Here is a 55,404-nt window from a genome sequence, read left to right on the forward strand (position 1 = left end):
CTGCTGCAGATCACCGCCCCGGCCGACTCCACCGTCGAGCACTGCGCCGACGCCCACGGCCCGGTCCACCGCGCCGGACCGCACGAGCACTGACAACACCCGTCCGTCACCGCGGTGCGGCATGATGCTGAGTCGTGACCGCACCGCGACTGATGCTGCTCGACTCCGCCAGCCTGTACTTCCGGGCCTACTTCGGCGTACCGGACACCCTGCGCTCGCCGCAGGGTGAGCCGGTCAACGCCGTCCGTGGGCTGCTGGACTTCATCACCAGACTGGTCCACGACCACCGGCCCGAGCAGTTGGTGGCCTGCATGGACGCCGACTGGCGCCCCCAGTGGCGGGTGGACCTCATCCCCTCCTACAAGACCCACCGGGTCGCCGAGGCGGCCGAGGACGGCGAGGAGGAGGTGCCCGACACGCTGGCCCCGCAGGTCCCGGTGATCGAGCAGGTGCTGGACGCGCTCGGCATCGCCCGGGTCGGCTCCCCCGACTACGAGGCGGACGACGTGATCGGTACGCTCACCGCCCGCGCCACCGGGCCGGTGCAGATCGTCACCGGCGACCGCGACCTCTTCCAGCTGGTGGACGACGCCCGCGGGATCACGGTGCTCTACCCGGTCAAGGGCATGGGCAACCTCCAGGTCACCGACGACGCGCTGCTGCTGGAGAAGTACGGCGTGCGCGGCGCCCAGTACGCCGACATGGCCGCCCTGCGCGGCGACCCGTCGGACGGCCTGCCCGGCGTCAAGGGCATCGGCGAGAAGACCGCCGCCCAGCTGATCAACGAGTACGGCGACCTCGCGGCCATCCGCACCGCCGCCCTCGACCTCGGCTCCAGGCTCACCCCGGCCCGCCGCCGCAACATCGTCGAGGGCGCCGGCTACCTGGACGTCGCCCCCAAGGTCGTCCGCGTCGCCGACGACGCCCCGCTGCCGGACTTCGACCCGGCCCTCCCCCGCGAGCCGCTCTATCCGATGACCCTGGAGGAGCTCTCCGCCCGCTGGGGCCTCGGCACCTCCCTGGACCGCCTGCTGGAGGCCCTCGCCACCCGCTGAGCCCGAATCCTCCCAGGGGCCCGCACGTTCGACGCGAACGTGCGGGCCCTCGGCGTTCCCGGGGCCTGCCGTCCCCAAGTGCCCTTGACCGCAGCACACTTTGCGATGAAAAGTTCATGGCACAGCAAAGCAATCGTGCGCGACAAGGGGTGGATCATGACGACAGAGCACCGGGCCGGCCCGGCCGGACTCCTCGCCGAGACGGAAGGGCTCCGGGTCCGGGCCCGGACCCGGCTGCGCGGCTCGGGGGTGCCGCTGCTCGGGTTCGGCCTGCTGGCCCTGGCCGCCGTGCCGATCTCCGGCCAGGCCTACAACTTCGGCGCCAACGGGCGGTCCGTCACGTCCTATCCGCTCTTCGCGTACTCCGAGCTCATCGGCCTCTGCGTCCCGCACGCACCGGACGCCCCGTGCCTCGCCGGCGAGTTCGACGGAGCCGTCCTCCGCTTCCTGGCCTGGGGCGTCTGGTACGCGCTGCCCCCGCTCGCCTGGCTGGTGCTGTCCCGCTGGTACCGGCGGCGCGGCGAGGCCCGCGGGATCGTCCCGCGCCGCGTCGGCTGGCTCGCCACCACGGTCGGCGCCGGCGTCCTGGTCGCCGCCGTGCTGGTCGCCCTGCTGTCCGTCCGCCGGGTGCCGTTCGTGCTCGACATGCTCGCGAACACCTACGCCTCACCCTGGTACGCGGTCGGAGCCGGCCTGATCGTCCTCGGGCTGACCGAGCGCAGTCCCCTGGTGGCCTCCGCCGGACTCGTCCACACGGCGCTGCTCACCGCCTACCTCGCGGCCCCCTGGGAGAGCGGCTGGCTGCCGTGGCTCGACCGGGGCGACGGCGGCTGGGCCGACGGCCCGCAGCCGAAGGCCCTGCTGCTGGCGGCGGTCCTGCTGGCCGCCGGGCTGGCGCAGTGGACGGCGGCCCGCCGCGCACCGGGAGCATCCCGTACGGTCACCTCTTGACTTCCTCCCCCTAAAGGAGGGGCTTCCCCTCAGCCTCGCGGCTGAGCCGCTGCGCGTGAGCGCGGCGGTGGGACGACTTCCTGCTTCACCGACGACCGCCCGCCCGGAGTGCTCCGTTGAGGTCTTACACCGTCTCCACAGGCTGCTGCCGCCAGCCCGGCGGCCAGGATGTTCTCAGCTGCGTTCACGTCCCGGTCGTGGGTCGTCCCGCAGCCGCACGTCCACTCGCGGACGTTCAGCGGCATCCTGCCCTGCAGGGTGCCGCAGGCCGAGCACAGCCTGGAGCTGGGGAACCACCGGTCGACGGCGATCAGCTCGCGGCCGTACCACTGGGCCTTGTACTCCAGCATGGACCGCAGCTCGGTCCACGAAGCGTCGCTTATGGAGCGGGCGAGCTTGCGGTTCTTGAGCATGTTGCGGACCGTCAGGTCCTCGATCACGACCGTTTGGTTCTCACGGACGAGTCGGGTGGTGAGCTTGTGCAGGAAATCGCGGCGCCGGTCGGCGATCCGCGCGTGGACACGCGCGACCTTCTTGCGGGCCTTCTCGCGGTTGGCCGAGCCCTTGGCCTTGCGGGACAGTTCCCGTTGAGCCTTGGCCAGGCGCCGGCCGTCACGGCGTTCGTGTTTCGGGTTGGTGATCTTCTCCCCCGTGGAGAGCGTCACGAGGCTGGTGATCCCGGCGTCGATCCCGACCGCGGCATTCACCGGGGCCGGCATCGTCGGCCGGTCGTCGCACAGCATCGAGACGAACCAGCGTCCCGCGCTGTCCTGCGACACGGTCACCGTGGACGGGAGCGCACCCTCCGGGAGCGGCCTCGACCACACGATGTCCAGCGGCTCGGCCATCTTCGCCAAGGTCAGCACGCCGTCTCGGTAGCGGAACGCGGAGCTGGTGTACTCGGCAGACCTGCGGGACTTCTTCCGGGACTTGAACGTCGGGTACTTCGCCCGCTTGAGCCAGAAGTTGGCGAACGCCCCTTGCAGGTGCCGCAGAGCCTGCTGCAACGGAACGGACGAAACCTCGGACAGATAGGACAGTTCCTCGGTCTTCTTCCACGCCGTCAGCATCGCGGAGGTGGCGTTGTAGTTGATCCGCTCCTGGCGCAGCGTCCACGCCTCGGTCCGGGCCTGCAACGCCATGTTGTAGACCTTGCGCACGCATCCGAACGTACGCGACAGCTCGGCCGCCTGCGCACCGGTCGGGTAGAAGCGGTACTTGAACGCCCGCTTCACATGGTTCGCGGTCACACTCACAACCTAGCGCGATCACTTGTAACGATCGAATCTCCCGGTCAGAGCGCTACGGTCCGCCCAACGGCGAAACGCGGCCCGTTGCCCTGCTCCGCAGGAGATCCATTTCCTCCCCCGGCTGAAGCCGGGGGTATCCATGGAGGTCTCCGATGAGCGTTGCGGACGAAGCCGAGGAGCAGCACCCGACCCTGGCCCTGGACGACACCGTCCACCAGCGGGTCCGGCTGGGCATCCTGACCATCGCCCGCGAGGCCGACCGGGTCGAGTTCGGCTTCCTCAAGGAGCAGTTGGGCGCCACCGACGGCAACCTGTCCCGCCACCTCAAGGTCCTGGAGGAGTCCGGCCTCGTCGCCGTCGCCAAGGGCTACGTCGGCCGCCGCCCCCGCACCTGGGTCTCCCTCACCCCCCACGGCGCCGAAGCCCTGGACCGCGAACTGCGCGCCCTGCGCGAACTCGTCCGCCGCCTCGACGCCGCCGGGCCCCGACACCCCCGGACGTAGGAAGGCCGCCGGGCCGACCTCCCACGGGCCGTCCCTCCATCGGACGCCGCACCGAACCTTCCCGCCGCGGCAGCAGGGCGCTAGGCTGCGGCCTTCCGAGCCGGCACCCGACGAGCCGTGCCCGGTCGGTGCTTCGGGCCGCCCCTCACCCGGATCCCGCCGACCGCGGTGTGCCCCGTCCTCCTGTGTGCCGGGGAACTCTGAAAGGGATCTGATGGAGGGGCGAATGGAGTCGCATCTCGCACGCGCCGTGCGGACGGGCAGACGCCGGGCCGAGGACTTCTCCCACGGCTACCGGCGGGTGGCCCCCGGAGTCCTGCGGGTCAGCGTCGGGGCGGTGTACCTCTGGTTCGGGGTGCTCAAGTTCATCCCCGGGGCCAGCCCCGCCGAGGACCTCGCCACCCGCTGCATGAGCCTGCTGACCTTCGACCTGGTGCCGCCCGGCGTCTCCCGGCCGCTGCTGGCCCTCATGGAGGTCGCCATCGGGGCCGGACTGGTCACCGGGCTGCTGCTCCCCGTCGCCCTGGCGGTGTTCTTCGTGCACATGGCCGGGGTGTTCGCGACGCTCGTCCTGCTGCCGGACGACGTGTGGGTGCACGGCGTCCCGCCCGTCCCGACGCTGGAGGGGCAGTACATCCTCAAGAACATCGTGCTGATCGCGGCCTGCCTGACCGTCGCCACCCGACGGGAGGACCGGCCCGACCCGGCCCCGCGCGACGGCCACCTCACCGGCACCGGCCCCCGGGCCGAACACCGGACGATGACGGGCTGACCGCGCCACCGGGCCGCGGCCTCGCCCGGATCGAGCGGGGCCGCGAAGGCCCCGACGCCAGAGCCCGCCGCCCGGGCGGCGGCTCCGCGCCTTCTGTTGCGCAGGAAGTCGGCCGGGCCGACTTCCTGCGCAACGCCGTGGAAGCCCCGGCGGCGAGGCGAAGCCGCATGGGGTGGGAGCGGGAAAGCGAAGGGGCCCGCGCGCTCGGGTGAGCGGGCGGGCCCCTTCGGGTGTCCGGCTAGCCCACGGAGGAGTAGGCGATGATGCCGCGGCGGAGGCCGTCGACGGCCTTGCGGGCGGTCCGGCGGAGTTCGACGTCCTCGCCGGCGGCGTCCTGGATCTGGCCGAGGACGTCGATCAGCTGCTTGGTCCAGCGGACGAAGTCGCCGGCCGGCATGTCGGCGTCGCGCAGGACCTGGTCGAGGTTGTGGCCGAGCGCCCAGCGGTAGGCGACCCAGGCGAAGCCGAGGTCGGGCTCGCGCTGGCCGACGCCCTCCGCGGTGTTGATCCGGTGCTGCTCCTCCAGGGCGTCCAGGTGGCCCCAGATCCGGACCATCTTGCCGAGCGCCTCCTTGGCCGCGCCCTCCGGCACCCGGGGGGCGCCGGCGTCGTCGGACTGGCGGGCCTCGTACACCAGCGCCGAGGCGCAGGCGGCGAGTTCGGCGGCGGCCAGGCCGCTCCAGACGCCCTCGCGGATGCATTCGGAGGCGAGCAGGTCGAGCTCGCCGTACAGCCGGCCGAGCCGCTTGCCGTCGTCGGTGACGGTGTCGCCGCTGAGGTAGCCGAGGTCGGTGAGCAGTCCGCAGACCCGGTCGAAGGTGCGGGCGATGGTGTGGGTGCGCGAGCGCATCCGGCGTTCCAGCAGCTCGGTGTCGCGGTGCAGCCGGTGGTAGCGCTCGGCCCAGCGGGCGTGGTCCTCGCGGTCGGAGCAGCCGTGGCAGGGGTGCTGGCGCAGTTCGGTGCGCAGCCGGGTGATCTCCGGGTCGTCGGCGGCGGCCGCGCGGCCGCGCCGGAACCGCTCGGGCTCCAGGTGACCGGCCTTGGTGCGCAGGGCCGAGGCGAGGTCGCGCCGGGACTGCGGGCTGCGCGGGTTGAAGGACTTGGGGATGCGCAGCCGCTCGACCGCGACGACCGGGTGCGGGAAGTCGATCATGGCGAGCCGCTTGACCTGCCGCTCGGCGGTGAGCACCACCGGGCGGGGGCCGTCCTGGTAGTCGGGGTGGCGCGGGCCTCCCCGGCCGGAGCGGTTGACCGGCGGCAGGCCCGGGTCGAGGACCAGGGCGAGGCCGGCGAACTTGCCGGTGGGCACGTGGATGACGTCGCCCGGCTTGAGCTGCTCGATGGACTCGACGGCGGCCGCGCGGCGCTGGCTGCTGCCCTCGCGGGCCATCTCGTTCTCGCGGTCCTTGAGCTTGCGGCGCAGCTCCATGTACGCGTCGAAGTCGCCGAGGTGGCAGGTCATCGACTCGCGGTAGCCCTCCAGCCCCTCCTCGTTGCGCTGCACCTGACGGGCGATGCCGACCACCGAGCGGTCCGCCTGGAACTGGGCGAAGGAGGTTTCCAGCAGCTCGCGCGAGCGGTGCCGGCCGAACTGGGAGACCAGGTTGACGGCCATGTTGTAGGAGGGCCGGAACGAGGACTTCAGCGGGTAGGTGCGGGTGCCGGCCAGGCCGGCCAGCGCCTCGGGGTCGAGGCCGCGCTGCCAGAGGACCACGGCGTGGCCCTCGATGTCGATGCCGCGCCGCCCGGCCCGGCCGGTGAGCTGGGTGTACTCGCCGGGGGTGATGTCGGCGTGGGTCTCGCCGTTCCACTTGACGAGCTTCTCCATGACCACCGAGCGGGCGGGCATGTTGATGCCGAGCGCCAGGGTCTCGGTCGCGAAGACGGCCTTGACCAGGCCCTTCACGAAGAGCTCCTCGACGACCTCCTTGAACCGGGGCAGCATCCCGGCGTGGTGGGCGGCGATGCCGCGCTCCAGCCCGTCCAGCCACTCGAAGTAGCCGAGGACGTGCAGGTCCTCGTCGGGGATGTCGGCGCAGCGCTCCTCGACGATCGCCCGGACCCGGGCGCGGTCCGCGTCCTTGTTGAGCCGCAGGCCGGAGCTGAGGCACTGCTGGACGGCGGCCTCGCAGCCGGCCCGGCTGAAGATGAAGGTGATCGCGGGCAGCAGGCCCTCGGCGTCGAGCCGGTCGATGACGTCCACGCGGCTCGGCGTCCAGACCCGGCCGGGCCGGCCGTTGGGCATCGAGCGGCCCCGGCCGCGGCCGAAGCGGTCGCGCGGGTTGCGGTCGAGCTCGGAGCGGGCGAGCCGGACCAGCTCGGGGTTGACGGCCTTGCCGGGGTTCTTCAGGTTGTGCTTGGGGCGGCCGTCGCGGTCGGGGTCGGCGAACAGGTCGTACATCCGGTTGCCGGCCATCACGTGCTGCCACAGCGGCACGGGGCGGGTCTCGGAGACGATCACCTTGGTACCGCCGCGCACGGTGTCCAGCCAGTCGCCGAACTCCTCGGCGTTGGAGACGGTCGCGGAGAGCGAGACGAGGGTGACCGACTCGGGGAGGTGGATGATGACCTCCTCCCAGACGGCGCCGCGGAGGCGGTCGGCGAGGTAGTGCACCTCGTCCATCACGACGTAGCCGAGGCCGTCGAGGGTGCTGGAGCCCGCGTAGAGCATGTTGCGCAGCACCTCGGTGGTCATCACCACCACGGGTGCGTCGCCGTTGACGGTGTTGTCGCCGGTGAGCAGGCCGACCTTGGCGGCGCCGTAGCGCTTGACCAGGTCCCCGTACTTCTGGTTGGAGAGCGCCTTGATCGGCGTGGTGTAGAAGCACTTGCGGCCCGCGGCCAGGGCCAGGTGCACGGCGAACTCGCCGACGATGGTCTTCCCGGAGCCGGTGGGGGCGGCGACCAGGACGCCGGATCCGGCCTCCAGCGTCTCGCAGGCCTCCAGCTGGAAGTCGTCCAGCGGGAAGTCGTACAGCTGCTGGAAGCCGTACAGGGCGGTGGCCTGCTCCTTCGCCCGGCGACGGCTGGCCGCGTACGCCTCGGCGGGGCTGAGCTCCTGGTCGTCCTGGGGCTCTGGATCGGGGGTGTTCATCGCCGTCCGGGTGTGGTTGGTGTGATCTCGCATCTCAGCGAGAGGTTACCCGGGAGGAGGGACATCGATAGCACCGTTTTTCCGTGACCTGGACGACCGGGACCACCGGGGCCACCGGCGCCGGCCGACGGCCCGGCCCCGGCCCCGGGGCTCAGCCCTTCAGCAGTTCCACCAGCCCGTCCGCCAGCCGCTCGTACTCCTCCGGCCGGTTGTACAGCTGCGCGCTGACCCGCAGCACCCCGCCGCCGGCCCACGGGCGGACGGCGATCCGGGTGCCGAGCCGGTGCCACACCTCGGCCATCAGCGCCTTCACCTGCGGCTCGGTCTCGCCGAACCCGTCCGGCAGCCGGACGGTGCTCATCCAGACCCCGGGGGTCGCGGGCAGCGGCGCCAGGCCGGCCCGCTCGGCCAGCACCCGGCGGCCGTACGCGGCGAGGGCGGTGTTGTGGGCGGCCACCTCCGCGTGGCCGAGGTCGCGCAGCAGCTCGAAGCCTGCCGGGGCGGCCAGCCAGGGGGTGTAGTCGCAGGTGCCGCGCCACTCCACGTTGCCCGGGAAGCCCTTGTCGTGTTCCCAGGACAGTGCCAGCGGGCGCACCCGGGCGGTCCACTCGGGGCGGACGGCGAGCACGCCGGTGGCGCGCGGGGCGAAGGCCCACTTGTGCAGGTTGCCGAACCAGAAGTCGGCGTTCGGATCGATCGGGGCGGGCAGCATGCCGGGGGCGTGGGCGCCGTCCACCACGGTGGTCACGCCGCGGGCGCGCAGGTCGGCGAGCAGGGCCGGGCCGGCCACCAGGCGGGCGGTGGGCGAGGTCAGCTGGTCCAGGATCGCGACGGTGGTGCGTCCGTCCACGGCGGCGAGCACCGCCTCCCGGACGGCCTGCTCGTCCGGGGCGTCCAGCGGCACCTCGACGACCACCACGTCGGCGCCGGTCTCGGCGGCCCTGCGGACCGCGGCCCGGGTCACCGCGCCGTAGCCGTGGTCGGTGACCAGGATCCGGTCGCCGGGGGCGAACGGGATGCTGTCCAGGGCGATCGCGACGGCCTCGGTGACGTTGGCGACCAGCGCGAGCCGGTCCGGGTCGGTGTCCAGCTCGGCGGCGAGAAGGGCGCGGGCGGCGGCGATCCGGGCGGGGAGGTCGGCGAAGAAGCCGTCCGGGTCCCGCTCGTGCTCGGTGCGCAGCCGCTCCTGCGCCCGCTGCACCGGGACGGGCACGGCGCCGAACGAGCCGTGGTTCAGGTGCGCGGTCTGCGGGGACACGCTGAACAGCCGGTCGGCGGCGGGCAGGGGGGCCGGGGGTTCGGCGGTCCGCAGGTCCTCGGTCACGGTTTCCTCCGCTGGCCGGCGCACCGGTGGGCGGCGCGCCGGTGGCTCGACGTCTCGGCGGGCCGGTCGACACCGGCACGCACTGATGTGTGACATTTCACATGACAGACTACTGGTCGGGGCCCACACCTCGCGACCACCATCGGGCCGTGACCAACACCGACGCCTTCCTTGCCCTCAGCGCCCGTACCGGCCGGTTCGCCTTCGGCGCGCCGCGTGCGTACACCCTCGCCGAGGACGGTACCCGGCTGCTGCTGCTCCGCTCCACCGGTCCGGAGGATCCGGTGGACCGCCTCCACCTGCTCGACACCGCGACCGGCGAGGAGCGCCTGGTCGCCGACCCGGCCGCGCTGCTGCCCGGCCGCACCGGCCGCCGCGACGACCTGCCCGTCGTCGAGCGCCGGCTGCGCGAGCGCACCCGGCTGGTCGCCGCCGGCATCGGCACGTACGCCGCCACCGCCGACCTCGCCACCGCCGTCTTCACCCTGGACGGCCGACTGTTCCGCACCGACACCACCGCCGGCACCAGCGACGAACTCCCCGTCGCCGGGCCCGCGTTCGACCCCCGGCCGGACGCCACCGGGCAGCGCGTCGCCTACGTCGCCGAGGACGCCCTGTACGTCACCCCGGCCCTCGAACCGTTCTCCCCCGTCGACGGCGCCCGCTGGGGCGTCGCCGAATTCGCCGCCGCCGAGGAGCTCGGCCGCTCCCGCGGCCACTGGTGGCGCCCGGACGGCGGCGCGCTGCTGGCCGCCCGGGTGGACGAATCCGCCGTCCCCCGGCGCTACTTCGCCGACCCGGCGCACCCCGGCGAGGCCCCCGAGGACTTCGCCTACCCGCAGGCCGGCGGCCCCAACGCGGACGTCCAGCTCTGGGTGCTCGGCCTCGACGGCACCCGGGTCCGACTGCGCTGGGACGCCGAGGAGTTCCCGTACGTCTGCGCCGCCTCCTGGGCCTCCGCCGAGGAGGTGCTGCTCACCGTCGCCGACCGCCTGCAGCAGAACGTGCTGCTGCTGAGCGTCGACCCGGCCACCGGCACGAGCACCGAACTCTCCCGCACCACCGACGAGTTCTGGGTGGACGACCTGCCCGGCACCCCGGCCCGGCTGGCCGACGGCCGGCTGCTCACCGTCCACGACACCCCGCAGGCCCGCGGCCTCGCGCTGGACGGCAAGCCGCTGGACACCGCCGGCCTGCAGATCCGCCGGGTCGTCGGCCGGCTGAACGGCCGGCTGCTCTGCGAGACCGGCGAGGGCGACCCCTTCGACCAGTACGTCCACCTGGTCGACCCGGACGGCGGCGCCCCCGAACCGCTCGCCTCCGGCCCCGGCACCCACACGGCCCTCGCCGCCGCCGACACCCTGCTGCTCACCTCGGCCGGCCCGGAGGGCGTGCGGCGCGTCGTCAGCCGCGACGGCCGCGAGCTGCCGCTCACCGACCACAGCGCCGCGCTGCCCCACCGGGTGGAACCGCGACTCGCCCGGGTCACCGGGCGCGCCCTGCCCAGCGCCGTGGTCTACCCGCGCGACCACGTCCCGGGCCGGCGGCTGCCCGTCCTGCTGGACGTCTACGGCGGGCCCGGCTACCAGGCGGTGGCCAACGAGCCGCGCCGCTGGCAGCTCAAGCAGTGGTGGGCCGACCAGGGCTTCGCGGTCGTCACCGTCGACAACGGCGGCACCCCGTTCGTCTCCCCCGAGTTCACCCGCACCATCTTCCGCCGCTTCTCCCAGGTGGCGCTGGACGACCAGGTCGACGCCCTGCACGCGCTCGCCGAGCGGCACCCGGACCTCGACCTCGGCCGGGTGGGCGTGCGCGGCTGGTCCTACGGCGGCTACTTCGCGGCGCTCGCCGTCCTGCGCCGCCCGGACGTCTTCCACGCCGCCTGCGCGGGCGCCCCGCCCACCGACTTCCGGCTCTACGACACCGCGTACACCGAGCGCTACCTCGGCCTGCCGCAGGACAACCCCGAGGGCTACGCCGACGACTGCCTGATCACCGACGCGCCCGGCCTGGCCAGGCCGCTGCTGCTGATCCACGGGCTGGCCGACGACAACGTCCACCCCTCGCACACCCTGCTGCTCTCCCAGGCGCTCACCAGGGCCGGCCGGCCGCACAGCGTGCTGCCGCTGCCCGGGGCCACCCACATGACTCCGGGCGGCCTGATGGAGCAGCTCGCCGAGGCCGAACTCGCCTTCCTGCGGGCGTCCCTGGGGTAGTCCGTTGCACCGCCCGGGCCGGACTGCGACACTCCGCACGATCGCCGCCCGGTCCGGGCGGGCCAGGACGACGGGGAGAACGCGGATGAGGATCGACCGACCCGGCCCGGTCGGGCGGCGGCAGTGGACGCCACTGACCGCGGGCAACGCCGGACTCGCCTTCGGGCTGGAGCTCGCCCTGCTGGCGTCGCTCTGCTACTGGGGCTTCCAGGCCGGCCCGAATACCGGCCTGCGGCTGCTGTTCGGGCTCGGCGCTCCGGCCCTGGCAGCCGGCGTCTGGGCGCTGTTCCTGGCCGCGGGCGGGCCCGCCGTCCGGCTGCCGGTCGGTGCGGAGATCGTGGTCAAGCTGCTGGTCCTCGGCACCGGCGCGCTCGCCCTGCACGCCACCGGGCGGAGCACCCTCGCGCTGGTGTACGGCGCGCTGGTGGTGGTCAGCGTGGCCCTGGAGTACACCACCGGCTGACGGTCCGGCAGGCCAAGGGCGTCGTACCTCCTGGTGCGGCGCCCTTCCGCTTGCTCCACACCTCTTCCACGTGACCCGTCACATGTGAAATATTACCTGCGCTTCACCGACTGATGACCTGAAGGACCCCCATCCCCCCGAAAGGACCGGTCAGTTGCGCAGACTGTCCGCCGCCCTCGCCGCCGCGCTCACCACCGGCGCGATAGCGGCCACCCTGCTGGGCACCCCCGCCCAGGCCGCACCCCCGACCCCCGCCGCCCTCGCCGCGGCCCAGGCCGACGCCGAACAGGGCGCCGAGGCCCCGCCCGCCCCGCTGGCCCCCCAGGAGCGCGAGCGCCAGGCGCTGCGCGGCAAGGCCCTGGAGCAGCTCAACAAGGGCTCCGTCGCCAAGAGCGCCGGCAAGCGGGCCCCGGCGAAGGTGAAGATCGGCAACGACTACGTCCAGCTCGCGCACCAGCGCACGGACAAGGTCTTCGTGATCCTCGCCCAGTTCGGCGACGAGGTGGACAACACCACCCAGTGGAACGGCCAGCCCCGCTACGGCGGCACCCCCGGCCCGGCCCACAACCTGATCCCCAAGCCGGGCAAGGACGACAACCACACCCTGTGGTCGCAGGACTTCAACCGCGACTACTACCAGAAGCTGTTCTTCGACGACTCGCCCGGCGCCGTGTCGATGCGCAACTACTACCGCACCCAGTCCTCCGGCCGGTACGACGTCGAGGGCACCGTCAGCGACTGGGTCACCCTCCCGTACAACGAGGCCCGCTACGGCAGCAACAAGGGCCCGCAGGGCTCCGGCGCCTGGACCCAGGGGCAGGAGTTCGTCCGGGACGCCGTCAAGGCCTGGTACGACGGCGAGATCGCCAAGGGCCGCTCCGCCGCCGACATCAAGGCGCAGCTCGCCCAGTACGACGTCTACGACCGCTACGACCACGACAAGGACGGCGAGTTCGCCCAGCCGGACGGCTACCTGGACAACGTCGTCGTGGTGCACGCGGGCGTGGACGAGACCTGGGGCGGCGGCGCCCAGGGCGCCGACGCGCTGTGGGCGCACCGCAGTTGGACCTTCCCGGACGCGACCGGGCAGACCGGCCCGGAGGGCAACAAGATCGGCGGCGCCCCCGTCGGCGACACCGGCCTGTACGTCTACGACTACGTCCAGGGGGGCGAGAACAGCGGCGTCGGCCTGTTCGCCCACGAGTACGGCCACAACCTCGGCCTGCCCGACCTCTACCCCACCAACGGCGGTGACAACAGCGTCAACTTCTGGTCGCTGATGTCCTCCGGCTCGTACCTGGGCAAGGGCCCGAACACCACCGGCGGCTACCCCGGCGACCTCGACGCCTGGAGCAAGCTGCAGTTCGGCTGGCTCGACTACGACGAGGCGCAGGCCGCCACCCGCTCCACCCACGCCCTCGGCGTGAGCAGCTACAACACCGACCAGGCCCAGGCCGTCCTGGTCCACCTGCCGGACGGCACCACCCGCACCGACCTCGCCGACCCGTACGAGGGCGCCAGGCAGTGGTGGAGCGACACCGGCGACAACCAGGACAACTCCCTGACCCGGGACGTCGACCTGCGCACCGCCGCCGGTCCGGCCGCCCTGGACGCGGCGGTCTGGTACGACACCGAGCAGGACTACGACTTCCTGACCGTCGAGGCCTCCACCGACGAGGGCAAGCACTGGACCGCCCTCGGCGGCACCGTGGACGGCGCCCCGATCGGCAACACCAGCGCCAACACCCCCGGGCTGAGCGGCGCGTCCGGCGCCTACAAGCAGCTGCACATCCCGCTGGACGGCTACCTCGGCCAGCAGGTCCGGCTGCGCTTCCACGTCACCTCGGACAGCAACACCCACGGCCGGGGCGTGCTGGTGGACGCTGTCAAGGCCACCGCCGGCGGCGCCGAGCTGTTCACCGACGGCGCCGAGAACGGCGCGAACGGCTGGACCGCCAACGGCTTCACCGCCATCGACGGCCGCACCGCCGTCAAGCAGCACCCGCGCGCGTACCTCGCCGAGAACCGCCGCTACACCGGCTACGGGGCGTTCCTGAAGACCGGCCCGTACAACTTCGGCTACAGCGGCGTCGCGGGCAAGGCCAACGTGGTGGACAACTACCCGTACCAGGAGGGCGTCCTGATCTGGCTGTGGGACACCTCGTACGGTGACAACAACACCAAGGACCACCCCGGCGGCGGGCTGATCCTGCCGATCGACGCCCGCCCGGCGCCGATCCGCTTCGCCGACGGGACGCTGGTCAACGGGCGGGCGCAGACCTACGACGCGACCTTCTCGCTCAAGCCGACCACGCCGTTCACCCTGCACAAGGGCGGCGTCGCGGTGCGCATCCCGTCGAAGCCGGCCGTCCCGGTCTTCAACGACCGCACCGGGGTCTACGGCGACCCGGCCACGCCGCAGCTGACGGTGAAGGTGCCGGACACCAACACGAAGATCGAGGTCGTCCGGGAGTCCCAGGGCGGGAAGATCACCACCGTCCGGGTGGGCCCGGCCTCCTGAGCCGGGAAGCCCCGCGGAAGAGGCCCCGGATCCCCCCGACGACAAGGGATCCGGGGCCTGCTCGTGCCCGCCCCGTCGGGGCCCGCTCTTACCCCGCTCGTGCCCGCCACGGGGCCCGCCCGTGCCCGCCCCGGCTCAGCGCCCGAGGCTGCGGGCGGTGCGCGCGGCCGTGGCCACCCCGAGGGCGGTGATCGCGGCGATCCCCAGGGTCATGTACCGGGCCGAGTCGACCGGGGTGTCCCCGCCCAGGTTGACCAGGGTGCCGGCCAGCGCCGAGGTCACCGAGAAGGCGATCAGCTGGGTGGTGTTGATCGCCGCGGCCGCCTTGCCGCCCTCCGCCGGGTCGCCGCTGCTGCGCATCGCGGCCACGCTGAGGTGCGGGAAGGCCAGGCCTATCCCGGTGCCGGCGCCGAAGAGCGCCACCGCCCACAGCACCACCCGCGGCCCGGAGGCGTGCCCGGTCTGCGTCAGCCCGTAGACCAGCAGCCCGCCGACCAGCACCAGCGGTGCGACGCGGATCGCCAGGGCCCGGCCGCGGGCCGTCCCGATCCCGACGCTGAACAGCTGGGCGGTGGTCCAGCCGGCCGAGGTCGTGGCCCCGAGGAACCCGGCCACCAGCGGGGAGAGGCCGCCCAGCTGCTGGCCGAACAGCGGGATGAAGTTCTCCGTCACCACGCCCGCGCAGAGCACCGCGACGGTCAGGTAGAGCCACTTCAGCGGGTTGCCGGCCCGGTAGGTCTGCTGCGGCAGCACCGTGGCCGCCCCGCGCCGCTCGGCCGCCACGAAGCCCACCAGCAGCGCCAGTCCGGCGAGCAGGCACAGGGCCGTCGGCCAGCCGCTGGGCACCGTCGAGCTGACGCTGAAGGCGGCGGCCGCCAGGGTGAGCAGCAGCAGCGAGGGCAGCGGCACCGGGCCGCTGCCGTGCCCCGCGCCGGGGCGCCCGGGCAGCACCCGGCGGGCCAGGACCGCCAGCACCAGCGCGGCGACCAGCAGCAGGACGTACGCCCCGCGCCAGGCGCCGAGCTGGGCGAAGAGCCCGCCCAGCGACGGTCCGACCAGGGTTCCGACGCCCCACATCGCGGAGACCAGTCCGGCCGCGCGGGTCCACAGCCGCTCCGGCAGGGCGCTGCGGATCACGGCGTAGCCGAGCCCGGCCACCAGCCCGCCGCCGAGGCCCTGCACCACCCGGCCGAGGATCAGCGCCGCCATCGACGGGCTGAGCGCGTTGACCACCGCGCCGGCGCCGAAGACCAGGAAGCCCAGCACGTAGGCCCGGGCGGCGCCGAGGCGGTCCAGCAGCCGGCTGACCAGCATCGAGGCGATGACGGCGGCCATCAGGAAGCCGGTGGCCACCCACGCGTAGTACCGCTCGCCGCCGATGTCGGCGACGATCGAGGGCATCAGGGCGGCGGTGAAGTAGAGGTTCATCGCGTACAGCGCGACGCCGCCGGCCAGGATCGAGGCGGAGGCGGCGTAGCGGCGGGAGAAGAGTTCGCGCCACCCGCCGGGGGCTCCCGCGGACGGCGACTCCGACGGGTAACTGTCCAGCTCGGCGGTGGTGGTGTCGTTGTCGACGGCAGCTGATTCGGTCACGTCCGGTACGCTAGGACTTCAAGAGAACTTGAAGTCAAGGAGCCGCCATGACCACCGCGCCGGTCGATCTGCTGAGCGTCGGCGAGGTGGCCCGGCGGGCCGGGATCGCCACCTCGGCGGTGCGCTTCTACGAGGACCAGGGGCTGATCTCCTCCGAGCGCACGACGGGCAACCAGCGGCGCTACCGGCGGCACGTGCTGCGCCGGATCTCGCTCATCCTGGTCGCCAAGCGGCTCGGCATCCCGCTCTCCGAGGTCGCCGAGGTGTTCACCGGCCTGCCCGAGGACCGGATGCCCGGCAAGCACGACTGGGAGCGGATCTCCCTGCGCTGGGCCGAGCAGCTGCGCGCCCGCCGGGCCGAACTGGAGCGGCTGGAGGACGAACTGACCGGCTGCATCGGCTGCGGCTGCGTGTCGCTGCGCCGCTGCCGGGTGCTCAACCCGGGGGACGAGCTGGCCGCCGAGGGGCCCGGCCCTCGCCGGCTGCTGCCGGAGGAGGGCCTGCTGCCCGCCGAGGAGTGAGCGGGCAGCAGGGCCGAGCGCGGAGAGTGGGCGGGGAAAGGGTGGAACCCGGCCGGACGCGGCCCTCGCAGGGTTCCCCGCCGCGTCCGACCGGGGGCTTGTGCGGCCTCAGGCCTCCGGGAAGTGGCAGGCGGCCTGCCGCTCGCCGGGCCCGGCGATCCTCAGCAGCGGCCGCTCGGTCCGGCAGATGTCCTGGGCCTTGGGGCAGCGCGGGTGGAAGGTGCAGCCGGGCGGCGGGTCGGCCGGGCTCGGCGGGTCGCCGAGCAGCACGATCCGCTCCCGGTTGCGCTCCGCCTCCGGGTCGGGCAGCGGGACGGCGGACAGCAGCGCCCTGGTGTACGGGTGCGCGGGAGCGCCGTACACCTCGGCCTTGTCGCCGATCTCCACGATCCGGCCCAGGTACATCACCGCGACCCGGTCGCAGACCCGCTTGACCACCGAGAGGTCGTGCGCGATGAACACGTACGCCAGCCCCAGCTCCTTCTGGAGCCGCTCCATCAGATTGACCACCTGGGCCTGGATGGAGACGTCCAGCGCGGAGACCGGCTCGTCGGCGATCACCAGCCGCGGCGAGGTGGCCAGCGAGCGGGCGATGCCGATGCGCTGGGCCTGGCCGCCGGAGAACTCGTGCGGGTAGCGGTCCAGGTGCTCGGGGATCAGCCCGACCAGCTCCATCAGCTCGCCGGCCCGCTTGCGCGCGTCCGCCGCGCTCCCGCCCTGGACCAGCAGCGGCTCGGAGATGATCCGGGCCACCGTCTGGCGGGGGTTGAGCGAGGAGTACGGGTCCTGGAAGACCATCTGGAGGTCGCGCCGGTGCGGGCGCAGCCGGGCCTGGGAGAGCCCGCCGATCTCGGTGCCGTCGAAGGTGACGGTGCCCGAGGTCGGGTCGAGCAGCCGGACGATCATCCGCCCGGTGGTGGACTTGCCGCAGCCGGACTCGCCGACCAGGCCGAGCGTCTCGCCCGCGCCGACGTCGAAGCTCACCCCGTCCACCGCCCGGATCGGCGCCCCGGGCCGGCCGGTGCGGCCGCGCCGGCCGGGGAAGGTCTTCACCAGGTCCCGGACGGACAGCAGCGGCGCGGTCGCGCCCTTCGTCGACGGTGTGGTCATCACAGCACCCCTTCCGGCACCAGCGGCAGGTGGCAGGCGGCCTGGTGGCCGGGGGCGAGCCGGTCGAGCACGGGGCGCTCGGCCAGGCAGCGGGTGTGCTCCTCGGCGGACGCCGCGGTGGTGCGGGCGCAGCGCGGGGCGAAGGAGCAGCCGGGGGCGGGGGCGATCAGCGACGGCGGGCTGCCGGGGATGGCCCGCAGCGGGGCGTCGTCGGCGTCGTCCAGGCGCGGCAGCGAGTCCAGCAGGCCGCGCGTGTACGGGTGCGCGGGCTGCGCGAACAGCCGGTCCACCGGGGCCTGTTCGGCGGCCCGGCCGCCGTACATGACCAGCACCTCGTGGGCGACCCGGGCGACCACGCCGAGGTCGTGGGTGATCATCACGACGCCGAGGCCGCGCTCCTGCTGGATCCGGGCGATCAGGTCGAGGATCTGCGCCTGGACGGTGACGTCGAGGGCCGTGGTGGGCTCGTCGGCGATCAGCAGCTCGGGCTCGCAGGCGAGCGCCATGGCGATCATGACGCGCTGGCGCATGCCGCCGGAGAACTGGTGCGGGTACTCGTCGACCCGGCGGGCCGGCTCCGGGATGCCGACCTCGGCCAGCATCTCCACCGCCTTGGCCCGCCCGGCCTTGCGGTTGGCCTTGAAGTGCACCCGGTAGTGCTCGGCGATCTGCTCCCCGACGGTGTAGAAGGGGTGCAGGCTGGACAGCGGGTCCTGGAAGATCATCGCGATCCGGCGGCCCCGGACGGTGCCCAGTTCCCGCTCCCCGAGCCCGTTCAGCTCCTGCCCGTTCAGCCGGATCGAGCCGGTGACGGCGGCGCCGCGGTGCAGGCCCATGACGGCGAGCGAGGTGACGGACTTTCCGCTGCCCGACTCGCCGACCAGCCCGAGGGTGCGCCCGGCCTCGACGACGAAGGAGATCCCGTCCACCGCGCGGACGGTGCCGCGCGGGGTGTCGAAGGCGACCTTGAGGTCCTCGACCTCCAACAGCCTGGTCATCAGTACCTCACTCTCGGGTCGACGAACGCGTAGAGCAGGTCGACCAGCAGGTTCGCCGCGACGATGAAGAAGGCCGCGAGCAGGGTGACCCCGAGGATGACGGGCTGGTCGGAGCGGGCCAGGCCGTCGTAGAACAGCCGGCCGACGCCCGGCAGGCCGAAGATCGACTCGGTGATGACCGCGCCGGCCAGCAGGCCGCCGAGGTCCATGCCGAAGATGGTCAGGATCGGCGTCATCCCGGCGCGCAGCCCGTGCTTGACGGTGACCGTCCGCGGCGGCAGGCCCTTGGCCCGGGCGGTGCGGATGTACGGCTCGGCCATCGCCTCGATCATCGAGTTGCGGCTCTGCCGGGCGTACATGGCCGCGTACAGCAGGGCCAGCGCGATCCACGGCAGCAGCAGGTTGGAGCCCCACTCGAAGGGGTTCTCGGTGAACTTGTGGTACGAGGGGTAGGGCAGCAGCCCGGCCGTCCTGACGACGCCCCAGATCAGCATGATCGAGGTGAAGTAGACCGGCAGCGAGGCGGCGCCGACGGACAGCACCATCAGCGTCTTGTCGACCGGTCGGCCCTTGCGCAGCGCCGAGGTGACGCCCGCGCCGAGGCCGAGGACCAGCCAGAGCACGGCCGCGCCGAGGGCCAGCGAGACGGAGACCGGCAGCCGGTCGGTGAGCAGGTCCCAGACCGGCAGCCCGTACTCGTAGGAGTAGCCGAGGCAGGGGAAGCCGCAGTGCACCGCGCTGGGGCCGGAGCCGTAGTCGCGGCCGGCGAAGATGCCGCCGAGGTAGGCCAGGAACTGGTCCCAGACCGGCTTGTCCAGGCCCATCGCCGCCTTGACGTCGGCGAGCCGCTCGGGGCTGCAGGTCTTGCCGCAGGCGGCCGCGGCCGGGTCGTTGGGCAGCAGGTAGAAGATGGTGAAGGTGATGGCGCAGATGGCGAGCAGGATGCCCGCCACACCGAGCAGGCGGCGGCCGAGGTAGAGGATCACGACCGGCCTCCCCGGGGGTCGAGGATGTCGCGCAGCGCGTCCCCGAGCAGGGTGAAGGCGAGCACGGCGACGAACAGGAAGGCGGTCGGGATCAGGAAGTAGGTCGGGTCGGTCTCGTAGTGCACGATGCTCTCGGCGATCATCTGGCCCCAGGACGCGGTCGGCGGGCGGACGCCCACGCCGAGGTAGCTGAGCGCGGCCTCGGTGGCGATCATGCCGGGGATGAGCAGGGTGGTGTAGGCGATGATCGGGCCGGAGACGTTCGGCAGGATCTCGCGGGTGAGGATCCGCCAGGAGCGCGCCCCGCCGACCTTGGCGGCCTCGACGTACTCGCGGTGCTTGAGCGAGAGGGTCTGGCCGCGCACCACCCGGGCGATGCCGGGCCAGGTGAACAGCCCGATCACCAGGGTGATCAGCAGGATCCGGTTGACGTCCTTGGCCACCGACATCATCGCGATCATGAAGATCAGCGAGGGGAAGGACATCGTGAGGTCCATCAGCCGGGACAGCAGCGTGTCGACGCGGCCGCCGAAGTAGCCCGCCGCGATGCCGGCCAGGGTGCCGGCGATCACGACCACCGCGGTCGCGGTGAACGCGATCAGCAGGGACACCTGACCGCCGTGCAGCACCCGGGCGAACAGGTCGCGGCCGCTGCCCGGCTCGACGCCCAGCCAGTGCCGGGCGCTGATGCCGCCGAAGTCGCCCCTGGGCACGCCGCCCAGGTACGGGTCGACGGCGCGCTTGTCGAACTCCTCGGGGGTCCAGCCGCCGAGCGCGCTGAGCGGTCCGGCCAGCGCCGTGATCAGGATCAGCACGCCGACGGTGATCAGCCCGAACCGGGCCGAGCCCTTGGCCCACAGCTGGTCCCAGACCAGCCGCCAGGGCCCGCGCCCGGCACTCTTCTTGGCGCCCCCCGCCGTGGCGTCGGCCACGGCGGCGGGCTCAGTGGTGGTACTCATCGCTGCCGGCCCCTCACTTGCCCTTGGCGGGGTCCTTGAGGCCGATGGCACCCAGGTCGAGCATCCCGGCGAAGCCCGAGTTGCCGAAGGCGCCGGCCACGTTGGTGCCGACCAGCAGGGGGCGGCGCTGCCAGATCAGCGGGACGGCCGGGGCCTTCTTCGCCAGGTCCTGGTCCAGCTGCTGCCAGGCCTTGTTGGCCTCGCTGACGTCCGTCATGGCCGCGATCTGGTCCATCCGGTCCATCGTGGCCTGGTCCTTGAACTGGCTCAGGTTGCCCTGGTTGCCCTTCTCCTTGATGGTGCGGCCGTCGAACTGGAACGGCAGGAAGGTCGCACCGGAGGGGTAGTCGGGACACCAGCCGCTGATGGTCAGGTCGGGGGCGTTCTTGATGTCGCCGACGGTGTCCTGGAAGGCGGACGGGTCGGTGGTGTTGATGGTGACCTGGACGCCGGCCTTGGACAGCGACTGCTGGATCGCCTCGGCACGGCTCTTGTCGCCGAGCGAGACGGTGAGCGAGACCTTGAGGTCGCTCTTGCCCGCCTCCTGGAGCAGCTTCTTGGCCTTCTCCGGGTCGCCGGCCGCCGGGACCTTCAGCGGGTCGGACTTGACGCCGCCGGTCAGCGAGGGCGGCAGGTAGGAGGTCGCCACGTCGGCCATCGCCGGGCCGCCGAAGGCCGTCACCTGCCCCTCGCGGTCGACCGCCCACATCATCGCCTCGCGCACCTTCGGGTCGTCGAAGGGGGCCTTGGCGGTGTTCATGTACAGCATGTCGGTGCAGCCGGTGACCTCGGCGGCCATCCGGGCCTTGACGTCCGGCTTGGGCAGCACCTTGGCGACGGTCTCGTGCGCCATCCACGGCATGTTGATCGCGTTGGCGTCGGCGCCGTCGCTGGCGATGATCCGGTCGTCGGCCTGGCCGCCCTTGATGCCCTGGGTGACCACGACCTTGTCCGGGTAGGCCTTGCGGACGGTGTCGGTGGCCGGGTCCCAGTTGGTGTTGCGGACCAGCACCAGCTGCTTGCCGCGGTCGTAGGTCTCGATCTTGTACGGACCGGAGGAGAACGGCCGGGCGTCGTACTGGGTGCCCTTCTCCTGGGACTGCGGCACCGGGGAGAAGGTCGGCAGCGAGACGGTGGAGGAGAACTCGGCGACCGGGCGCTTCAGGTGGAAGACGATCGTCCTGTCGTCCGGGGTCTCGATGCTCGCCAGGTGCTCGCCGTTCAGCGGGCCCTTGTAGTTCTCGCCGCCGGCCAGGTACTGGATCGCGTAGTCGGGGCCGCCGGTGAGGTCCGGGGAGTAGGACCGCTCGACGTTGTACTTGATGTCGGCGGACTTGATCGGCGTGCCGTCCTCGTACTTGAGGCCGTCCTTGAGGGTGAAGGTCCACACCTTGCCGCCCTCGGAGGACTTGCCGAGGTCGGTGGCGAGGTCCGGGACGATCTCGCTGCCCGCCGCGCCCGGCTCGGCCTTGAAGGTGGTCAGGGTGCGGTAGAGCAGCCGGGTGCCGAAGTCCATGTGCGGCACCACCCAGCTGCGGGCCGGGTCGAGGTGGGCGAAGTCCTGGTTGGTCAGGACGGTGAGGGTGCCGCCCTTGACGGGGGTGCCGCCGATGACCGAGCCGGACGCGGCGCCCGGGCCCTTGCCGTCGGAGGGGGCGGCGTCGCTGCCGCTGTCACTCTTGTCGTTGGAGCAGGCCCCGAGGCCGAGGGTGAGGGTCGCCGCGAGGGCCGCCGCGAGGGCGGCGTGGGTGCGCCTGGTCATGTGCAACTCCGCTGTGGGGGGCCCGATCCGCCGGATCTGGCCGCTGCGCTGTGTGACCCGTAACATAGTAATGTGAAATTGCACTGCACAAGAGGTGACGGCTCCCGTTACCGAGCTGTGTCCGTGCCAGGCATCTCCCCAGCCCCACCAAGGAGTTCACCGGTGACCCTTCCCCCGACCGGCCTCAACACCGGGAGCCACGACCTCCCGGTCTCCCCCGCCCTCGCCTCGTTCATGGGCACCCGGTGGGCCGCCACCCCCATTCCCACCGACCTGCGCGTCCCCGGCCACGACCGCTTCCCCGGCCGCCGCGCCCGGCTCTCCGCCGCCTTCCCCGGCGAGCGGCTGATCGTCCCGGCCGGCCGGCTCAAGGTCCGCTGCAACGACCTCGACTACCGCTTCCGCCCGCACAGCGCGTACGTCTGGCTCACCGGCCTCACCGGCGAGGACCAGGCCGACCACGTCCTCGTCCTCGAACCGGCCGGCCCCGAGGGCCACGAGCCGGTGCTCTACCTGCGCCCCCGCTCCCCCCGCGACGGCGGCGAGTTCTACCGCGACCGCCGCTACGGCGAGTTCTGGGTCGGCGCCCGGCCCGACCTCGCCGAGGCGGCACAGCTCACCGGGGTGCGCACCGAACACCTCGACGACCTCGGCAAACTGCTCACCGGCCCCCAGCCGCCCACCCGGGTGCTGGCCGGCACCGACCCGCTGGTCGACGAGGCCACCGGGCGCCCGAACGGCGACCACCGGGACAGCGAACTGGCCGCCGTCCTCTCCGAGTTGCGCCTGGTCAAGGACGAATGGGAGATCGGACAGCTGCAACTGGCCGTCGACCACACCACCACCGGCTTCGAGGACGTCGTCCGCGCCCTGCCCACCGCACTGCGCCACCACCGCGGCGAGCGCTGGATCGAGGGCGTCTTCGACCTGCGCGCCCGCGCCGAGGGCAACGGCACCTCCTACACCACCATCGCCGCCTCCGGCGCCCACGCCTGCGTGCTGCACTGGATCCGCAACGACGGCGCCCTCGACCCGAACTCCCTGCTCCTCCTGGACGCCGGCGTCGAGACCGACACCCTCTACGCCGCCGACATCACCCGCACCCTCCCGCTCAGCGGCACCTTCACCCCGGTCCAGCGCCAGGCCTACGACCTCGTCCTCGCCGCCCAGAGCGCCGGCATCGCCACACTGCGCCCGGGGGCCCGGTTCCGCGACTTCCACCGCGCCGCCATGCGGGTCATCGCCGAAGGCCTCGCCGACTGGGGCGTCCTGCCCGTCTCCGCCGAGGAGGCCCTCGCCGAGGACAACGGCCTCTACCGCCGCTACACCCTCTGCGGCAGCGGCCACATGCTCGGCCTCGACTACCACGACTGCGCCAAGTCCCGCGCCGACCGCTACCTCGACGGCACCCTGGAGGAGGGCATGGTCCTCACCGTCGAGCCCGGCCTCTACCTCCAGCCCGACGACGAGACCCTCCCCGCCGAACTCCGCGGCCTCGGCATCCGCATCGAGGACGACCTGGTCATCACCGCCGACGGCGCCCACCTGATGTCCGGCGCCCTCCCCCGCACCGCCACCGACGTCGAATCCTGGATGGCGGACCTGCTGTCCTGAGGAGGCAGCGGACGATCAAGCCACCTTGATCGTCCGCTCCCCTCGCCGAATCGTCACCTCGACCTCGCCGCCGATCGCCGCCGAATACGCCCGCAGGTTGTCCAGGCTGTCCACCTGCCCGTGCTCGATCTGCGACACCCGCGCCTGACTCACGCCCATCAGCGCCGCCACCTCCTTCTGGGTGAGGTTGGCCGACTTCCGCATCTCGGCCAGCTCATGCCCCCGAATCTGAGCAAGCATCTCCTGGCGGACCTGCGCCCGCCTCGTCTCCGCCTCCGGCGTCACCAGCTCGGGAAACCGCTTCACGACCTCGGCTCGCACCTCGGTCCAACTACGCCCCGCGAATTCCCGCTCAATCCACCCCTGCGAGGGACAACACGCCGAGTCCTGCGCGCCCCCGACGCCCTACCCCCGCGCCGCCTGCCACAGCTCCGCGACGATCTGCTCCGCAGGCCCCGTGCGGGCCAGGTGGTGGGCGGTGCCGGCCCAGAGGTGCATGGCGGCCGTGTCGCCGCGGCGGGCGGCGGCGGCGCGCAGGGGGGTGGTGAGGCGGTTGACCTCGGGGTAGGCGGGCGGGGCGTACGAGCCGTGGCGGTCGATGAAGGCGTTGCGCAGGCCGCGGGCCGGGCGGCCGGTGAAGGCACGGGTGACGACCGTCTCCGGCAGCTCGACGAGCGCGGCCCGGTGGGCGGCCGCGGCACCGGACTCGTCCGACCGCAGCAGGGCCGTGCCCAGCTGCACCGCCACCGCTCCCGCCCGCAGGGCCGCCGCGACGGCCGGGCCGTCGCCGAGCCCGCCCGCGGCGATCAGCGGCAGCGCCGTCACCTCCCGCACGGCGGCCAGCAGGTCGAGAAGCGGCAGCTCCCCCGGCTCGTCCGTCACCCGGTGGGTGCCGCGGTGGCCGCCCGCCTCCGGGCCCTGCACGCACAGCGCGTCCATCCCGACCGCCTGCGCCGCCCGCGCCTCCTCCGGCGTGGTGACGGTGCCGATCTGGGTCGTCCCGGCCGCCCGCAGCGCCGCCGCCTCCTCGGCCGTCGGCAGCCCGAAGGTGTACGAGACCACCGGCACCGGGTCCGCGAGCAGCGCGGCCAGCTTGGCCTCCCAGTCGTCCCGGTCCGGCCCGTCCTCCTCCGGCAGCGTCACGCCCCACCGCTCGGCCTCGGGCCGCAGCCGCTCCCGGTAGGCGGCGACGGCCGCCCGGTCCCCGGGCGTGCCCGGCACGAAGAGGTTCACCCCGTACGGCCGGTCGGTCGACGCCCGCACCGCGGCGATCTGCTCGGACATCCCGGCGGCGGTCCTCATCCCGGCGGCCAGGAAGCCCAGCCCACCGGCCCGGTTCACCGCCGCGACCAGTGCGGGCGTCGAGGGGCCGCCCGCCATCGGGGCGGCGATCACGGGGACGGCGAGCTCGTCGAGCCGGACGGTCATCGGGCGCTCCTCACACTGCTGCGGGTACGGAACACCCCCACCCTACGCTCGGCGGATCAGCCCCCGCCGCCGTGCCTCGCGCACCGCCGCCGTGCGCGAGTCCACGCCCAACTTGGTGTAGATGTGCACCAGATGGGACTTCACCGTGGCCTGGCTCAGGTGCAGCCGCTGGCTCACCTGCTGGTTGGTCAGCCCGTCCGCGACCAGCCCCAGCACCTCGGTCTCCCGGGCGCTGAGCGCCGCCGCCGGCGTCCGCATCCGCTCCAGCAGCCGGTCCGCGACGCTGGGCGCCAGCGCGCTGCGCCCGGCCGCGGCGGCCCGTACCGCCTGGGCGAGCTCCTCCGGCGGGGCGTCCTTCAGCAGGTAGCCGGTGGCGCCCGCCTCCAGGGCCGGCAGGGTGTCCGCGTCGGTGTCGTACGTGGTGACCACCAGGACCCGCGGCGCGCCCGCCCGGGCGGTGATCGCCGCGGTGGCCTGCGCCCCGTTCATCGCCGAGCCCGGCCCGAACTGGAGGTCCATCAGCACCACGTCCACGCCCGGTTCCGCCGCCAGTTCGACGGCCCGCTCGGCGGTGGCCGCCTCCGCCACGATGGCGAAGTCCGGCTCGCACTCCAGCACCGCCCGCAGCCCGGCCCGCACCACCGGGTGGTCGTCCGCGATGAGCAGCCTGATCACGGGCCGGCCTCCGGGGTGACGGGCAGCTGCACCGCCACCGTGGTGCCCTGCCCGGGCGCCGACTCCACCGTGAAGCGGCCGCCGAGCGCCCGCGCCCGGGCCCGCATCGAGGGCAGCCCGAACCCGCCGTCCCCGTCGGGGCGGCCGGCCGCCACCACCGCCGGGTCGAACCCGGCGCCGTCGTCGTACACGTCCAGTGCCACTTCGCCCTCCATGTAGCTGAGCGTCACGTCGGCCCGCGAGGCGCCCGCGTGCCGGACGGTGTTGCCGAGCGCCGACTGCGCGATCCGCAGCAGCGCGACCTCCTGCGCGGCCGGCAGCCGGACCGGGTCGCCGAAGACGTGCAGGTGGACGGGCAGCGTGCCGTGCGCCGTCGTCGTCGCGCACAGCCGCTCCAGCGCGACCGGCAGCGGGTCGCCGTCCAGCGCGGGCGGGGTGAGCGCCCGGACGAACCTGCGGGCCTCGTCCAGGTTGTCCTGGGCGGCCTGCCGCGCCTGCTCGACGTACCCGGCGGCGGCCTCGGTGCGCTCCGGCAGGGCCCGCTGGGCCGCCCGCAGCAGCAGCTGGATGGAGCTGAGGCTCTGCGCGAGGGTGTCGTGGATCTCCCGGGCGAGCCGCTCCCGCTCGGCCAGCACCCCGGCCGCGTGGTGCGCGGCGGCGAGGTCGGCCCGGGCGGCGGTCAGTTCGTCGATCAGCCGGCGGCGCTCCTCGCTCTCCCGGTACAGCGCCTGGTAGCCGAGCACGGTGGCGGTGGCGACGGCCGCGCCGAGCGCGGGCCCGATCGAGGCGGCGAAGCTGAAGCTGTGCTGGTGCCAGGACCAGGCGGCGATCGACGCGGCGGCGGTCAGTCCGACGGCGACGAGCCCACCGCGCCGCCCCAGCAGGTGCAGTTCCAGGAAGTACAGCGGGAACGCCAGCCAGACCCCGTCCTGGGTGGCGATCAGCACGCCCGCCCAGGTGGCGCCGAGCAGCACCAGCCAGAGCGCGGCCGCCCGGCGCGAGCGGCGCACGGCGGCCAGCTGCGGCCCGACGGTGTAGACGGCGGCCATCGCGGTGGCCGCGGCGGCGACGGCGGCGGGATCGCCGCCCCGGTCGACGAAGACGGCCCGGGCGACGGCGAGCGCGAGCAGGCCCGCAACGAGCAGGTGCAGGCAGACCTGGAGGACGCGGGCGACGGGGGTGGTTCTGGATCGTTCGGTCGCCATCCGTCCAGCCTAAGTTCCGCGCCGGCGTCCGGCATCAATCAAAAGGTTGAACTCGGCCTCTTCCCTTTGATGCCCAGGATGCAATCCCCGGCGCGATGCCCCGGGGCCCCTCCGTCCGGGACGGTGGAAGAGTCGAAAACACCTGTGCAGAGGAAGGTTCACCGTGTTCGTCGCCTGGAGGGACCTGAGGTTCGCCAAGGGGCGGTTCGCCTTGATGGGGACCGTCATCGTGCTGATCACCGTACTGGTCGGCCTGCTGTCCGGGCTGACCGCCGGGCTCGGCCGGCAGAACATCTCCGCGATCACCGGCCTGCCCGCCGACCACCTGGTCTTCGGCAAGCCGGCCGACGGGCAGAAGCTCTCCTTCACCGATTCCCAGGTCACCCCCGACCAGTGGCAGGGCTGGGCCCGCGAGCCCGGCGTCACCTCCGCCCAGCCGCTCGGCATCACCACCACCAAGGCCGCCGCCGGGCAGCGCACCGCCGCGCTCTCCGCCTTCGGCGTCCCGGAGGACTCGGGGCTCGCCCCGCAGGGCACCCGGATCGCCCCCGGCCAGGCCGTGCTGTCCAGGACCGCCGCCGAGAACCTGGGCGGCCTCGCCCCCGGCGCCGAGTTCACCCTCGGCGGCCACCCGCTGCGGGTCGCCGCCGTCCAGGGCGACGCCGCGTACAGCCACACCCCGGTGATCTGGACCTCCCTCGGCGACTGGCAGCAGGCCGCCCCCGGCGGCACCGGCCACGCCACCGTCATCGCCCTCACCACGGCGAAGGGCGCCGACCTGGCCGCCGCCGACGCCCGCCACGGCACCGAGACCCGCACCCGCGACGACGCCCTCACCGCGATCGGCTCCTACACCTCGGAGAACGGCTCCCTCCAGCTGATGCGCGGCTTCCTGTTCGCCATCTCCGCCCTGGTGATCGGCGCGTTCTTCACGGTCTGGACGATCCAGCGCAGCGGCGACATCGCCGTCCTCAAGGCCCTCGGCGCCTCCACCCGCTACCTGCTGCGCGACGCCCTCGGCCAGGCCGTCCTGCTGCTGGTGCTCGGCACCCTGCTGGGCACCGCGGTCGCGGCCGGCTTCGGCGCGCTGATCGGCTCCGCCGTCCCCTTCGTCCTGGACGCCCCGACCGTCCTGCTGCCCGCCGCCGTCATGATCGCCCTCGGCGCGATCGGCGCGGCCCTGTCCATCCGCCGGATCACCTCCGTCGACCCGCTGACCGCCCTGGGGAGCGCCCGATGAGCCTGACCCTCGACCGCATCACCCTGACCTACCCGGACGGCGACGGCCGGCTCACGGCCCTGGACGAGGTCTCGCTGACCGTCCCCAAGGGCTCGCTCACCGCCGTCGTCGGCCCCTCCGGCTCCGGCAAGTCCAGCCTGCTGGCGGTCGCCGCCACCCTGATCACCCCGGACTCCGGGCAGGTCGTCATCGACGGCACCGACACCGCGGGCCTCGACCGGGCGGAACTCACCGCGCTGCGCCGCACCAGGATCGGGATCGTCTTCCAGCAGCCCAATCTGCTGCCCTCGCTCACCGCGGTGGAGCAGCTGCAGGTGATGGCCCACCTGGACGGCCGCGCCCCGCGCACCGCCCTGCCCCGGGCCCTGGAACTCCTGGACGCCGTCGGCCTGCGCGACCAGGCCGCCCGCCGCCCGCACCAGCTGTCCGGCGGCCAGCGCCAGCGGGTCAACATCGCCCGCGCGCTGATGAACGACCCCACCGTCCTACTGGTGGACGAACCGACCAGCGCCCTCGACCACGAGCGCGGCGCCGCCGTCCTGGACCTGATCACCGACCTCACCCACCGCCGGGCCACCGCGACCGTCCTGGTCACCCACGACCGCACCCACCTGACGGCCGTCGACCAGGTCGCCGAGGTCCACGACGGCCGGCTGACCCTGCCCGCGGCGGCGCTCTGACCTACTTCTTGGCCGTCAGCACGTCGTCCACCGAGAGCGTCACCGACGCTCCGATCGACTCCGGCAGGGTGAAGGACTGCCCGGGGTGGTGGACGGCGTGCACCCGGTACTCGCCGTCGTCGGGTTCGGTCAGCACCATCACGCGCTGGTTCATCCGGTCCACGATCACGTAGACCGGCACCCCCGCCGACGCATAGACAAAGGGCTTCTTCTTCAAGTCATCGCTGTAGTTGGACGAAGTGACTTCCAGAACGAGCCGGAAGACCGCCGGGTCGTAGCAGTTGTACTCGATCAGGTGATCGTCGATGTCGGCATCGACAACAGCCAGGTCGGGAACCGCATAGTCGGATGGCCCGTCCGGCAGCCAGATTCCAACGCCCTGAAGGACATCGGTCCCGCCTCCGTCGAGGCCGGCCTCGAACAGGACACGCATCAGGCGGCTCAGCGACTTGCTGTGCGAAGCATTCGGCGGCGGCGTCACGGCGATCTGGCTCCCGACGATCTCGACCCGGTAGCCGGGGAACTGTTCGGAGATCAGCTCAGCGGCTTCGAGCAGCGTCGGCTGCTCCATGGGCTCTTCCACTGCTGCGGCGGACATGGAATTCCTCCTGGCTGCCGATGTCGAGAGCATCATCGTAGAACTCGGACGCCTCCCGGCGCCCGATCCTCAGTCCTCACCCGAACGAGCGGTTCAGCTCCGGCGGGCCCCGAGTCGCAGGGCCGAGGCCTCCGGCTCGGCGGGCTTCTCGCCGCCGGCCCACAGCGAGCGGACGTGGCTGAGGTGGCGGGTCATGCAGGCCTCGGCGCCGGCCGAGTCCCCGGCGAGCATCAGGTCCAGCAGCTCCAGGTGCTCCTCGGCCGAGGAGACCAGCTCGCCGCGCTCGTCGAGCCGGTTGAGGCCGTAGAGCCGCGAGCGCTTGCGCAGGTCGCCGACGACCTCGACCAGGCGGGAGTTGCCGGCCAGCCCCAGCACGTCCAGGTGGAACTGGCGGTCGGCCTCCAGGTAGCCGATCAGGTCGTGCTTGCGGGCCGCCGCGACGATCGCCTCGGCCTGCGGGCGCAGCCGTTCCAGCTGATCCTTGGTGGCGGTGCGCGCCACCCGGCCGACGGTCGGGACCTCGATCAGGGCGCGGATCTCGGTGAAGTCGTCGAGGTCGCGGTCGGTCAGCTCGGTGACGCGGAAGCCCTTGTTGCGGACGGCCTCGACGAGGCCCTCGCGGGCGAGGTCGAGCATGGCCTCGCGGACCGGGGTCGCGGAGACCCCGAAGTCGGCGGCGAGCGCGGGTGCGGAGTAGACCACGCCGGGGCGCAGTTCGCCGGAGATCAGGGCCGCCCGGAGTGCGTGGGCGACCTGGTCGCGAAGCCGCTCCTGTACGGAGATCAGGGTGCGGGATTTGAGGTCGGCCATGGTGTTCCTCCGGGTGGGTGCAGAACACCAGCGTACAATGTCACGTTACGTTGCGTACGCGACAGCTGGTGATTCGAACACCCGTCACCGGCCCGCCGGGCCGGCCCTCCGTGACGCCGAATGCCATGGTGGCAGCGGCCGTCGGCCGTGACAACGGCCGACGGCACACGATCTTCGGGTCCGCACGGAGGGCTACGCCCGACGGAACCGGCCCACCAGGCTGCTCAGACTGGCCGCACCCTCGCCGGCCGCCACGCCCCGCCGGACCGCCTCCGCGAGGACGGCCGGCAGGGCGCCGTCCACCCCGGAGGCCTCCGCGGTGTCCCGGACGTGCTCGATGCTCGCGAGCGCCATCGCCAGCCGGTCGACGTCCCCGCGGTGGTCCCCGGCGGTGATCCGCGGCGCGTAGAACTCGATCATCCGCGGCACCAGCGAGGCGGTGGGCAGGGCGTACGGCCGGAACTCCTCGGCCGAGATGCCGTTGGCCTCGGCGATCGCCGTGGCGTGCAGGTAGCCGACCATCGAGGACCAGAACAGGTCCATCTGGATCTGGTAGTACAGCTGCGCCAGCCCGGGGTCGTCGCCCCGGTAGTCGGCCCCGGTGAGCACCTCCAGGGCGGCCCGGTGCCGCCGGAACAGCTCGACCGGGCCGCTGTAGAAGGTGGACGACTCGGGGCTGCCGATGCCCGACGGCGGCACCTGCACCCCGCCGGTCAGGTGGCCGGCGCCGCGTTCGGCCAGCCAGCGGGCGGCCTCGCGGGCCCGCCCGGGAGTGTCCGAGCCGAGGTTCACGATCGTCCTCCCCCGCAGCGCCGGCTCGACCGACTGCAGCACCTCGAACACCGCGTCGTAGTCGGTGAGGCTGAGCACCACCAGGTCGTTCGCCGCCACCGCCGCCTCGGCGTCGGATGCGGCCCGCGCACCCCGGGCGACGAGCGCGTCGGCCCGCCCGGCGGTGCGGTTCCACACCGTGACGGCGTACCCGGCGTCCAGGAACGCCCCGGCCATGGCCCGCCCCATCGGGCCGAGCCCGATCACCGTCACTGATCGCCGCGCCTGCTGCTCCACGGACATGCGCTTCCCCTCCTCTGGAACGAACGCTCTATCCAGAGCGCCGGGCCGACGCTAGCACAGGACTGGAACGAACGCTCTACCCAGAATCTCGGCTAGGATCGCGGCGTGAACACGCCCGAGAGAGCCGACGCGAGAACGAGCGCGAGGACGAGCTCGAAGACGAACGCGAAGGCCGAAGCGAAGCCCGGCACCCGCGAGCGGATCGTCCGGGCCACCTCCCGGCTGCTGCAGCGCCAGGGGTACGAGGGCACCGGGATCAAGCAGATCTCCCGCGAGGCCGAGGCCACCCTCGGCTCCGTCTACCACTTCTTCCCGGGCGGCAAGCAGGAGTTGGCCGCCGAGGCGATCCGGCACGGGGACGAGGAGTTCGCCGTCCTGCTGCGCGCCGGGCTCGGCTCCTCGCCGGACCTGGGCGAGGCGATGACCTCCTGCACCCGGATGCTCGCCACGGAACTGCGCGAGTCCGACTGGCAGGACGGCTGCCCGATCACCAGCACGGCCCTGGAGACGGTCGGCCGGGTGCCGGTGATCGAGGAGGCGGTGACCGAGGCCTTCGCCAACTGGCGGGCCGTCGTGGCGGAACGGCTGCTCGCCGCCGGCATCGGCGAGCAGGACGCCCGCGAGCTGGCCGGCACCGTGATCAGCACCCTGGAGGGCGCCGAGCTCGCCGCCCAGGTCGCCCGCAGCGAACAGCCGCTGCTGGTCACCGGCAAGCACCTGGCCCGCCTGCTCACCGCCTACGCCGACGACCGGGCCTGACCCGCGGCACCGGGCCGCCTGCCCGAAAGACGGGCCGAAGGACGAGCCGAAAGACGGGCCCGAGAAGCCCGGGAGACGGCCGGAAAACGTGAGGAGCCGGCGCAGCGGGGGATCCCTTCCCGCTGCGCCGACTCCGGTTTCACAACTCCCAACCACGGCCAGGAGTAACGCACTTGTCGATCGAAGCCGCGCTGTACGACGGCCGCCCGAACAACGGCCGCCGCACCAGCCCGAACCTGCTGCACCTGTCCACCGACCACGGCGCCGGTCTCGCCGACGCCCTGGCCGCGCACGCCCGTCCGTCCGACCACCGGCTCGGCCGGATCGACCCGTACGGCGACACGCTGTTCAACGAGCAGGACGCCGGCGCCGCCTTCGAGGAAGCCACCGCGCTGCTCGCCCGCTGCACCACCGGGGAGCAGCGGGCGGCCGTCCGCGACCTGCGCAACCTGCTCGCCAACTGCGCCGCCACCCCGGGCAGTTGGCTCATGTTCCTCGGCGACTGAACCGCTAGGACGCGGCCCGGTACACCTCCGCCGCGACGGCCAGGTCCTGCCAGGCCATCCCGACGCTCTTGAAGAACCGCGGCCGCCCGTCCGGCACCAGCGCGTCGCCGCGCACCAGCTCGGAGAGGTTCCACAGCTGCCGCCCGGCCACACCCGCCATCAGCAGGTCCCCGGCCTCCCGGCCCGCGACCGTGCGCGCCTCCACGTACAGCTCGGCCCGCTGGACCAGCAGCTCGTCGACCTCCCGCGCGTCCGGCTCGTGCGAGCCCACCGCGGCCACCGCCGCGTGCGCGGGCACCAGCGCGCCGTCGAACAGCGGCGTGCGCGCGGTGGTGCAGCAGACCACCAGGTCCGCCTCGCGGACCGCCCGCGGACCGCCGACCTCGGCCGTCAGCCCGAGCTCCCGCCCGTACGCCGCCAGCGCCTGCGCCCGGTCGGCGTTGCGCGCCACCACGGTGAGCCGGCGCAGCGGCCGGACGGCGAGCAGGGCGTCCAGGTGCCCGTACGCCTGCGGCCCGGAGCCGAACAGCACCAGGTGCTCGGCCTCCGGCACCGCCAGCCGCCGCAGCGCGGCCGCGGTGACGGCGGGCGTGCGCAGCGCGGTGAGCGCGGCGCCGTCCAGCAGGGCGAGCGGCTGCAGGGTGGGCCCGTCCAGCAGCAGGTAGCTGCCGGTGATCCGGGGCAGCCCCCGCTCCGGGTTGGCCGGCGCGACACCGGCGATCTTCACGCCCGCGTACGGCCCGGCGGCGGCCGGCATCATCAGCAGTTCCCCGGCGGGCACCGGTACGGCGGATCGGGCGGGTGCCGCCTCCGGGTCGAACCCGTCCAGCAGCACCCGCTCGATCGCCCCCACCGCACCGGCGGGCCCGACTCCGCCGGTGCCCGCCACGGCGTACTGGAGCGGCACAACCGCCGTACCGGGCAGTGCGGTCGGGCTCGGGTCGCCCGGAACCACAGCGGTCCGGCTCTCGGATGTCCGGCTCACAGCAGGAACCCCGCTCCCAGCTCGTCGTCCGGCTCCAGGACGAAGCCGTGCTCGCCGGTGCGGAAGGCCGCCCCGCCGACCTCGGTGACCACGCCCTCGCCCTGCGGGTCGCCGCCCGGCAGGAAGCGCCCGGAGAAGACCGTCCCGATGATCGACTCGTGCCGCAGCGGCTCGCCGGGGGCCAGCCGCCCCTCGGCGGCGAGCACCGCCAGCCGGGCGGAGGTGCCGGAGCCGCAGGGCGAGCGGTCGATCTGGCCGTCGGCGAAGACGGTGACGTTCCGCTGGTTCAGCACCCCGTCCACCGAGGGGAGTTCGTCGTACAGCACCACGCCGTACACACCCGAGAGCCGGGCGTCCGTCGGGTGCGCGACCGCCTCGGCGCCGGCCAGCGCGGCCCTGATCTCCCGCCCCACGGCGGTGAGTTCGGGCAGCTGCTCCGGTTCCACGGCGAGCCCGAGGGCGGCCGCGGACACCGAGGCGTAGCAGGCGCCGGAGTGCGCCACGGCGACCTCCACGGTGCCGAGCGAGGTCTCCACCGGCAGCTTCAGCGCGGTCACCCGGCTGGGCACGTTGCGGAAGGTCACCCCGGTGGTGTGTCCGCCGGCCCGGTGCACCAGGGCGGTGACCCGGCCGGACGGCACGTCGATCCGCACCCGTGCCACGCCGTCCGCGGGGGCGGGCACCAGGCCGGAGTCCACGGCCCAGGCGCCGAGCGCGATGGTGCCGTGCCCGCAGGCGGTGGAGTAGCCGTCCTTGTGCCAGAACAGCACGCCCAGGTGCGCCTCGTCGTCGTCCGGCGGCACCAGGAAGCCGCCGTACATCCCGGCGTGCCCGCGCGGCTCCTGGACGAGCAGCTGCCGGATGTCGTCCAGCGCGCTGGGCCGGGGCGCGGTCGCGCTGCCGCCCGCGCCGAGCGCGATGGCCCGGCGTTCGGCGACGGTGTCGCCGGGGATCGGCGGGACGCCGTCCAGCACGATCCGGAACGGCTCGCCGGCCGTGTGGTAGTCGACGGTGCGGACGAACATCAGGCGCCACCTCCCGGCAGCACGCTGACGGTCCGGCTGACGGTGTAGAAGTCCAGGGCCGCCTGGCCCTGCTCGCGCTCGCCGTGGCTGGCGCCCTTGGCTCCGCCGAAGGGCAGGTGGAAGTCGACGCCGCTGGACGGGGCGTTGACCCGGATCATGCCCGCGTCCAGCCGGTCGGCGGCGGCCAGCGCCACGTCCAGGCTGCGGGTGTGCACCGAGGTGGAGAGGCTGTGCGGGGTGTCGTTGGCGAGCGCGATGGCCTCGTCCAGGTCGGCCGCGGCGTGCAGCACGGCGATCGGGCCGAAGAACTCCTCGCGGGCCAGCGGGTGTTCGGCCGGCACCTCGGCGAGCAGGGTCGGCTCGACGTACCAGCCGTCCCGCTCGGGCACCCGGCCGCCGGTGAGCACGCTCGCCCCGGCCTCGACGGCCGAGGAGACGGCGCCGGTCAGCCGCTCCCGGGCGGCGGCGTTGATCACCGGTCCGCAGACCGCGTCGTCGACCGCCGCCAGCGCCTTGACCAGCGCCTCGCGCAGCGGCTCGTGGGCGGCGCCGACCGCGATCACCCGGCTGGTGGCGGTGCACTTCTGCCCCGCGTACCCGGCGATGGCCGCGGCGATGTGCCCGGCGGCCTGCGCGATGTCGGCGTCCGGCAGGACCAGCGCGGCGTTCAGCCCGCCGAGTTCGGCCTGCACCGGCACCCCGCGCTCGGTCGCGGCCCGCACCACGGCCCGGCCGACGCCGGTCGAGCCGGTGAAGGAGATCACGTCCGCGGTCTCCACCAGCGCCGCGCCCTCCTCGGCCCCGCCGGGCAGCACCGTGAACACGTCCTCGGGCAGCCCGGCCAGCTCGGCCAGCCGCAGCGCGCAGGCCGTCGCCTCGGGCGCCGGCTTCAGCACCACCGCGTTGCCGACGGCGAGGGCCGGCGCGGCCTTCCAGGTCGGGATCGCCAGCGGGAAGTTCCACGGCGCGATCAGCCCGGCGACCCCGTAGGGGCGGCGCCGGGTGAGCAGCAGCCCGGGGCCGGCGGCGGTCTCGTGCACCGCCCCGGAGGGCGCGTACGGCGCCTGCGCGTAGTAGCGCCAGATCGCCGCCGTGCGGGCGACCTCGCCGAGCGCCTCGGCCAGCGGCTTGCCGACCTCGCGCACGATCAGCGCGGCCAGCTCGTGGGCGTGCGCCTCCACGGCGTCCGCGATCCGGCCGAGCGCCGCCGACCGGGCGCCCGCTCCGGCGGCGAGCCAGTCGCCCTGCGCCGCCCGGGCCCGCCCGACGGCGGCCCGCACGGCCTCGGCGCCGGGCTCCTCGACGGCGACCACGAGGTCGGCGGGGTCGGCGGGGTTGTACGAGGTGATGGTCACAGCCAGCAGCCCTTCGAGGGAGGTACGGGGAACGAAGGAGGTAGGAGGGGTCAGAGCAGGAAGCCCGCCGGGAACGGGTCGCTCGGGTCGAGGAAGTACTGGGCGGTGCCGGTGACCCAGGCCCGCCCGGTGACGGTGGGCACCACCGCGGGCCGCCCGGCCACCTCGGTCTCCTCGACCAGCCGCCCGGTGAAGGTGGTTCCGATGAAGGAGTCGTTGCGGAAGTCCCGCCCGAGGGGCAGTTCGCCGCGCGCGTGCAGCTGGGCCATCCGCGCCGAGGTGCCGGTGCCGCAGGGCGAGCGGTCGAACCAGCCGGGGTGGATGGCCATCGCGTGCCGGGAGTGCTCGGCGGTGGAGCCGGGGGCGAGCAGCTGGACGTGGTGGCAGCTGTGGATGGACGGGTTCTCCGGGTGCACCGGCTGGTCCGGGCTCGCGTTGATCGCGTCCATCATCGCCAGGCCGGCGTCCAGGATCTCCTGCTTGCGCTCGCGCTCGAAGGGCAGCCCGAACTCGGCGAGCGGCAGGATGGCGTAGAAGTTGCCGCCGTACGCGAGGTCGTAGGTCACCGTGCCGTAGCCGGGCACCTCGATCTTGCGGTCCAGGGCGACCGAGTAGGAGGGCACGTTGCGGATGGTCACCGCCTTGGCGGCGCCGTCCTCGACGTGCACCTCGGCGACCACGAGTCCGGCCGGGGTGTCCAGCCGCACGGTGGTGACCGGCTCGACCACCGGGACCATCCCGGTCTCGACCAGCACGGTGGCGACCCCGATGGTGCCGTGCCCGCACATCGGCAGCAGTCCGGAGACCTCGATGTAGAGCACGCCGAAGTCGGCGTCCGGCCGGGTCGGCGGCTGGAGGATCGCGCCGCTCATCGCGGCGTGGCCGCGCGGCTCGTACATCAGCAGGGTGCGGAAGTGGTCCAGGTGCTCCTGGAAGTGCACCCGGCGCTCGGCCATGGTGGCGCCGGGGATGACGCCGAAGCCGCCGGTGATCACCCGGGTCGGCATGCCCTCGGTGTGCGAGTCGACGGCGTGGAACACGTGGCGGCTGCGCATGGGTCACAACTCCCGTACAGGTTCGGATGGTGGGGGGTGGGCCGGGCCGACTGCCGCCGCAGCCGGCCCGGAGGCCCGGGTTCGCGCCGGTGTCAGACCAGGCCGTCGGCCAGCGCCTTCTCGGTGGCCGCGCGGACGGCCGCCTCGATCTCCGGGACGAGCGGCTGGCGCGGGGCGCGCACCGGGCCGCCGGGGCGCCCGGCGATGTCCATGGAGAGCTTGATGGCCTGGACGAACTCGGTCTTGGAGTCCCAGCGCAGCAGCGAGTGCAGCGACTTGTAGAGCGGCAGCGCGCTCTCCAGGTCCTTGGAGACGGCGGCGTCGTAGAGCGCCACCGAGGCGGCCGGCAGGGCGTTCGGGTAGCCGGCGATCCAGCCGACCGCTCCGGCGAGCGCCAGCTCCAGCAGCACGTCGTCGGCGCCGATCAGCAGGTCCAGCCCGGGGGCCAGCTCGGCGATCTCGTACGCCCGGCGGACGTCGCCGCTGAACTCCTTGACCGCGACGATCGAGCCCTCGGCGTGCAGCTGGGCGAGCAGCGGGGGGACCAGGTCGACCTTGGTGTCGATCGGGTTGTTGTACGCCACGATCGGCAGGCCGGCCTTGGCGACCTCGGCGTAGTGGGCGCGCACCGAGGCGTGGTCGGCCCGGAAGGCGTTCGGCGGCAGCAGCAGGACGGAGCCGGCGCCGGCCTCGGCGGCCTGCTCGGCCCAGCGGCGGGACTCGGCGCTGCCGTAGGCGGCGACGCCGGGCATGACCCGGGAGCCGTCGCCGGCCGCCTCGACGGCGACCTCGACGACCTTGGCGCGCTCCTCGGCGGTGAGCGTCTGGTACTCGCCCAGCGAGCCGTTGGGGACGACGCCCTCGCAGCCGGAGTCGATCAGCCAGCGGACGTGCTCGGCGTAGGCGTCGTAGTCGACGGAGTGGTCCGGGCGCAGCGGGAGCGTGGTGGCGACCATGACGCCGCGCCAGGGACGGTTGGTGTCGTGCTGGGTGATGGACACATGAGCTCCTTGATGAGGTGTGACATTTTACAAGAGCGGACGGGCCGGAGACAAGGTCCCCGGCCCGCCGTTCGACGGCGGGCCCGTTACGACTCCGGGGTGGGCCCCGCCGCCAGCTGGGAGAGCGGCACCGGGCAGCCCAGCGGGCGGCGGTCGGGCCCGGGCTCACCCGAACCGGCCAGGCAGGCCACGGCCGGACCGCACATCCGGCCCTGGCACCAGCCCATCCCGGCCCGGGTGAGCAGCTTGACGGTGCGCGGATCGCCCGCACCCAGGTCCTCGACGGCCTCCCGGATCGCCTCGACCGGCACCTCCTCGCACCGGCAGACGTCGGTGTCCGGACGCAGCCAGCCGGTCCAGCCGGAGCCCGGCCGGTGGGCGGCGGCCATCAGGTCGGCGAAGGCCCGCAGCCGCGAGCGGCGGCGCATCAGCGCGGCCGCGGGCCGCTGCCCGGCCACCGCGTACGCGGCCAGCTCGCCCTCGGCGAGCGCGAGGTCCGCGCCGCCGACGCCATTGGTCTCCCCCGCGGACCAGAGGCCGGGCACGCTGGTGCGCAGCCGGGCGTCGACCTCCAGCGCGACCGCGCCGTCCGGCCCGGTCACGGTCCGCGCACCCAGCTCGGTGGCCAGGTCGATCTGCGGCAGCAGGCCGTGGCCGACGGCGAGCGCGTCGCAGTCGATCCGCCGCCCGGTGCCGGGCACCGGCCGCCAGTCGGCGTCCAGCCGGGCCACCGTGACACCGGTGACCCGGTCCGTCCCGTGCGCCTCGACCACCGCGCTGCGCGGGCGCAGCCGCACGCCGTGGCGCAGCAGCGCCCCGCCGTGCCCGGCACCCTCGACCAGCTTGCCGGGCACGCCCGCCAGCACGCCGGGGTGCCGCGCGTACCCGAGGTAGGCGGTCGCCTCGACCACGGCGGGCACCTCGGCCCCGGCGGTGACCAGCGAGGAGGCGGCCGCGAGCAGCAGCGGGCCGCTGCCGGCCACCACGATCCGCTTCCCGGGCAGCACCAGCCCGGCCTTGAGCATGGCCTGGGCGCCGCCCGCGGTGACGACCCCGGGCAGGGTCCAGCCGGGGAACGGCAGCTGCCGCTCGTACGCGCCGGTGGCGAGCAGCACCGACCGGGACCGGACGGTGGCCCGGTCGGTGCTCTCCGGCCCGCGGGTGACGTGCACCGCGAAGCCGTCCCCGGTGCGCTCCAGGGCCCAGACCTGGTGCCCGGCCAGGAAGGCGGCCCGCCCGGCGCGCTCGTGCGCGTCGAGCCGGTCGGCCCGGCCGGTGTAGGCGGACCAGTGGTGGTGCAGCCGGTCCGGCCGCGCCGCGCCCAGGCCGGGCGCCGGGTGGCGGTAGTACTGCCCGCCGGTGCTCCGCCCGCCGTCCAGCAGGGCGCAGCGCAGCCCGAGGTCGGCGGCGGTGACGGCGGCGGCCAGCCCGGCCGGGCCGGCGCCGACCACCACGAGGTCGTACGGCTGGCTGTCGTGGGCGTCAGACGGCGAGGTCGGCACGGCCGTGGCCCTCCTGGGTGGTGACGGTGGTGCCGGGCTCCGCGGGGAGCAGGCAGGTGCGCTGGTTGGGGCGGCCGTCCACGGTGGCCAGGCAGTCGAAGCAGGCGCCGATCCCGCAGAACGCCCCGCGCGGTTTGCCGCCGACCCGGGTGGTGCGCCAGGCGAGCACGCCGTCGGCCCAGAGCGCGGCGGCGATCGACTGCCCGGGCAGCGCGGGGACGGGCCGCCCGTCGAACTCGATGTGGTGGGCGGGCCCGGGCTCGGCCTGGACCAGCCCGGCGGGGGTGCGGCGGCGCATCGGCGGCTTCTCCAATCCTGGACGGAATCTCATGTGTGGCGATGGCGGGCCGGCGCTCACCCGGCCGGGAAGCGGTCCGCCCGGAACGGTGCGAGGTCCAGCTCCGGCCGCTTGCCGGTGAGCTGCTCGCTGATCAGCAGCCCGGTCGCCGGGGCCAGCCCGATGCCGGCCCCCTCGTGCCCGCAGGCGTGGTAGAGCCCGGGCACCCGGGGGTCCGCGCCGATGGCCGGCAGGTGGTCCGGCAGGTACGGGCGGAAGCCCCGGTAGGTGCGCATCACGGTGACGTCGGCGAGCACCGGGAACAGCGCGGCGGCCTGGGCGGCGAGCCGGCTCAGCACCTCCTGGGAGAGCGTGCGGTCGAAGCCGACCCGCTCCCGGCTGGCACCGATCAGCACCGGCCCGCCCGGGGTGCCCTCGATCACGGCGGAGGTCTCCAGCCCGGCCGATCCGCTGGCCACGTTGGCCACGTAGTCGGCGGCGTAGACCTTGTGCCGCACGACCCGCGGCAGCGGCTCGGTGACCAGCACGAAGCCGCGCCGGGGCAGCACCGGCAGGTGCACTCCGGCCAGCGCGGCGATCTCGCCGCCCCAGGTGCCGGCCGCGTTCACCACGGCGGCGGCGGCCAGGCTCCGCCGGTCGGTCCGCACGCCGCGCACGGCGCCGTCCGGGCCGCGGTCGACGGCGGTGACGCTCTCCCCGGTGATCAGCTCGGCGCCCATCCGGCGGGCCTCGCGCAGCAGGTGGGCGGCGGCCAGGGCGGGCTGGACCTGGGCGTCCTGCGGGTAGTGGAAGCCGCCGGCCAGGCCTTCGGCCAGGTGCGGCTCCAGCTCGCGCAGCCGCTCGCCGGGCACCTCCTCGGCCTCGACCCCGACGGTCCGCTGCCCGGCGGCGAAGGCCCGCAGCGCGTCCTGCCCGGCGGCGGTGGAGGCGACCACCACGCCGCCCTTGGGCTCGTACTCGATCGCGGGGCCGAGCCGCTCGGCGAGTTCGCGCCAGAGCCGGGTGCTGAGCAGGGCGAGGTCGAGTTCGGGGCCGGGCTCCTTGTCGGAGACCAGCAGGTTGCCCTCGCCCGCGCCGGTGGTGCCACCGGCCACCGGGCCGCGGTCCACGACGGCGACGGCGAGCCCGGCGCGGGCGGCGTAGTAGGCGCAGGCGGCGCCGACCACACCGGCGCCGACCACGACGACGTCCAGGGGAGGTCTCTCGGTCTTCAGCACGGCAGTAATATGTCACATGCCATGCGACCTGCCAAGACCGCCCCGCCGAAACCCGGGACCACCCCCACCAGCGGAAAGGCCGGAACGGCGGGGAGCCCCGGCCCACCGCTCGGCAGAACGGCGGACCGGGGCTCCCTCAAGCCCTACCGGCTCAGGTGATGTCGTCCATCTCCTCGCGACGGGACGCCGGCACCGACGCACCGGCCGCCGGGGTCGCCGAGGCCCGGACGGACTCCGCACCGGCCACCGGCTGCACCGAGAGGTCCACGTGCGAGGCCTCCTCGTCGTCCAGCCCGGCGTCCGGGTTGCGGCGCGCCTTGCGCTTGTCGTTGAAGAGCGCGATCCCCACCGCGATGAAGTACAGCGCCCAGATCGGCATCGACAGCAGCAGCATGCTGAACGGGTCGGCGCCCGGAGTGGCGAACGCGGCGAACACGGTGATCGCCATGACCATCCCGCGCCACCAGCTGAGCAGCCGCTTGCCGGTCACGATGCCGACCAGGTTGAGCATCACCAGCAGCAGCGGGAACTCGAAGGCGAGGCCGAAGACCAGCACCATCCGGGTGGCGATGTCGAAGTAGTCCTCGGGCGGCAGGATCGGCGTGGTGTCGCTCGGAGTGAACGAGATCAGCATCTCGACCATGGTCGGCATGACCATGATCGCGGCCGCCACGCCCGCCAGGAACAGCGGGGCGCCGCACGCCATGAAGATGACCGCGTACTTCTTCTCGTTCCTGTGCAGGCCGGGCGCCACGAAGGCCCACACCTGGTACAGCCAGACCGGGACGGCCGCCACCACGCCCGCGGTCAGCGCGACCTTCAGCATCCAGTTGAAACCGGCGGTGAGGCCGATGTTGGACACCTGGGCGCAGCGCCCGTGGTACTGGTCCGCGTCGACCCTGGTGTTGCACTGCGGCAGCGGCTGGAGCAGGAAGTGCTCGATCTGCTTGTGGTAGATCGCCGCGACGATCGCGAACAGCACGATCGCCAGGACCGACTTGACCACGCGGTTGCGCAGTTCCCGCAGGTGGTCGGCGAGGGCCATCCGCCCCTCAGGATCCTTTGACGCCTTCGGCGCCTTGGAGAGCTTGCTCAACCCCGGTCCTCAACTCGTGCGTCGGGGCCCGCCGGTCGACGGGCCTCCGTGGTCGCGCGCCTCCCGCACGTCGTGCGCGCGGCGTGCGTCAGCTGCCTCACGTGCGCCGCGCTCAGTGCGGGCGGTCGCCGTCGGGCGCGGAGGCCCCGGCGGCGGGCTCGTTCACCGGACGGGCCGTGGCCGAAGCGCCCGGAGCGGACTGGATGGTCCGGCCCGCGGCACCGTCGACCGGGGCCGCTGCCCGGGCGGGCGGGCTCGACTGCTCGGACCGGCCGTCCGAACGCATCGCCTGGGCCTCGCTCTTCAGGATCCGCATCGACTTGCCCAGCGAGCGCGCCAGGTCGGGCAGCCGCTTGGCTCCGAACAGCAGGATGGCGAGAACCACGATCACCACGATCGCGGTCGGCGAGATGCGCATGCGCGACCACCTTCAGTCATGGCGGCCCGACGGGCCGTCCGCTGCGGATGGTAACCGCTGCGGATGACGCCACGACGACGGCCGCCCGAACAGGACAGCGGCCCCCGGTACGCGGTTCAGGAGCCAACTGAGAGCGTAACCCGCCCCCACCCGCGCGCAGCAGCCCCCGTACCACCCGGAGCCGCGCCGTGCTAGGCGGCCGGGACCCTCTCCGCCGCCGGGGCGTTCGCCGCCGGCATCGCGTCCGCCAGGTCCTCGGCCGCCGCGGCCAGCGCCCGCGAGGCCCGGTCCACGCCCTCGGCCAGCGCCCGCACGTCCAGCCAGAGCCGGATCGCGAGGACCCCGAGGACCAGCAGGCCCGCGGTGGCGAGCAGGACGGCGGCGACGAGCATCCAGGACATGCGCCCACCCTATACGGGGGTCACCCCTCCGCCGGGACGAGCCGCATGGTGCGCACCCCGGCCCCGGTGAGCGCCTCGACGATCTTCTCCCCGGCCGGCTTGCGCACCGCCGCACCGCACCGCGGGCAGCCGAAGCTGTAGTGCGCCTGGGCCGGGGTGCGACCGAGGGTCAGGCGGAAGTCCTCGGCCGGGAGCTCCACCTTCTCCCGGCACTCGGAGCAGTACACCTTGAATCTGGTCCCGGGTTCCACCGCTCAGGCCCGCCCCTCCCCGTAGGCGGCCAGCGCCTCCCGCGCGGCCGAGCGCGCCTGCTCGGCCAGTTCGGGCGGCGAGACGATCCGGCCGTCCCGGCCCAGCCGCAGCGCCAGCGGGCGCAGCTGGGAGGGGTCGGCGCTGCGCAGGGTGATCCGCAGCCCGCCGTCGGGCAGTTCCTCGGCCCGGTCGTGGGTGTAGTACTCGGCCACCCAGCGCCCCCCGGAGGAGACCTCGACGACCACCTCGGGGTCGTCCGCCGCCGGGTTGACCAGCCCGCCGCTCAGGTCGCGGGGCTCGCGCCGGGGCGGGTCGGCCGGGACGTCCAGGACGCGGATCTCGGCGACCCGGTCGAGCCGGAACATCCGGTGGTCCTCGGAGGTGCGGCACCAGGCCTCGAGGTAGGTGTGGCCCTCGGTGAGCAGCCGGATCGGGTCCACCTCGCGCTCGGTCATCCCGCCGCGCCCGTGCGAGTAGTAGCGCAGCCAGAGCCGGCGGCCCTCGCTGAGCGCGCGGTCGATGTCGGCGAACACGTGGCTCTCCGCCTCGAAGGTCACGCCGACCCGGGCGCTGCCCTCGGCACTCTCCCCGGCCGCGTTCTCGATCTTGGCGACGGCCCGGGTGAGCGCCTCCCGGTCCCCGGCCCGCAGGCCCGGCAGCCCGGCCACCGCGCGGGCGGCCACCAGCAGCGCGGTCGCCTCGTCGGCGGCCAGCCGCAACGGCTGGGCCACGTCGTCGACGTTGTGCCACCAGATCCGCTCGCCGTCGGTGTCGATGTCGAGCAGGTCGCCGCCGCGGAAGCTGGTGCCGCACATCGGCAGCACGTTGAGGTCCGCGATCAGCTCGCGCTCGCTGATCCCGAACGCCCGGGCCACCTCGGCGACCTCGGCCCCGGGCCGCTCGCGCAGGTAGGTGACCAGCGACAGCATCCGTCGCGTCTGGTCGATGGCATTACTCACGGCCGCTCTCCCTCGATACCCGCGACCGCCCGCAGCCGGTCGACCACATCCGCCCGCAGCTCCTCCGGCCCGAGCACCAGCACGTCCGGCCCGAACTCGGCCAGGTCCGCGCCCAGCCCGTTGCCGTACGGGATCTCCAGCTCGTCCCAGGCCTCGTCCACCCGGGTGCTGCCCAGCGCCTTGGTGCGCAGCGGGAAGCCGGCGCCCCGGCGGACCCGGACGGTCGCGGTGGCGGTGGCCCCCTCCCCCGCGAACTTCGCCACGGTGGCCCGGACGTCCACGTGCTCGGGCACGGTGCCGAGGAACGCCCCGGACCTCGCCTTCACCTTGCCGGTGATCCGGCTGAGCCGGAACACCCGGGCGTCGCCGCGGTCGCGGTCGTACCCGGCCAGGTACCAGTGCCCGCGCCAGCACTCCAGCGCCCACGGCTCGACGCTGCGCTGCTCAGCGGCGGCGGCGCCGGCCTTGCGGTACTCGAAGGAGACCGGACGGCGGTCCCGGGCGGCGGTGAGCAGCGGCTCGAACGCGGCCTCCCGGGCGGGGATGCGCGGCTCCAGGGCGGTGCGGCCCTCGGCCTCGGCGAACGGCACCCCGGCCGCGCGCAGCTTCTGCAGGGCGCCGCTGGCCGCACCGGACATCTTGGCCTGCTGCCAGACCCGGGCGGCCAGGGTCAGCGCGGCCGCCTCCTCGGCGTCGAGGGCGATCTCGGGCAGCCGGTTGCGGTCGGCGCGGGCCAGGTAGCCGAGCTCGCCGTCCAGGGTGCTCTCGTCGACGTCGATCACCAGGCCGAGCTCGCGCAGGTCGTCCTTGTCCCGCTCGAACATCCGGTTGAAGGCGTCCTCGCTGCCGTTCTGCCAGGCCTCGCGGTACGCCTCGATGGACTCCCGCAGCTCCTTCTTGGAGAGCGGACGTCGGGTGTTCATCAGGCACAGGGCGAGATTCATCAGCCGCTCTGCCTTCGCGATCGCCATCGCTGACCCTTCCGGTGTGCCGCGCCGAGCGCGGGGTGCGCCAACCGGGCGATCACCACCCGGCGGGACCGACCGTACCGGTAGCGGTACGCACCGCAAAAGCGGCATCCCCGAACACCCCCGGACATGCCCGTGGGCCGGGCCCCCGGAGGGGTCCGGCCCACGGCGCGAGCAGGCTCAGACCGCCAGCAGGTCGACCACGAAGATCAGGGTCGAGCCGGCCGGGATGAGCGGCGTCGGCGACTGGTTGCCGTACGCCAGGCGCGCCGGGATGGTCAGCTCGCGGCGGCCGCCGACCTTCATGCCGACGACGCCCTGGTCCCAGCCCTTGATGACGCGGCCGCCGCCCAGCGGGAAGCGGAACTCGTTGGGGCTCCGGTTCCAGCTCGCGTCGAACTCCTCGCCGGTCTCGAAGGTCACACCGACGTAGCGGACGCTGACGTTCTGACCCCGCTTGGCCTCCTCGCCGTCACCGACGACGATGTCGCGGATCTGCAGCTCCGTCGGGGCGTCGCCGATCGGGAAGTCGATCTCGGGCTTCTCGTTGAGGTTGACGCTCACAGTCCCTCTTCTCACATTCGCTCTGCTGTCACGACCAAGCGGCGGGCGCCCGCACCCGGTCCGTTCTTCCCGGACCACGGTACGGGCGCCCGCCGCCCGTCCGGGTCCGGCCACGCGGCCGGACCCGGAGGTCACACGTACACCATTGTCACCCGAAAGTGGATCAGCCCTGACCCGCGTCGAGGATGTCCACCACGAAGACCAGCGTCGCGCCGGGCGGGATGTCGCCCTGGCCCTTGTCGCCGTAGCCCAGCGAGGCGGGGATCACCAGCTCGACCCGGCTGCCGACGGTCTGGCCCTCCAGGCCCTGGTCCCAGCCCTGGATGACCTGGCCGCCGCCGACCGGGAAGGTGAACGCCTGGCCCTTGCTGAGCGAGGAGTCGAACACCTTGCCGCTGGAGAACAGCGCGCCGGTGTACTGGACGACGACCTTCTCGCCCTTCTCCACCTTCGGCCCGGTGCCCTTGATCAGGACGTGCGACTTCAGCTCGGTCGGGTCCTTCGCGCCGGCCACCGGGGTGATCTCGGCCGGCTTCTTGCCGTTGTCCTTGACCTGCGGGAAGTCCGCCGGCGGCGGGGTGACGGTTCCGCTCACCACGGCGTCGGGCGCGTTGGCGTTGCGGACGTCGATCACGAAGATCAGGTCGTCCTTGGGGCCGATCGACATGTCGGCCTTGCCCTGGGCGCCGAACGCGGCGGCCGGCGGGGCCACCACCAGCAGCCGGCTGCCGGCCTTCTTGCCGATCACGGCCTGGTCCAGGGCCGGGATCAGCGCGTCGGTGCCGGCCTGGAAGATCTGCGGCTTCCCGTCGGCGTCGTACGAGCTCGGGATGTCCTTGCCGGTGTTCCAGTCCTTGGCGGTGTAGTCGACCGAGGCCCAGGAGTTCTTCTCCACCTTGGCGCCGGTGCCCTCGGTGAGCACCTTGACGACGAAGGAGCCGTCGGAGGCCTCGCCCGGCACCTGGATCTCGGCCTTCTTGCCGAAGTCCCCGGCGACCGTCGGCAGCACCTTGGCGCTGTCCTTGATCGGCGGCACCGGTTCGGCGGTCGGCGTGGGCGGCGCGCTCTTGGCCGCGTCCGGCTTGGCCGCGGCGCTGTCCTTGGAGCCGTCCTTGTTCACCACGTAGAGCGTGATGCCGCTGCCGACCAGCAGCAGCGCCAGCACCGTACCGAGGATCACGCCCAGCTTGCCGACACCGGGCGGGTTCTCGTCGTACCCGGCCTCCGAGCTGTCGGTCTTGCGCACGTTGGAGGCGAAGATCTGCGGGGCGTCGTCGTCCGTCCTGGTCCCGCCCGCGGGGCGCGGCGCCTCGCCGGGCTGCGCCCAGCCGGCCTGCTGCGCCAGGATCGCCGGGGGGACGACGATCGACTCGCGGTCCCCGCCGACCGGGCCGCCGGGACGGGAGGCGGCCGGGTCACCCGCAGAGCTGTCGTTCGCCGCGGTACCGGCCCCGCCCGGGCTCGGCGTCTTCTCAGTCATGACTCCCCATCCATCTCGCCACGAGGTCTTCCAGGTCTGCGTCCGGCGTGGGCACGCCGGCCTGATGTCGCACCGCCCGCCCGGACCTCGGCACCGGGCGGCGCCTGCCACAGTGCGTGGGCAGTATGACAGCTCAGGATGAGGGCGGACGCTTCGCTGTACGAGCGTCCGCCCAAGCGTACGGAATCCCCTGGGTGAGTTCCTAGACCGCTTCGAGAATGTCGATCACGAAGACCAGCGTCGAGTTCGCCGGCACCGAGCCCTGCGCCTTGTCCTGGTAGCCGAGCGCCGGCGGGACCACCAGCAGGACCCGGCTGCCGACGTTCTGCCCGACCAGGCCCTTGTCCCAGCCCTCGATCACGCTGCCGGTGCCGATCTGCACCGCCTGCGCGCCGCCGTGCGTCCAGGAGGAGTCGAACTGCTGGCCGTTGGCCCACAGCACTCCGGTGTACTGCACCACCAGGGTCTGCCCGCTCTTGACCTGCTTGCCCTCGCCCTTGATCAGCACCGCCTGCTGGAGGTCGGTGGGCGCGGCCTGTCCTTCCGGGATCGTGATCGTCACCGGCGCCTTGCCGTTGTCCTTGACCTGCGGCAGCGTCGCGGGCGGCTCGGTCATCGTCCCGGTGAGCGTGGAGTCCGGCGGCAGGCTCTCCATGATGTCCAGCACGAACACCACGGTGTCGCCCTTGCTGACGCCAAGCTGGCTGGAGCCCTGCTCGCCGAAGGCCGCCTCCGGCGGGGCCACCACCAGCAGCCGGGAGCCCACCTTCTTGCCGATCACGCTCTGGTCCAGCGCCGGCACCAGCTGCCCGCTGCCCGCCTGGTAGAGCTGCGGCTTGCCGTTGGCGTCGTACGAGCTCGGCAGGTCCTTGCCGGTGGTCCAGTCCTTGGCGGTGTAGTTGACCGTCACCCAGTCGCCCTTGTTGACGGTCGCCCGCTCACCCTCGATGACCGTGTTCACCACGAACTGGCCGCTGGGCTGCTGGCCCTCGGGAATGGTGATGGTGGCCTTGCTGCCGAATCCGCCACCCGAAAGAGTGGGCATCGGCGACGCCTCCGCGACCGGCGCGGGGACCGTCGGGGCGGCGCTCGCCGTGGACGGCGTCGCCGGGCCGGCCGCCTTGGGGGAACTGCTGCAGGCGACCGCGAGCAGCAACGGCAGGGTGAGAAGCAAACCGGCGGTGCGGCGCACGGTGGTCCTAACTGTCGGTCGAAGTCGGCTCTCCTGACTCGACGGACAGCGTATGCCCGGCACGCGTCCGGCCCCGGTAGACACCACCGGGGCCGGCCACCGCCTTGATCACAAGGCCTCGATCACACCGCCTCCACTACATCCCCGCGATCAGCTTCTCCACCCGCTCGTCCACCGAGCGGAACGGGTCCTTGCACAGCACCGTGCGCTGCGCCTGGTCGTTCAGCTTCAGGTGCACCCAGTCCACCGTGAAGTCCCGGCGCTGCTCCTGCGCCCGGCGGATGAAGTCCCCGCGCAGCCGGGCCCGGGTGGTCTGCGGCGGGATCGACTTGGCCTCGAAGGTCTTGAGGTCGGTGGTCACCCGCTGCGCCTGGCCCTTGCCCTGGAGCAGGTAGAACAGGCCGCGGCGGCGGTGGATGTCGTGGTACGCGAGGTCGATCTGGGCCACCCGCGGGTTGGACATGCTCATCCCGTGCTTCTCGCGGTAGCGCTCGATGAGCTTGTACTTCATGATCCAGTCGATCTCCTGGGCCACCCCGTCCAGCCGCTCGGTGCGGACGGCCTCCAGGGTGCGGCCCCACAGGTCGAGCACCCGGCCGACGGTGCCGGTGTTGATGCCCTTGCGGTCCGCGAACTCCAGGGCCTTCGTGTAGTACTCCTCCTGGATGTCCAGCGCGCTGGCCTCCCGGCCGTTGGCGAGCCGCACCTGGTGGGTGCCGGTGAGGTCGTGGCTGACCTCGCGGATCGCCCGGATCGGGTTCTCCAGGGTGAGGTCGCGCATCACCACGCCGGCCTCGATCAGCCGCAGCACCAGGTCGGTGGAGCCGACCTTGAGCAGCGTCGTGGTCTCGGACATGTTGGAGTCGCCGACGATCACGTGCAGCCGGCGGTAGCGCTCGGCGTCCGCGTGCGGCTCGTCCCGGGTGTTGATGATCGGGCGCGAACGGGTGGTGGCGGAGCTGACGCCCTCCCAGATGTGCTCGGCCCGCTGGCTGACGCAGAACACCGCGCCGCGCGGGGTCTGGAGCACCTTGCCCGCGCCGCAGATCAGCTGCCGGGTGACCAGGAACGGGATCAGCACGTCGGCGAGCCGGGAGAACTCGCCGTGCCGGGCCACACAGTAGTTCTCGTGGCAGCCGTAGGAGTTCCCGGCCGAGTCGGTGTTGTTCTTGAAGAGGTAGACGTCCCCCGCGATGCCCTCCTCGTGCAGCCGCCGCTCGGCGTCCACCAGGAGGCCTTCGAGGATCCGCTCGCCGGCCTTGTCGTGCGTCACCAGCTCGACGACGTCGTCGCACTCGGGGGTGGCGTACTCGGGGTGGGAGCCGACGTCGAGGTAGAGGCGGGCGCCGTTGCGCAGGAAGACGTTGCTGCTTCGGCCCCAGGAGACGACCCGGCGGAACAGGTACCGCGCGACCTCGTCCGGCGACAGCCGCCGCTGCCCGCGGAACGTGCAGGTCACGCCGTACTCGTTCTCCAGCCCGAAAATCCGGCGGTCCATGAGCACTCCATTCTCTGTCGGAGCTGTCCGAAACCGCCTCCACGACGGCTGGGCCGCCGCAGGGGCACCGGAGTCCCGCACGACGGCGGCGGGGCCGCCGTACGGAACTCCACAGGTACTGCTACACCGGCGTGCCGTCCGCCGGGTTGTCGTCGTCGTCCGCCTCGGCGGACTGGTCCCCGTCGAGCAGCCGGCCCAGCTGGTTGCCCAGGATCCGCTTGAACTTGCGCTGCTGGAACCGCTGGCGGTCGAGGACCGCGACCTCCAGCTGTTCCGGCGTGAGGCTGCGCGGGCTGCCGCCGTTGGGGTCGCGGGCGAGCGAGTCCACCGCGACCTTCACCGCCTCGGTGAGGCTCAGGCCGGCCCGGTGGCGCTGGCCCAGGTAGTTGCCGATCGAGTCGGCGTTGCCGCCGACCACCACGTAGTTCTTCTCGTCCACGACCGAGCCGTCCGGCGTGAGCCGGTAGATCTGGTCGTTGTCGGAGGTGCGGCCGACCTCGGCCACGATCAGCTCGACCTCGTACGGCTTCTCGCCGACCGAGGAGAAGATGGTGCCCAGGGTCTGGGCGTACACGTTGGCCAGGCCCCGGGCCGTGACGTCGGCCCGGTCGTAGGAGTAGCCGCGCAGATCGGCGTAGCGGACGCCGCCGATGCGCAGGTTCTCGAACTCGTTGTAGCGGCCGACCGCCGCGAAGGCGATCTTGTCGTAGATCTCGGAGACCTTGTGGAGCGCCCTGGAGGTGTTCTCCGCGACGAAGACGATGCCGTCGGCGTAGGTGAGCACGACCACGCTGCGGCCGCGCGCGATGCCCTTGCGGGCGTACTCCGCGCGGTCCGCCATGGCCTGCTGGGGTGAGACGTAGAACGGTGTCGACACCGGCGGTCGTCCCTTTCCTGTGAGGTGGTGGCGTGGGGAGTGTCCTGTGGAACTCAGCCGGGTCCGCCTAGATCCACAGGACACCCCCTAGATCAGCGGGGCCTGCGGGCCGTTGGGCCGGGCCAGGCGCTCGTCGGTGATGGCGACGGCGACCTCCGTGACCTCCGCCTCGGTGAGTCGGCGGAAGCCGTCCTCGGTGATCAGCGAGACGATCGGGAAGATCTTGCGGGCGAGGTCCGGGCCGCCGGTGGCGGAGTCGTCGTCGGCCGCGTCGTACAGCGCCTGGACGACCATGGTGACGGCCTGGTCGGCCGTCAGCCCCTCGCTGTAGAGCTTCTTCATCGAGCCGCGTGCGAAGACCGAGCCGGAGCCGGTGGCGGTGAAGCCGCGCTCCTCGGACCGCCCGCCGGTGACGTCGTAGTTGAAGATCCGGCCGCGGCCGAGGTCCAGGTCGTAGCCGGCGAACAGCGGCACCACCGCGAGGCCCTGCATCGCCATGCCCAGGTTGCCCCGGATCATGGTGGTGAGCCGGTTGGCCTTGCCCTCCAGGGAGAGCGTGGTGCCCTCGATCTTCTCGTAGTGCTCCAGCTCCAGTTGGAACAGCCGGACCATCTCGATCGCGAGGCCCGCGGTGCCGGCCACGCCGACCGCGCTGAACTCGTCGGCCGGGAACACCTTCTCCATGTCGCGCTGGGCGATCACGTTGCCCATCGTGGCCCGGCGGTCACCCGCGATCACCACGCCGCCGTCGAAGGTCGCGGCCACGATCGTGGTCCCGTGCGGGGCCTCGACCACGGCGCCCTCGGGGAGCCCGCGGCGACCGGGGACCAGCTCCGGCTTGTGCTCGGCGAGGAAGTCGATGAACGAGGACGACCCCGGGGTCAGGAAGGCAGCCGGTAGACGCCCGGTGCCACGAGTGTTGGCTTCCACACGATTCCTTCCAGGTAGCTTGAAGCGCGCGCTGCCCGCACCCTACCCGCCCGACGATCACTGTCCACGGGTGGAGGGGCCGGTGCCGGACGGCCGGGCGGTGCTCGCCGCCCGGCCGCCCCGGACGGTCGCGACCGTGAATTCGGAATGCCCGGGTGCGGGCTATTGCCCGCCCTTCTGGACGAATCCGCGCACGAAATCCTCGGCATTCGACTCGAGGACCTCGTCGATTTCGTCCAGCACCGCGTCGACGTCGTCGCTCAGCTTTTCCTGGCGCTCCTTGAGGTCGTCGGAATTCTGGCTTTCCGCGGCCTGCTCCTCGACCTCCTCGGAGGAACGGTTTGCCCGCTGCTGGCCGCCGCCGGTGTCCTTGCTCGCCATTTCCCTCACCCCGCTCGATTCGTCTGGCACGGTTCGGTCGTTGCTTGCTGCACCGACCCTATACACAAGGTGCGACTGCCGCTCCCGGTTCGCCGGTGGCGCTTCCTGTCCAACACCCGCTGCCACCCCGAATGATTCCCATTCGGCGGACGTTCACCCATGGTGATCGAAAAGTTACCCGCCGGCCAGCACCCGGAGCAGGTCCTCGGCCGTGCGGCAGCGGTCCAGCAGCTCCTTGACGTGGTTGCGGGTGCCGCGCAGCGGCTCCAGGGTGGGGACGCGCTGCAACGAGTCCCGGCCCGGCAGGTCGAAGATCACCGAGTCCCAGGAGGCCGCCGCGACGTGGTCCGCGTACTGCTCCAGACAGCGACCGCGGAAGTACGCCCTGGTGTCCTCCGGCGGCTTGGAGACGGCCCGCTCCACCTCGTCCTCGGTGACCAGCCGCTCGAACCGCCCGCGGGCCACCAGACGGTTGTAGAGGCCCTTCTCGGGCCGTACGTCGCTGTACTGGAGGTCGACCAGGTGCAGTCGCGGGTTGTCCCACTCCAGGGCGTCCCGGCTGCGGTAGCCCTCCAGGATCTCCCGCTTGGCGATCCAGTCCAGCTGCCGGGACAGCGACATCGGGTCGCGCTCCAGCCGGCCCAGGACGTCCTCCCAGCGCGCCAGCACGTCCACCGTCTGCTCGTCCGCGTCGGTGCCGAAGCGGTCCTCCACGTACTTGCGGGCCAGCTCGAAGTACTCCAGCTGGAGCTGGACGGCGGTGAGCCGGCGCCCGTTGCGCAGGGTGATCAGGTGCTTGAGCGTCGGGTCGTGGGAGACCCGGTGCAGGGTGCGCACCGGCTGGTCCACCGCGAGGTCGGCGGCGATGAAGGAGTCCTCGATCATCGACAGGACCAGCGAGGTGGTGCCCAGCTTGAGGTAGGTGGAGATCTCGGAGAGGTTGGCGTCCCCGATGATCACGTGCAGTCGGCGGTACTTCTCGGCGTCGGCGTGCGGCTCGTCCCGGGTGTTGATGATCGGGCGCTTGAGCGTCGTCTCCAGGCCGACCTCGACCTCGAAGTAGTCCGCCCGCTGGCTGATCTGGAAGCCGTGCGCGGAGCCGTCCTGGCCGATGCCGACCCGGCCGGCGCCGGTGACCACCTGGCGGGAGACGAAGAACGGGGTGAGGTGGCGGACGATGTCGGCGAACGGTGTCGCCCGCTTCATCAGGTAGTTCTCGTGGGTGCCGTAGGAGGCGCCCTTGTTGTCGGTGTTGTTCTTGTAGAGGTGGATGGTCTGCCCGTTGGGCAGTTCCAGCGCGCGTTGTGCCGCGGCCGCCATGATCCGCTCGCCGGCCTTGTCCCAGAGCACGGCGTCACGCGGGTTGGTCACCTCGGGCGAGCTGTACTCGGGGTGCGCGTGGTCCACGTAGAACCGGGCCCCGTTGGTGAGGATGACGTTGGCGAGGCCGATGTCCTCGTCGGTCAGCTGGCTGGCGTCCGCGACCTCGCGGGCCAGGTCGAACCCCCGTGCGTCGCGCAGCGGGTTCTCCTCCTCGAAGTCCCAGCGGGCCCGCCGTGCCCGGTGCATCGCCGCCGCGTACGCGTTGACGATCTGGGACGAGGTGAGCATGGCGTTGGCGTTGGGGTGCCCGGGCACGGAGATCCCGTACTCGGTCTCGATGCCCATCACGCGCCGTACGGTCATGCGGCCCTCCTTGCCCGGTGCGCCGCCCCCGACGGGCGGAGCACTCTGACGTACCGCCGAACAACACCGACGCCGGGCCTCTGCCCGCGGACGGTGGGTCGAGCCTAGAACCCGGCGCCGAGCGGCGGGCCCGGAGACGCGCCGTCCGGCTGCGGGGCCGCGAGGCGCCACAGCCGGACGGTGTGCGTACAGCTCCGGGGACCGCTGCCGGCCCGGACAACCGCGTGCTTACAGGTACTGCCCCGTGTTGGCGACAGTGTCGATCGAGCGGCCGGACTCGGCGCCCTGCTTGCCGGTGACCAGCGTGCGGATGAAGACGATCCGCTCGCCCTTCTTGCCGGAGATGCGGGCCCAGTCGTCCGGGTTGGTGGTGTTCGGGAGGTCCTCGTTCTCCTTGAACTCGTCCACGCAGGCGGCGAGCAGGTGGGAGACGCGCAGACCGCGCTGACCGTGGTCGAGGAAGTCCTTGATGGCCATCTTCTTCGCGCGGTCGACGATGTTCTGGATCATCGCGCCGGAGTTGAAGTCCTTGAAGTACAGGACCTCCTTGTCACCGTTGGCGTAGGTGACCTCCAGGAAGCGGTTCTCCTCGGTCTCGGAGTACATCCGCTCCACCACCGACTGGATCATCGCGGCCACCGTGGCCCCGACGGAGCTGTCGTGCTCCTTGAGGTCGTCCGGGTGGAACGGCAGCGAGTCCTTGAGGTACTTGGAGAAGATGTCCTTCGCGGCCTCGGCGTCCGGGCGCTCGATCTTGATCTTGACGTCCAGGCGGCCGGGCCGCAGGATCGCCGGGTCGATCATGTCCTCGCGGTTGGAGGCGCCGATGACGATGACGTTCTCCAGGCCCTCCACGCCGTCGATCTCGGCGAGCAGCTGCGGGACGATGGTGTTCTCCACGTCCGAGCTGACGCCGGAGCCGCGGGTGCGGAACAGCGACTCCATCTCGTCGAAGAAGACGATGACGGGCGTGCCCTCGCCCGCCTTCTCCCGGGCCCGCTGGAAGACCAGGCGGATCTGCCGCTCGGTCTCGCCCACGTACTTGTTGAGCAGCTCGGGGCCCTTGATGTTGAGGAAGTAGCTCTTCCCCTGGGGGCGGCCGGTGACCTCGGCGACCTTCTTGGCCAGCGAGTTGGCGACCGCCTTGGCGATCAGCGTCTTGCCGCAGCCGGGCGGGCCGTAGAGCAGCACGCCCTTGGGCGGGCGCAGCTCGTACTCCTTGAACAGGTCGGCGTGCAGGTAGGGCAGCTCGACCGCGTCGCGGATCAGCTCGATCTGGTTGCTCAGACCGCCGATCTGGCGGTAGTCGATGTCCGGGACCTCCTCGAGGACCAGCTCCTCGACCTCGGACTTCGGGACGACCTCGAAGACGTAGCCGGAGCGGGGCTCCAGCAGCAGGGCGTCCCCGGACCGGATGGTCAGCCCACGCAGCGGTTCGGCGAGGCGCACCACCCGCTCCTCGTCGGTGTGCCCCAGCACCAGGGCGCGCTCGCCGTCCTCCAGGAGCTCCTTGAGGGTGACGATCTCGCCGATGTTCTCGAAGGCCATCGCGTCCACGATGTTGAGGGCCTCGTTGAGCATCACTTCCTGGCCGCGC

53 protein-coding genes and 1 pseudogene (2 of these 54 running past the window's edge) are annotated in these 55,404 nt (G+C 73.0%); 14 read left to right on the plus strand and 40 right to left on the minus strand.

The annotated features are described in order from the left end of the window. From ACGFSC_RS08740 to ACGFSC_RS08750, 3 genes are all read left to right on the plus strand, one after another. Nucleotides 1-93, plus strand: the final stretch of a protein-coding gene (locus tag ACGFSC_RS08740) for a cation diffusion facilitator family transporter (protein ID WP_359905892.1). The gene continues 978 nt to the left of window position 1, outside the view; 93 of the gene's 1,071 nt are visible here — the last part of the coding sequence; its start codon lies off the left edge, out of view; it ends in the stop codon at nucleotides 91-93. A 59-nt stretch (nucleotides 94-152) separates the two neighbouring features. After that, the gene (locus tag ACGFSC_RS08745; RefSeq protein ID WP_359906014.1) at nucleotides 153-1,055 is read left to right on the plus strand and encodes a 5'-3' exonuclease; all 903 of its coding nucleotides are present in this window, start codon (nucleotides 153-155) and stop codon (nucleotides 1,053-1,055) included. 156 nt (nucleotides 1,056-1,211) lie between these two features. Continuing rightward, a complete protein-coding gene (locus tag ACGFSC_RS08750; RefSeq protein ID WP_359905889.1) occupies nucleotides 1,212-2,006 on the plus strand; it encodes a hypothetical protein in 795 nt (264 codons plus the stop codon). Between the two features lie 29 nt (nucleotides 2,007-2,035). Here the strand turns inward: ACGFSC_RS08750 and ACGFSC_RS08755 are convergent, their stop codons facing one another. Beyond that, the gene (locus tag ACGFSC_RS08755) at nucleotides 2,036-3,262 is read right to left on the minus strand and encodes an RNA-guided endonuclease TnpB family protein (protein ID WP_359905886.1); all 1,227 of its coding nucleotides are present in this window, start codon (nucleotides 3,260-3,262) and stop codon (nucleotides 2,036-2,038) included. 146 nt (nucleotides 3,263-3,408) lie between these two features. Between ACGFSC_RS08755 and ACGFSC_RS08760 the strand changes: the two genes are divergently transcribed. Continuing rightward, nucleotides 3,409-3,759: a transcriptional regulator gene (locus ACGFSC_RS08760; RefSeq protein WP_359905883.1), complete on the plus strand. Its 351-nt coding sequence runs from the start codon at nucleotides 3,409-3,411 to the stop codon at nucleotides 3,757-3,759. Nucleotides 3,760-3,985: 226 nt separating this feature from the next. Beyond that, nucleotides 3,986-4,531 carry a DoxX family protein gene (locus ACGFSC_RS08765; RefSeq protein WP_359905880.1) on the plus strand — a complete coding sequence of 182 codons (546 nt, stop codon included), beginning with the start codon at nucleotides 3,986-3,988 and terminating at the stop codon, nucleotides 4,529-4,531. Between the two features lie 238 nt (nucleotides 4,532-4,769). Here the strand turns inward: ACGFSC_RS08765 and ACGFSC_RS08770 are convergent, their stop codons facing one another. Both ACGFSC_RS08770 and ACGFSC_RS08775 read right to left on the minus strand, forming a co-directional pair. Further along, nucleotides 4,770-7,625, minus strand: coding sequence for a DEAD/DEAH box helicase (locus tag ACGFSC_RS08770; protein WP_359901259.1), 2,856 nt, complete (start codon nucleotides 7,623-7,625; stop codon nucleotides 4,770-4,772). 151 nt (nucleotides 7,626-7,776) lie between these two features. Further along, complete coding sequence (locus tag ACGFSC_RS08775; protein ID WP_359901066.1) at nucleotides 7,777-8,949, minus strand: aminotransferase class V-fold PLP-dependent enzyme; 1,173 nt, start codon at nucleotides 8,947-8,949, stop codon at nucleotides 7,777-7,779. A 149-nt stretch (nucleotides 8,950-9,098) separates the two neighbouring features. On the opposite strand from ACGFSC_RS08775, the gene ACGFSC_RS08780 reads away from it, so the two are divergent. The 3 genes from ACGFSC_RS08780 to ACGFSC_RS08790 all read left to right on the plus strand — a co-directional run bounded on the left by ACGFSC_RS08780 (nucleotide 9,099) and on the right by ACGFSC_RS08790 (nucleotide 14,149). Next, nucleotides 9,099-11,165, plus strand: coding sequence for a prolyl oligopeptidase family serine peptidase (locus tag ACGFSC_RS08780; RefSeq protein ID WP_359901069.1), 2,067 nt, complete (start codon nucleotides 9,099-9,101; stop codon nucleotides 11,163-11,165). Nucleotides 11,166-11,250: 85 nt separating this feature from the next. Next, nucleotides 11,251-11,628, plus strand: a complete 378-nt coding sequence (locus ACGFSC_RS08785) for a YrdB family protein (RefSeq protein ID WP_359901072.1) — start codon at nucleotides 11,251-11,253, stop codon at nucleotides 11,626-11,628. A 154-nt stretch (nucleotides 11,629-11,782) separates the two neighbouring features. Continuing rightward, a complete protein-coding gene (locus tag ACGFSC_RS08790) occupies nucleotides 11,783-14,149 on the plus strand; it encodes an immune inhibitor A domain-containing protein (protein ID WP_359901075.1) in 2,367 nt (788 codons plus the stop codon). Nucleotides 14,150-14,284: 135 nt separating this feature from the next. On the opposite strand, the gene ACGFSC_RS08795 is transcribed toward ACGFSC_RS08790, so the two are convergent. Beyond that, complete coding sequence (locus ACGFSC_RS08795; RefSeq protein ID WP_359901077.1) at nucleotides 14,285-15,742, minus strand: MFS transporter; 1,458 nt, start codon at nucleotides 15,740-15,742, stop codon at nucleotides 14,285-14,287. Nucleotides 15,743-15,789: 47 nt separating this feature from the next. Between ACGFSC_RS08795 and soxR the strand changes: the two genes are divergently transcribed. Continuing rightward, nucleotides 15,790-16,263, plus strand: coding sequence for a redox-sensitive transcriptional activator SoxR (gene soxR, locus ACGFSC_RS08800; RefSeq protein WP_359901080.1), 474 nt, complete (start codon nucleotides 15,790-15,792; stop codon nucleotides 16,261-16,263). 108 nt (nucleotides 16,264-16,371) lie between these two features. Here the strand turns inward: soxR and ACGFSC_RS08805 are convergent, their stop codons facing one another. From ACGFSC_RS08805 to ACGFSC_RS08825, 5 genes are read right to left on the minus strand one after another with little or no spacing between them, the layout of a single operon-like run. Then, entirely contained in the window at nucleotides 16,372-17,373 is a 1,002-nt protein-coding gene (locus ACGFSC_RS08805; protein ID WP_359901083.1) for an oligopeptide/dipeptide ABC transporter ATP-binding protein, read from the minus strand. After that, entirely contained in the window at nucleotides 17,373-18,371 is a 999-nt protein-coding gene (locus ACGFSC_RS08810) for an ABC transporter ATP-binding protein (RefSeq protein WP_359901086.1), read from the minus strand. The genes ACGFSC_RS08805 and ACGFSC_RS08810 overlap by 1 nt, the downstream gene beginning before the upstream one ends. Continuing rightward, entirely contained in the window at nucleotides 18,371-19,357 is a 987-nt protein-coding gene (locus ACGFSC_RS08815; RefSeq protein WP_359901089.1) for an ABC transporter permease, read from the minus strand. Before ACGFSC_RS08815 ends, ACGFSC_RS08810 begins: the two co-directional genes overlap by 1 nt. Continuing rightward, a complete protein-coding gene (locus ACGFSC_RS08820; RefSeq protein ID WP_359901091.1) occupies nucleotides 19,354-20,316 on the minus strand; it encodes an ABC transporter permease in 963 nt (320 codons plus the stop codon). The genes ACGFSC_RS08815 and ACGFSC_RS08820 overlap by 4 nt, the downstream gene beginning before the upstream one ends. Before the next feature lie 13 nt (nucleotides 20,317-20,329). Further along, nucleotides 20,330-22,078 (minus strand): ABC transporter substrate-binding protein, encoded by a 1,749-nt coding sequence (locus ACGFSC_RS08825; protein ID WP_359901094.1) that lies wholly within the window; start codon nucleotides 22,076-22,078, stop codon nucleotides 20,330-20,332. Nucleotides 22,079-22,240: 162 nt separating this feature from the next. Between ACGFSC_RS08825 and ACGFSC_RS08830 the strand changes: the two genes are divergently transcribed. Continuing rightward, complete coding sequence (locus ACGFSC_RS08830; protein ID WP_359901097.1) at nucleotides 22,241-23,692, plus strand: aminopeptidase P family protein; 1,452 nt, start codon at nucleotides 22,241-22,243, stop codon at nucleotides 23,690-23,692. Between the two features lie 15 nt (nucleotides 23,693-23,707). Here ACGFSC_RS08830 and ACGFSC_RS08835 read toward each other — a convergent pair whose 3' ends face one another. The 4 genes from ACGFSC_RS08835 to ACGFSC_RS08850 form a co-directional block, all read right to left on the minus strand. Next, nucleotides 23,708-23,998: a helix-turn-helix transcriptional regulator gene (locus tag ACGFSC_RS08835; protein WP_359901100.1), complete on the minus strand. Its 291-nt coding sequence runs from the start codon at nucleotides 23,996-23,998 to the stop codon at nucleotides 23,708-23,710. Between the two features lie 99 nt (nucleotides 23,999-24,097). After that, nucleotides 24,098-25,120: a nitronate monooxygenase gene (locus ACGFSC_RS08840; RefSeq protein WP_359901103.1), complete on the minus strand. Its 1,023-nt coding sequence runs from the start codon at nucleotides 25,118-25,120 to the stop codon at nucleotides 24,098-24,100. A gap of 42 nt (nucleotides 25,121-25,162) precedes the next feature. Next, a complete protein-coding gene (locus ACGFSC_RS08845; protein ID WP_359901106.1) occupies nucleotides 25,163-25,795 on the minus strand; it encodes a response regulator transcription factor in 633 nt (210 codons plus the stop codon). Then, entirely contained in the window at nucleotides 25,792-27,000 is a 1,209-nt protein-coding gene (locus ACGFSC_RS08850; RefSeq protein ID WP_359901109.1) for a sensor histidine kinase, read from the minus strand. The genes ACGFSC_RS08845 and ACGFSC_RS08850 overlap by 4 nt, the downstream gene beginning before the upstream one ends. Before the next feature lie 163 nt (nucleotides 27,001-27,163). Between ACGFSC_RS08850 and ACGFSC_RS08855 the strand changes: the two genes are divergently transcribed. Continuing rightward, nucleotides 27,164-28,240, plus strand: a complete 1,077-nt coding sequence (locus tag ACGFSC_RS08855; RefSeq protein ID WP_359901111.1) for an ABC transporter permease — start codon at nucleotides 27,164-27,166, stop codon at nucleotides 28,238-28,240. Further along, entirely contained in the window at nucleotides 28,237-28,920 is a 684-nt protein-coding gene (locus ACGFSC_RS08860; protein ID WP_359901114.1) for an ABC transporter ATP-binding protein, read from the plus strand. Before ACGFSC_RS08855 ends, ACGFSC_RS08860 begins: the two co-directional genes overlap by 4 nt. 1 nt (nucleotide 28,921) lies before the next feature. Here ACGFSC_RS08860 and ACGFSC_RS08865 read toward each other — a convergent pair whose 3' ends face one another. The 3 genes from ACGFSC_RS08865 to ACGFSC_RS08875 all read right to left on the minus strand — a co-directional run bounded on the left by ACGFSC_RS08865 (nucleotide 28,922) and on the right by ACGFSC_RS08875 (nucleotide 31,402). Then, nucleotides 28,922-29,518 carry a Uma2 family endonuclease gene (locus ACGFSC_RS08865; protein WP_359901117.1) on the minus strand — a complete coding sequence of 199 codons (597 nt, stop codon included), beginning with the start codon at nucleotides 29,516-29,518 and terminating at the stop codon, nucleotides 28,922-28,924. A gap of 93 nt (nucleotides 29,519-29,611) precedes the next feature. After that, nucleotides 29,612-30,328 (minus strand): GntR family transcriptional regulator, encoded by a 717-nt coding sequence (locus ACGFSC_RS08870; RefSeq protein WP_359901120.1) that lies wholly within the window; start codon nucleotides 30,326-30,328, stop codon nucleotides 29,612-29,614. Nucleotides 30,329-30,520: 192 nt separating this feature from the next. Further along, nucleotides 30,521-31,402, minus strand: coding sequence for an NAD(P)-binding domain-containing protein (locus tag ACGFSC_RS08875; protein WP_359901123.1), 882 nt, complete (start codon nucleotides 31,400-31,402; stop codon nucleotides 30,521-30,523). Nucleotides 31,403-31,603: 201 nt separating this feature from the next. On the opposite strand from ACGFSC_RS08875, the gene ACGFSC_RS08880 reads away from it, so the two are divergent. Continuing rightward, a complete protein-coding gene (locus tag ACGFSC_RS08880) occupies nucleotides 31,604-32,161 on the plus strand; it encodes a TetR/AcrR family transcriptional regulator (protein WP_359901262.1) in 558 nt (185 codons plus the stop codon). 173 nt (nucleotides 32,162-32,334) lie between these two features. Further along, nucleotides 32,335-32,667, plus strand: a complete 333-nt coding sequence (locus ACGFSC_RS08885) for a hypothetical protein (protein ID WP_359901125.1) — start codon at nucleotides 32,335-32,337, stop codon at nucleotides 32,665-32,667. A gap of 4 nt (nucleotides 32,668-32,671) precedes the next feature. On the opposite strand, the gene ACGFSC_RS08890 is transcribed toward ACGFSC_RS08885, so the two are convergent. The 24 genes and pseudogenes from ACGFSC_RS08890 to arc all read right to left on the minus strand — a co-directional run. Continuing rightward, nucleotides 32,672-33,652 (minus strand): ornithine cyclodeaminase family protein, encoded by a 981-nt coding sequence (locus ACGFSC_RS08890; protein WP_359901128.1) that lies wholly within the window; start codon nucleotides 33,650-33,652, stop codon nucleotides 32,672-32,674. After that, nucleotides 33,649-34,677: a proline racemase family protein gene (locus ACGFSC_RS08895; RefSeq protein ID WP_359901131.1), complete on the minus strand. Its 1,029-nt coding sequence runs from the start codon at nucleotides 34,675-34,677 to the stop codon at nucleotides 33,649-33,651. The genes ACGFSC_RS08890 and ACGFSC_RS08895 overlap by 4 nt, the downstream gene beginning before the upstream one ends. Next, the gene (locus ACGFSC_RS08900) at nucleotides 34,677-36,032 is read right to left on the minus strand and encodes an aldehyde dehydrogenase family protein (protein WP_359901134.1); all 1,356 of its coding nucleotides are present in this window, start codon (nucleotides 36,030-36,032) and stop codon (nucleotides 34,677-34,679) included. The genes ACGFSC_RS08895 and ACGFSC_RS08900 overlap by 1 nt, the downstream gene beginning before the upstream one ends. A gap of 50 nt (nucleotides 36,033-36,082) precedes the next feature. Beyond that, a complete protein-coding gene (locus tag ACGFSC_RS08905; protein WP_359901136.1) occupies nucleotides 36,083-37,087 on the minus strand; it encodes a proline racemase family protein in 1,005 nt (334 codons plus the stop codon). Nucleotides 37,088-37,179: 92 nt separating this feature from the next. Further along, the gene (locus tag ACGFSC_RS08910; protein WP_380352909.1) at nucleotides 37,180-38,043 is read right to left on the minus strand and encodes a dihydrodipicolinate synthase family protein; all 864 of its coding nucleotides are present in this window, start codon (nucleotides 38,041-38,043) and stop codon (nucleotides 37,180-37,182) included. A gap of 131 nt (nucleotides 38,044-38,174) precedes the next feature. After that, nucleotides 38,175-39,590, minus strand: coding sequence for an FAD/NAD(P)-binding oxidoreductase (locus ACGFSC_RS08915; protein WP_359901142.1), 1,416 nt, complete (start codon nucleotides 39,588-39,590; stop codon nucleotides 38,175-38,177). After that, nucleotides 39,571-39,888, minus strand: a complete 318-nt coding sequence (locus tag ACGFSC_RS08920; protein ID WP_359901145.1) for a (2Fe-2S)-binding protein — start codon at nucleotides 39,886-39,888, stop codon at nucleotides 39,571-39,573. The genes ACGFSC_RS08915 and ACGFSC_RS08920 overlap by 20 nt, the downstream gene beginning before the upstream one ends. A 56-nt stretch (nucleotides 39,889-39,944) precedes the next feature. Next, nucleotides 39,945-41,105 carry an FAD-dependent oxidoreductase gene (locus ACGFSC_RS08925; protein WP_359901148.1) on the minus strand — a complete coding sequence of 387 codons (1,161 nt, stop codon included), beginning with the start codon at nucleotides 41,103-41,105 and terminating at the stop codon, nucleotides 39,945-39,947. A gap of 151 nt (nucleotides 41,106-41,256) precedes the next feature. Then, entirely contained in the window at nucleotides 41,257-42,150 is an 894-nt protein-coding gene (gene tatC, locus ACGFSC_RS08930; protein ID WP_392862798.1) for a twin-arginine translocase subunit TatC, read from the minus strand. Nucleotides 42,151-42,313: 163 nt separating this feature from the next. Then, complete coding sequence (tatA, locus tag ACGFSC_RS08935) at nucleotides 42,314-42,619, minus strand: Sec-independent protein translocase subunit TatA (RefSeq protein ID WP_359901154.1); 306 nt, start codon at nucleotides 42,617-42,619, stop codon at nucleotides 42,314-42,316. A gap of 191 nt (nucleotides 42,620-42,810) precedes the next feature. Continuing rightward, entirely contained in the window at nucleotides 42,811-43,020 is a 210-nt protein-coding gene (locus ACGFSC_RS08940) for a hypothetical protein (protein WP_359901157.1), read from the minus strand. A 20-nt stretch (nucleotides 43,021-43,040) separates the two neighbouring features. Continuing rightward, nucleotides 43,041-43,271 (minus strand): hypothetical protein, encoded by a 231-nt coding sequence (locus ACGFSC_RS08945; RefSeq protein WP_049652006.1) that lies wholly within the window; start codon nucleotides 43,269-43,271, stop codon nucleotides 43,041-43,043. Nucleotides 43,272-43,274: 3 nt separating this feature from the next. Then, the gene (locus ACGFSC_RS08950) at nucleotides 43,275-44,201 is read right to left on the minus strand and encodes a WYL domain-containing protein (protein ID WP_359901265.1); all 927 of its coding nucleotides are present in this window, start codon (nucleotides 44,199-44,201) and stop codon (nucleotides 43,275-43,277) included. Between the two features lie 26 nt (nucleotides 44,202-44,227). Further along, nucleotides 44,228-45,202: a WYL domain-containing protein gene (locus ACGFSC_RS08955; RefSeq protein WP_359901160.1), complete on the minus strand. Its 975-nt coding sequence runs from the start codon at nucleotides 45,200-45,202 to the stop codon at nucleotides 44,228-44,230. A gap of 177 nt (nucleotides 45,203-45,379) precedes the next feature. Next, nucleotides 45,380-45,763: an FKBP-type peptidyl-prolyl cis-trans isomerase gene (locus tag ACGFSC_RS08960; RefSeq protein ID WP_359901163.1), complete on the minus strand. Its 384-nt coding sequence runs from the start codon at nucleotides 45,761-45,763 to the stop codon at nucleotides 45,380-45,382. A gap of 163 nt (nucleotides 45,764-45,926) precedes the next feature. Next, complete coding sequence (locus ACGFSC_RS08965; protein WP_359901166.1) at nucleotides 45,927-47,243, minus strand: FKBP-type peptidyl-prolyl cis-trans isomerase; 1,317 nt, start codon at nucleotides 47,241-47,243, stop codon at nucleotides 45,927-45,929. A 202-nt stretch (nucleotides 47,244-47,445) separates the two neighbouring features. After that, complete coding sequence (locus tag ACGFSC_RS08970) at nucleotides 47,446-48,435, minus strand: FKBP-type peptidyl-prolyl cis-trans isomerase (protein ID WP_359901168.1); 990 nt, start codon at nucleotides 48,433-48,435, stop codon at nucleotides 47,446-47,448. Nucleotides 48,436-48,571: 136 nt separating this feature from the next. Further along, a complete protein-coding gene (gene pafA, locus ACGFSC_RS08975) occupies nucleotides 48,572-49,933 on the minus strand; it encodes a Pup--protein ligase (RefSeq protein WP_359901171.1) in 1,362 nt (453 codons plus the stop codon). Nucleotides 49,934-50,054: 121 nt separating this feature from the next. Next, entirely contained in the window at nucleotides 50,055-50,810 is a 756-nt protein-coding gene (gene prcA, locus ACGFSC_RS08980; protein ID WP_359901174.1) for a proteasome subunit alpha, read from the minus strand. Nucleotides 50,811-50,897: 87 nt separating this feature from the next. After that, nucleotides 50,898-51,695, minus strand: coding sequence for a proteasome subunit beta (prcB, locus tag ACGFSC_RS08985; protein WP_380352913.1), 798 nt, complete (start codon nucleotides 51,693-51,695; stop codon nucleotides 50,898-50,900). Next, nucleotides 51,692-51,769: pseudogene (locus ACGFSC_RS08990) on the minus strand (recombination endonuclease VII); the annotation flags it as partial. The pseudogene ACGFSC_RS08990 and the gene prcB, both read right to left, overlap by 4 nt. A gap of 133 nt (nucleotides 51,770-51,902) precedes the next feature. Then, complete coding sequence (locus tag ACGFSC_RS08995; protein ID WP_188299085.1) at nucleotides 51,903-52,121, minus strand: ubiquitin-like protein Pup; 219 nt, start codon at nucleotides 52,119-52,121, stop codon at nucleotides 51,903-51,905. A 174-nt stretch (nucleotides 52,122-52,295) separates the two neighbouring features. After that, on the minus strand, nucleotides 52,296-53,807 hold the full coding sequence (dop, locus tag ACGFSC_RS09000; RefSeq protein ID WP_359901180.1) for a depupylase/deamidase Dop: 1,512 nt from the start codon (nucleotides 53,805-53,807) through the stop codon (nucleotides 52,296-52,298). Between the two features lie 228 nt (nucleotides 53,808-54,035). Beyond that, nucleotides 54,036-55,404: the 3' portion of a proteasome ATPase gene (gene arc, locus ACGFSC_RS09005; protein ID WP_359901182.1), read on the minus strand. The gene runs 398 nt beyond the window's last position; only the last 1,369 of its 1,767 coding nucleotides appear in the window; its start codon lies off the right edge, out of view — the gene reads right to left on this strand; the stop codon is at nucleotides 54,036-54,038.

Source organism: Kitasatospora sp. NPDC048715, assembly GCF_043198905.1.
Classification (GTDB): Bacteria; Actinomycetota; Actinomycetes; order Streptomycetales; family Streptomycetaceae; genus Kitasatospora; species Kitasatospora lactacystinica.

What these genes read in the sequence shown, in the direction of transcription:
- ACGFSC_RS08745 (WP_359906014.1), top strand. Translation starts at nt 153, where the DNA reads ATGCTGCTCGACTCCGCCAGCCTGTACTTCCGGGCCTACTTCGGCGTA.
- ACGFSC_RS08750 (WP_359905889.1), top strand. Translation starts at nt 1,212, where the DNA reads ATGACGACAGAGCACCGGGCCGGCCCGGCCGGACTCCTCGCCGAGACG.
- ACGFSC_RS08760 (WP_359905883.1), top strand. Translation starts at nt 3,409, where the DNA reads ATGAGCGTTGCGGACGAAGCCGAGGAGCAGCACCCGACCCTGGCCCTG.
- ACGFSC_RS08765 (WP_359905880.1), top strand. Translation starts at nt 3,986, where the DNA reads ATGGAGTCGCATCTCGCACGCGCCGTGCGGACGGGCAGACGCCGGGCC.
- ACGFSC_RS08770 (WP_359901259.1), bottom strand. Translation starts at nt 7,625, where the DNA reads ATGAACACCCCCGATCCAGAGCCCCAGGACGACCAGGAGCTCAGCCCC.
- ACGFSC_RS08785 (WP_359901072.1), top strand. Translation starts at nt 11,251, where the DNA reads ATGAGGATCGACCGACCCGGCCCGGTCGGGCGGCGGCAGTGGACGCCA.
- soxR (WP_359901080.1), top strand. Translation starts at nt 15,790, where the DNA reads ATGACCACCGCGCCGGTCGATCTGCTGAGCGTCGGCGAGGTGGCCCGG.
- ACGFSC_RS08805 (WP_359901083.1), bottom strand. Translation starts at nt 17,373, where the DNA reads ATGACCACACCGTCGACGAAGGGCGCGACCGCGCCGCTGCTGTCCGTC.
- ACGFSC_RS08810 (WP_359901086.1), bottom strand. Translation starts at nt 18,371, where the DNA reads ATGACCAGGCTGTTGGAGGTCGAGGACCTCAAGGTCGCCTTCGACACC.
- ACGFSC_RS08820 (WP_359901091.1), bottom strand. Translation starts at nt 20,316, where the DNA reads ATGAGTACCACCACTGAGCCCGCCGCCGTGGCCGACGCCACGGCGGGG.
- ACGFSC_RS08825 (WP_359901094.1), bottom strand. Translation starts at nt 22,078, where the DNA reads ATGACCAGGCGCACCCACGCCGCCCTCGCGGCGGCCCTCGCGGCGACC.
- ACGFSC_RS08840 (WP_359901103.1), bottom strand. Translation starts at nt 25,120, where the DNA reads ATGACCGTCCGGCTCGACGAGCTCGCCGTCCCCGTGATCGCCGCCCCG.
- ACGFSC_RS08850 (WP_359901109.1), bottom strand. Translation starts at nt 27,000, where the DNA reads ATGGCGACCGAACGATCCAGAACCACCCCCGTCGCCCGCGTCCTCCAG.
- ACGFSC_RS08860 (WP_359901114.1), top strand. Translation starts at nt 28,237, where the DNA reads ATGAGCCTGACCCTCGACCGCATCACCCTGACCTACCCGGACGGCGAC.
- ACGFSC_RS08865 (WP_359901117.1), bottom strand. Translation starts at nt 29,518, where the DNA reads ATGTCCGCCGCAGCAGTGGAAGAGCCCATGGAGCAGCCGACGCTGCTC.
- ACGFSC_RS08870 (WP_359901120.1), bottom strand. Translation starts at nt 30,328, where the DNA reads ATGGCCGACCTCAAATCCCGCACCCTGATCTCCGTACAGGAGCGGCTT.
- ACGFSC_RS08875 (WP_359901123.1), bottom strand. Translation starts at nt 31,402, where the DNA reads ATGTCCGTGGAGCAGCAGGCGCGGCGATCAGTGACGGTGATCGGGCTC.
- ACGFSC_RS08895 (WP_359901131.1), bottom strand. Translation starts at nt 34,677, where the DNA reads ATGTTCGTCCGCACCGTCGACTACCACACGGCCGGCGAGCCGTTCCGG.
- ACGFSC_RS08905 (WP_359901136.1), bottom strand. Translation starts at nt 37,087, where the DNA reads ATGCGCAGCCGCCACGTGTTCCACGCCGTCGACTCGCACACCGAGGGC.
- ACGFSC_RS08910 (WP_380352909.1), bottom strand. Translation starts at nt 38,043, where the DNA reads ATGGTCGCCACCACGCTCCCGCTGCGCCCGGACCACTCCGTCGACTAC.
- ACGFSC_RS08920 (WP_359901145.1), bottom strand. Translation starts at nt 39,888, where the DNA reads ATGCGCCGCCGCACCCCCGCCGGGCTGGTCCAGGCCGAGCCCGGGCCC.
- tatC (WP_392862798.1), bottom strand. Translation starts at nt 42,150, where the DNA reads ATGGCCCTCGCCGACCACCTGCGGGAACTGCGCAACCGCGTGGTCAAG.
- tatA (WP_359901154.1), bottom strand. Translation starts at nt 42,619, where the DNA reads ATGCGCATCTCGCCGACCGCGATCGTGGTGATCGTGGTTCTCGCCATC.
- ACGFSC_RS08940 (WP_359901157.1), bottom strand. Translation starts at nt 43,020, where the DNA reads ATGTCCTGGATGCTCGTCGCCGCCGTCCTGCTCGCCACCGCGGGCCTG.
- ACGFSC_RS08950 (WP_359901265.1), bottom strand. Translation starts at nt 44,201, where the DNA reads ATGCTGTCGCTGGTCACCTACCTGCGCGAGCGGCCCGGGGCCGAGGTC.
- ACGFSC_RS08955 (WP_359901160.1), bottom strand. Translation starts at nt 45,202, where the DNA reads ATGGCGATCGCGAAGGCAGAGCGGCTGATGAATCTCGCCCTGTGCCTG.
- ACGFSC_RS08965 (WP_359901166.1), bottom strand. Translation starts at nt 47,243, where the DNA reads ATGACTGAGAAGACGCCGAGCCCGGGCGGGGCCGGTACCGCGGCGAAC.
- pafA (WP_359901171.1), bottom strand. Translation starts at nt 49,933, where the DNA reads ATGGACCGCCGGATTTTCGGGCTGGAGAACGAGTACGGCGTGACCTGC.
- ACGFSC_RS08995 (WP_188299085.1), bottom strand. Translation starts at nt 52,121, where the DNA reads ATGGCGAGCAAGGACACCGGCGGCGGCCAGCAGCGGGCAAACCGTTCC.
- dop (WP_359901180.1), bottom strand. Translation starts at nt 53,807, where the DNA reads ATGACCGTACGGCGCGTGATGGGCATCGAGACCGAGTACGGGATCTCC.